This is a genomic window from Nocardia sp. BMG111209 (assembly GCF_000381925.1).
Taxonomy (GTDB): Bacteria; Actinomycetota; Actinomycetes; order Mycobacteriales; family Mycobacteriaceae; genus Nocardia.
The window spans coordinates 2,411,014-2,468,171 of sequence record NZ_KB907307.1 but is presented as its reverse complement, the minus strand read 5'-3'; the positions used below and the strand labels follow the sequence as shown (position 1 = coordinate 2,468,171).

The 57,158-nt window shown below is 68.4% G+C and carries 53 protein-coding genes (2 of these 53 only partly in view); 35 read left to right on the top strand and 18 right to left on the bottom strand.

Translation table 11 applies throughout. The annotated features are described in order from the left end of the window. Positions 1–400: the 5' end (the start) of an alpha/beta hydrolase gene (locus tag G361_RS0111340; protein ID WP_019927201.1), read on the bottom strand. Its footprint begins 548 nt before the window's first position; 400 of the gene's 948 nt are visible here — the first part of the coding sequence; its start codon is at positions 398–400; the stop codon falls past the left edge of the window. Positions 401–466: 66 nt separating this feature from the next. Continuing rightward, a complete protein-coding gene (locus G361_RS0111335; protein WP_019927200.1) occupies positions 467–1,834 on the bottom strand; it encodes an NAD(P)/FAD-dependent oxidoreductase in 1,368 nt (455 codons plus the stop codon). A gap of 104 nt (positions 1,835–1,938) precedes the next feature. On the opposite strand from G361_RS0111335, the gene G361_RS0111330 reads away from it, so the two are divergent. Beyond that, positions 1,939–2,700 carry an SDR family NAD(P)-dependent oxidoreductase gene (locus tag G361_RS0111330; RefSeq protein ID WP_019927199.1) on the top strand — a complete coding sequence of 254 codons (762 nt, stop codon included), beginning with the start codon at positions 1,939–1,941 and terminating at the stop codon, positions 2,698–2,700. After that, positions 2,697–3,539, top strand: a complete 843-nt coding sequence (locus G361_RS0111325; protein WP_019927198.1) for an SDR family oxidoreductase — start codon at positions 2,697–2,699, stop codon at positions 3,537–3,539. The genes G361_RS0111330 and G361_RS0111325 overlap by 4 nt, the downstream gene beginning before the upstream one ends. 63 nt (positions 3,540–3,602) lie before the next feature. Here the strand turns inward: G361_RS0111325 and G361_RS0111320 are convergent, their stop codons facing one another. Beyond that, entirely contained in the window at positions 3,603–4,502 is a 900-nt protein-coding gene (locus G361_RS0111320) for an NADP-dependent oxidoreductase (protein ID WP_019927197.1), read from the bottom strand. A 55-nt stretch (positions 4,503–4,557) separates the two neighbouring features. Next, positions 4,558–4,926 (bottom strand): TetR-like C-terminal domain-containing protein, encoded by a 369-nt coding sequence (locus G361_RS43230; RefSeq protein ID WP_019927196.1) that lies wholly within the window; start codon positions 4,924–4,926, stop codon positions 4,558–4,560. Between the two features lie 440 nt (positions 4,927–5,366). Between G361_RS43230 and G361_RS0111310 the strand changes: the two genes are divergently transcribed. From G361_RS0111310 to G361_RS43225, 5 genes are all read left to right on the top strand, one after another. Next, positions 5,367–6,326 carry a ParB N-terminal domain-containing protein gene (locus G361_RS0111310; RefSeq protein ID WP_019927195.1) on the top strand — a complete coding sequence of 320 codons (960 nt, stop codon included), beginning with the start codon at positions 5,367–5,369 and terminating at the stop codon, positions 6,324–6,326. A 220-nt stretch (positions 6,327–6,546) separates the two neighbouring features. Continuing rightward, positions 6,547–7,746, top strand: a complete 1,200-nt coding sequence (locus tag G361_RS0111305) for an acyl-CoA dehydrogenase family protein (protein WP_019927194.1) — start codon at positions 6,547–6,549, stop codon at positions 7,744–7,746. A gap of 113 nt (positions 7,747–7,859) precedes the next feature. After that, positions 7,860–8,915, top strand: coding sequence for a zinc-binding dehydrogenase (locus G361_RS0111300; RefSeq protein WP_196814461.1), 1,056 nt, complete (start codon positions 7,860–7,862; stop codon positions 8,913–8,915). A 33-nt stretch (positions 8,916–8,948) separates the two neighbouring features. After that, positions 8,949–9,425 carry a flavin reductase family protein gene (locus G361_RS0111295; protein ID WP_019927192.1) on the top strand — a complete coding sequence of 159 codons (477 nt, stop codon included), beginning with the start codon at positions 8,949–8,951 and terminating at the stop codon, positions 9,423–9,425. Beyond that, on the top strand, positions 9,422–10,294 hold the full coding sequence (locus G361_RS43225) for a Gfo/Idh/MocA family protein (RefSeq protein ID WP_081635358.1): 873 nt from the start codon (positions 9,422–9,424) through the stop codon (positions 10,292–10,294). The genes G361_RS0111295 and G361_RS43225 overlap by 4 nt, the downstream gene beginning before the upstream one ends. On the opposite strand, the gene G361_RS43220 is transcribed toward G361_RS43225, so the two are convergent. Beyond that, the gene (locus G361_RS43220; protein ID WP_036494947.1) at positions 10,276–10,611 is read right to left on the bottom strand and encodes a helix-turn-helix transcriptional regulator; all 336 of its coding nucleotides are present in this window, start codon (positions 10,609–10,611) and stop codon (positions 10,276–10,278) included. The two genes, G361_RS43225 and G361_RS43220, sit on opposite strands and share 19 nt — an antisense overlap. A gap of 151 nt (positions 10,612–10,762) precedes the next feature. Then, positions 10,763–11,044, bottom strand: a complete 282-nt coding sequence (locus G361_RS0111280; RefSeq protein ID WP_019927189.1) for a transposase — start codon at positions 11,042–11,044, stop codon at positions 10,763–10,765. 161 nt (positions 11,045–11,205) lie between these two features. Here G361_RS0111280 and G361_RS0111275 point away from each other — a divergent pair, with 161 nt between their 5' ends. Continuing rightward, a complete protein-coding gene (locus G361_RS0111275; RefSeq protein ID WP_019927188.1) occupies positions 11,206–12,681 on the top strand; it encodes an MFS transporter in 1,476 nt (491 codons plus the stop codon). A gap of 29 nt (positions 12,682–12,710) precedes the next feature. On the opposite strand, the gene G361_RS0111270 is transcribed toward G361_RS0111275, so the two are convergent. Continuing rightward, on the bottom strand, positions 12,711–14,042 hold the full coding sequence (locus G361_RS0111270) for a cytochrome P450 (protein WP_026342926.1): 1,332 nt from the start codon (positions 14,040–14,042) through the stop codon (positions 12,711–12,713). A 261-nt stretch (positions 14,043–14,303) separates the two neighbouring features. Between G361_RS0111270 and G361_RS0111265 the strand changes: the two genes are divergently transcribed. From G361_RS0111265 to G361_RS43200, 10 genes are all read left to right on the top strand, one after another. Continuing rightward, positions 14,304–15,971: an AMP-binding protein gene (locus G361_RS0111265; protein WP_019927186.1), complete on the top strand. Its 1,668-nt coding sequence runs from the start codon at positions 14,304–14,306 to the stop codon at positions 15,969–15,971. Then, a complete protein-coding gene (locus tag G361_RS43215; RefSeq protein WP_019927185.1) occupies positions 15,968–17,428 on the top strand; it encodes an MFS transporter in 1,461 nt (486 codons plus the stop codon). The genes G361_RS0111265 and G361_RS43215 overlap by 4 nt, the downstream gene beginning before the upstream one ends. Positions 17,429–17,441: 13 nt before the next feature. After that, entirely contained in the window at positions 17,442–19,190 is a 1,749-nt protein-coding gene (locus G361_RS43210; protein WP_019927184.1) for an AMP-binding protein, read from the top strand. After that, complete coding sequence (locus tag G361_RS0111250; protein ID WP_019927183.1) at positions 19,187–20,173, top strand: hypothetical protein; 987 nt, start codon at positions 19,187–19,189, stop codon at positions 20,171–20,173. The genes G361_RS43210 and G361_RS0111250 overlap by 4 nt, the downstream gene beginning before the upstream one ends. A gap of 31 nt (positions 20,174–20,204) precedes the next feature. Then, the gene (locus G361_RS43205) at positions 20,205–20,465 is read left to right on the top strand and encodes an acyl carrier protein (protein ID WP_019927182.1); all 261 of its coding nucleotides are present in this window, start codon (positions 20,205–20,207) and stop codon (positions 20,463–20,465) included. 469 nt (positions 20,466–20,934) lie between these two features. Continuing rightward, positions 20,935–22,173, top strand: a complete 1,239-nt coding sequence (locus tag G361_RS0111240; RefSeq protein ID WP_063711806.1) for an SDR family oxidoreductase — start codon at positions 20,935–20,937, stop codon at positions 22,171–22,173. Further along, positions 22,170–22,370: a hypothetical protein gene (locus tag G361_RS0111235; RefSeq protein ID WP_019927180.1), complete on the top strand. Its 201-nt coding sequence runs from the start codon at positions 22,170–22,172 to the stop codon at positions 22,368–22,370. The genes G361_RS0111240 and G361_RS0111235 overlap by 4 nt, the downstream gene beginning before the upstream one ends. Further along, entirely contained in the window at positions 22,367–23,116 is a 750-nt protein-coding gene (locus G361_RS0111230) for a phosphatidylserine decarboxylase (protein ID WP_019927179.1), read from the top strand. The genes G361_RS0111235 and G361_RS0111230 overlap by 4 nt, the downstream gene beginning before the upstream one ends. Continuing rightward, positions 23,113–24,279 (top strand): hypothetical protein, encoded by a 1,167-nt coding sequence (locus G361_RS0111225; RefSeq protein ID WP_019927178.1) that lies wholly within the window; start codon positions 23,113–23,115, stop codon positions 24,277–24,279. The genes G361_RS0111230 and G361_RS0111225 overlap by 4 nt, the downstream gene beginning before the upstream one ends. Further along, the gene (locus tag G361_RS43200; RefSeq protein WP_052172649.1) at positions 24,279–26,558 is read left to right on the top strand and encodes an MMPL family transporter; all 2,280 of its coding nucleotides are present in this window, start codon (positions 24,279–24,281) and stop codon (positions 26,556–26,558) included. The genes G361_RS0111225 and G361_RS43200 overlap by 1 nt, the downstream gene beginning before the upstream one ends. A 4-nt stretch (positions 26,559–26,562) precedes the next feature. On the opposite strand, the gene G361_RS0111215 is transcribed toward G361_RS43200, so the two are convergent. Beyond that, on the bottom strand, positions 26,563–26,922 hold the full coding sequence (locus G361_RS0111215) for a nuclear transport factor 2 family protein (protein WP_036494937.1): 360 nt from the start codon (positions 26,920–26,922) through the stop codon (positions 26,563–26,565). Positions 26,923–27,060: 138 nt separating this feature from the next. Between G361_RS0111215 and G361_RS0111210 the strand changes: the two genes are divergently transcribed. Continuing rightward, positions 27,061–27,885: a MerR family transcriptional regulator gene (locus tag G361_RS0111210; protein ID WP_019927175.1), complete on the top strand. Its 825-nt coding sequence runs from the start codon at positions 27,061–27,063 to the stop codon at positions 27,883–27,885. Between the two features lie 109 nt (positions 27,886–27,994). Here the strand turns inward: G361_RS0111210 and G361_RS43195 are convergent, their stop codons facing one another. The 5 genes from G361_RS43195 to G361_RS43190 form a co-directional block, all read right to left on the bottom strand. Then, on the bottom strand, positions 27,995–31,804 hold the full coding sequence (locus tag G361_RS43195) for a tetratricopeptide repeat protein (RefSeq protein ID WP_019927174.1): 3,810 nt from the start codon (positions 31,802–31,804) through the stop codon (positions 27,995–27,997). A 28-nt stretch (positions 31,805–31,832) separates the two neighbouring features. Next, entirely contained in the window at positions 31,833–32,159 is a 327-nt protein-coding gene (locus tag G361_RS0111200) for a trypco2 family protein (protein ID WP_019927173.1), read from the bottom strand. Positions 32,160–32,398: 239 nt separating this feature from the next. Beyond that, on the bottom strand, positions 32,399–33,130 hold the full coding sequence (locus tag G361_RS0111195; RefSeq protein WP_019927172.1) for an SDR family oxidoreductase: 732 nt from the start codon (positions 33,128–33,130) through the stop codon (positions 32,399–32,401). Between the two features lie 94 nt (positions 33,131–33,224). Then, entirely contained in the window at positions 33,225–34,103 is an 879-nt protein-coding gene (locus G361_RS0111190) for a helix-turn-helix domain-containing protein (RefSeq protein WP_036494935.1), read from the bottom strand. Positions 34,104–34,165: 62 nt separating this feature from the next. Next, on the bottom strand, positions 34,166–34,990 hold the full coding sequence (locus tag G361_RS43190; protein WP_155981406.1) for a phosphatase PAP2 family protein: 825 nt from the start codon (positions 34,988–34,990) through the stop codon (positions 34,166–34,168). 226 nt (positions 34,991–35,216) lie between these two features. Between G361_RS43190 and G361_RS0111180 the strand changes: the two genes are divergently transcribed. The 5 genes from G361_RS0111180 to G361_RS0111160 all read left to right on the top strand — a co-directional run bounded on the left by G361_RS0111180 (position 35,217) and on the right by G361_RS0111160 (position 40,247). Continuing rightward, the gene (locus G361_RS0111180) at positions 35,217–35,891 is read left to right on the top strand and encodes a response regulator transcription factor (RefSeq protein ID WP_019927169.1); all 675 of its coding nucleotides are present in this window, start codon (positions 35,217–35,219) and stop codon (positions 35,889–35,891) included. Positions 35,892–36,035: 144 nt separating this feature from the next. Next, positions 36,036–37,232, top strand: a complete 1,197-nt coding sequence (locus G361_RS0111175) for a hypothetical protein (protein WP_019927168.1) — start codon at positions 36,036–36,038, stop codon at positions 37,230–37,232. A gap of 387 nt (positions 37,233–37,619) precedes the next feature. Then, a complete protein-coding gene (locus tag G361_RS0111170) occupies positions 37,620–38,444 on the top strand; it encodes a dienelactone hydrolase family protein (RefSeq protein WP_036494104.1) in 825 nt (274 codons plus the stop codon). A gap of 224 nt (positions 38,445–38,668) precedes the next feature. Continuing rightward, positions 38,669–39,325, top strand: a complete 657-nt coding sequence (locus G361_RS0111165) for a GyrI-like domain-containing protein (RefSeq protein WP_019927166.1) — start codon at positions 38,669–38,671, stop codon at positions 39,323–39,325. A gap of 79 nt (positions 39,326–39,404) precedes the next feature. Next, positions 39,405–40,247, top strand: coding sequence for a class III extradiol ring-cleavage dioxygenase (locus G361_RS0111160; RefSeq protein WP_019927165.1), 843 nt, complete (start codon positions 39,405–39,407; stop codon positions 40,245–40,247). 7 nt (positions 40,248–40,254) lie between these two features. Here G361_RS0111160 and G361_RS0111155 read toward each other — a convergent pair whose 3' ends face one another. Next, positions 40,255–40,869 carry a TetR/AcrR family transcriptional regulator gene (locus tag G361_RS0111155; protein ID WP_026342924.1) on the bottom strand — a complete coding sequence of 205 codons (615 nt, stop codon included), beginning with the start codon at positions 40,867–40,869 and terminating at the stop codon, positions 40,255–40,257. A 105-nt stretch (positions 40,870–40,974) separates the two neighbouring features. Here G361_RS0111155 and G361_RS0111150 point away from each other — a divergent pair, with 105 nt between their 5' ends. The 4 genes from G361_RS0111150 to G361_RS0111135 all read left to right on the top strand — a co-directional run bounded on the left by G361_RS0111150 (position 40,975) and on the right by G361_RS0111135 (position 45,870). Further along, positions 40,975–42,147, top strand: coding sequence for a spirocyclase AveC family protein (locus G361_RS0111150; protein ID WP_019927163.1), 1,173 nt, complete (start codon positions 40,975–40,977; stop codon positions 42,145–42,147). Positions 42,148–42,172: 25 nt separating this feature from the next. Beyond that, complete coding sequence (locus G361_RS0111145) at positions 42,173–42,979, top strand: CbbQ/NirQ/NorQ/GpvN family protein (protein WP_036494103.1); 807 nt, start codon at positions 42,173–42,175, stop codon at positions 42,977–42,979. Further along, positions 42,976–44,661, top strand: coding sequence for a nitric oxide reductase activation protein NorD (locus tag G361_RS0111140; protein ID WP_019927161.1), 1,686 nt, complete (start codon positions 42,976–42,978; stop codon positions 44,659–44,661). Before G361_RS0111145 ends, G361_RS0111140 begins: the two co-directional genes overlap by 4 nt. Positions 44,662–44,754: 93 nt before the next feature. Continuing rightward, the gene (locus tag G361_RS0111135) at positions 44,755–45,870 is read left to right on the top strand and encodes an NAD(P)-dependent oxidoreductase (RefSeq protein WP_019927160.1); all 1,116 of its coding nucleotides are present in this window, start codon (positions 44,755–44,757) and stop codon (positions 45,868–45,870) included. 160 nt (positions 45,871–46,030) lie between these two features. Here G361_RS0111135 and G361_RS50275 read toward each other — a convergent pair whose 3' ends face one another. Next, entirely contained in the window at positions 46,031–46,417 is a 387-nt protein-coding gene (locus tag G361_RS50275; protein ID WP_019927159.1) for a nuclear transport factor 2 family protein, read from the bottom strand. Between the two features lie 296 nt (positions 46,418–46,713). Here G361_RS50275 and G361_RS0111125 point away from each other — a divergent pair, with 296 nt between their 5' ends. From G361_RS0111125 to G361_RS49325, 4 genes are all read left to right on the top strand, one after another. Continuing rightward, a complete protein-coding gene (locus G361_RS0111125; RefSeq protein WP_155981405.1) occupies positions 46,714–47,529 on the top strand; it encodes an alpha/beta fold hydrolase in 816 nt (271 codons plus the stop codon). A gap of 64 nt (positions 47,530–47,593) precedes the next feature. Then, positions 47,594–48,394: an alpha/beta hydrolase gene (locus G361_RS0111120; RefSeq protein ID WP_019927157.1), complete on the top strand. Its 801-nt coding sequence runs from the start codon at positions 47,594–47,596 to the stop codon at positions 48,392–48,394. A gap of 5 nt (positions 48,395–48,399) precedes the next feature. Beyond that, positions 48,400–49,179 (top strand): SDR family oxidoreductase, encoded by a 780-nt coding sequence (locus G361_RS0111115; protein WP_019927156.1) that lies wholly within the window; start codon positions 48,400–48,402, stop codon positions 49,177–49,179. Positions 49,180–49,278: 99 nt separating this feature from the next. Beyond that, positions 49,279–50,274 (top strand): hypothetical protein, encoded by a 996-nt coding sequence (locus tag G361_RS49325; RefSeq protein ID WP_019927155.1) that lies wholly within the window; start codon positions 49,279–49,281, stop codon positions 50,272–50,274. Here the strand turns inward: G361_RS49325 and G361_RS48230 are convergent. From G361_RS48230 to G361_RS0111100, 3 genes are all read right to left on the bottom strand, one after another. Next, positions 50,189–50,935, bottom strand: coding sequence for a cytochrome b/b6 domain-containing protein (locus G361_RS48230; RefSeq protein ID WP_081635356.1), 747 nt, complete (start codon positions 50,933–50,935; stop codon positions 50,189–50,191). The genes G361_RS49325 and G361_RS48230 overlap by 86 nt on opposite strands. Further along, the gene (locus G361_RS0111105; RefSeq protein WP_019927154.1) at positions 50,922–51,629 is read right to left on the bottom strand and encodes a molybdopterin-dependent oxidoreductase; all 708 of its coding nucleotides are present in this window, start codon (positions 51,627–51,629) and stop codon (positions 50,922–50,924) included. The genes G361_RS48230 and G361_RS0111105 overlap by 14 nt, the downstream gene beginning before the upstream one ends. 138 nt (positions 51,630–51,767) lie before the next feature. Beyond that, the gene (locus tag G361_RS0111100) at positions 51,768–52,820 is read right to left on the bottom strand and encodes an alpha/beta fold hydrolase (protein ID WP_019927153.1); all 1,053 of its coding nucleotides are present in this window, start codon (positions 52,818–52,820) and stop codon (positions 51,768–51,770) included. An 88-nt stretch (positions 52,821–52,908) separates the two neighbouring features. Here G361_RS0111100 and G361_RS49320 point away from each other — a divergent pair, with 88 nt between their 5' ends. The 3 genes in view from G361_RS49320 to G361_RS0111085 are tightly spaced (at most 1 nt apart) and all read left to right on the top strand, a layout consistent with a single transcriptional unit that may run on beyond the window. Then, positions 52,909–53,055 carry a hypothetical protein gene (locus G361_RS49320; RefSeq protein ID WP_155981404.1) on the top strand — a complete coding sequence of 49 codons (147 nt, stop codon included), beginning with the start codon at positions 52,909–52,911 and terminating at the stop codon, positions 53,053–53,055. Next, a complete protein-coding gene (locus tag G361_RS43185) occupies positions 53,052–55,586 on the top strand; it encodes an AAA family ATPase (protein ID WP_019927151.1) in 2,535 nt (844 codons plus the stop codon). Before G361_RS49320 ends, G361_RS43185 begins: the two co-directional genes overlap by 4 nt. 1 nt (position 55,587) lies before the next feature. Beyond that, positions 55,588–57,158: the 5' portion of a LuxR family transcriptional regulator gene (locus tag G361_RS0111085; protein WP_019927150.1), read on the top strand. 1,207 nt of this gene lie beyond the right edge of the window; only the first 1,571 of its 2,778 coding nucleotides appear in the window; it begins with the start codon at positions 55,588–55,590; its stop codon lies beyond the right edge, outside the window.

Sequence of the window (57,158 nt, the reverse complement as noted above, 5' to 3'; positions counted from 1 at the left end):
TGGTCGCGACGAGGTCGGTGCGGCCGGCCGCGACGGCCAGTACCGTACCGCCGGCCATCGAAACACCCCAGAGCACCAATCGTTCCCGGTCGATCCCGGGCAATTGTGCGGCGGCCCGCAGTGCGGCGCGGTAGTCGTCGATCTGGCCGGCCGGTGAGACGATCTGGCGTTCACCACCGCTGCTCCCGAATCCCCGGTAGTCGAAGGCGATTACGTCCAGCCCGCCGTCGGCCAGCGGTCGCGCGAACGATTCGAGCCCGCAGTCCTTGGTGGCGGCGAACCCGTGCGCCATGACGACCGCCGGCCGCCCGGCCGCGGTCGCGAACCGATCATCGGCGGCCGGGAAATGCCAGGCATGGCAATCGATTCCGTCCGAGGGGAAGGTGAATGAGCGTGGCACGTGCCACCTCCGTATCTCGAATTACCCACCGGCGGAGAAGAATCCGCGAGCTTCGGGTGTGAAAAGTCAGCGCGTTTCGGATTCTCGGGCCGGTAGTGCCGGGCCGTGGGTCCGCGCGCGGCGGCGTCCCTGCGGCAGCTCTTCCCGGCGCATCTGCCATTCGTAGGCGTAGTAGTCGACCTGCTGGGTGTGCCGGGGCCGGTCCAGGACATGCCCGAGGTATATCTGTTCGTCGGCGGTGATCGTCGCCTCCATCTCGACGACCGGCGGCGGCCGGTACTCGCCCGCCGCATAGGCGGCGATCGTGCGGGCCTGGCATTCCACGAACGGGAACAGCGTCGGCACCGACTGGGCCAGGCCCGCGAACGCCAGATCCTCGAGACCTGGCCGGAAGATCCGCTTGTACAACCGGATCCGATTACCCGGAGCGGACAGGAACTCCGGCGCGAAGAACGGGAAACTGATGTTGTACCCCGTGGCGTAGACGATCACATCGATCTCGGCGGCACTGCCGTCGACGAAATGCACGGTGCCGCCGTCGAATCGCTCGACATCGGGTTTCGGGATCACATCGCCGGAACCCAGGCGCAACGGAAGCTCGACCGACTGCGTCCCGTGCGCGTCCAGGAACCGATGCCCCGGCTTGGGCAGACCCCACTGCTCCGGATTGCCCGCGACGAACTCGGCGACGGTGTTCACCAGCCACCGGAACACCCTGCGCGGCACATACGGCAGGGCTCCCCCGTACTTGTCGACCGGACGACCGGCCAGATACTTCGGCACGATCCAGGAACCCGATCGCGTGGACAGGTAGACGGTGTTCCGCATCGCACGCGACGACACCTCCACCGTGATGTCGGCGGCACTGTTCCCGATCCCGACCACCAGAATCCGCTTGCCCCGCATGACAATCGGATCGTCCGGATCGATGTACCGGTGCGAGTGGAGCACATCCCCGGTGAACACCCCTGGAAATTCGGGATACCGGGGATCCCAGTGATGACCGTTCGCGACGACCAGGAAGTCGAACTCGCGCGCCACACCGGCCTGCGTGTGCAACGTCCAGCCGCCGCCCTCGTGACGCTCGGCCCGGACCACGCGGTTGCCGAACTCGATCGCATCCAGCAACCCGAAACTGTCCGCGTACTCGTCGAGATACGACTTGATCTGGGAATGATGCGGAAAATCCGGATAGCCCACCGGCATCGGGAAATCCCGGAACGACAACTGGTACTTGGACGTATCGATGTGCAGCGAACGATACGCACTCGAATGCCCGTTCGGATTCCCGAAAGCCCAGTTGCCACCGATCCGATCCGACGCCTCGAAACACGTGTACGGCACCCCGTAATCCGCGAGCATCTTCCCCGCCGTCAGCCCCGCGATACCAGCACCGATGATCGCTGTCGACGGAAGCCCGGACCGCACGCTCATGACTCTCGCCCTTCAGTTCATGTGTTGCCTTGTGCGATACTAGATCCCACATTTGACACACGTCAATAATAGTTGTCGTGCGTGAATCGATTGAGGTGACCTGGATGAACGAACGTGTAGCTGTCGTCGTCGGCGGCGGATCCGGACTGGGGAAGGCCATCGCACAGGCCTTCCGTACGGAGGGCTACCGAGTGACCGTCGCGGACCGGGACGGAGCCGCCGCGAAGACCGTCGCAGCCGACATCGGCGGTGCCGCAACGACTGTCGACGTCACCGACGAGGCCGCCGTGGCGGCGCTGTTCACCGAGGTACGCGACCGCGAGGGCGCGGTGCACGCCGTGGTCAACACGGCCGGGCAGAGCAGCTGGTCACCGGTCGTGGACCACGACGTACCGCAGTGGCGGCAGATCGTCGACGTCAACCTGGTCGGGGCATTCATCGTGCTGAAACACGCCGGCCGGGTCGTGGCAGACGGCGGAGCGCTGATCTCGCTCACCTCACTGAACGCACGGCAGCCGGGAGTGGGCCTGTCGGCATACTGCGCATCGAAGGCCGGCCTGTCGATGCTGACCCAGGTCGCCGCCCTCGAACTGGCACCCCGCCGGGTGCGGGTGAACGCCATCGCCCCCGGCCTGGTGATCACACCCCTGACCGAGGGCATCCAGACGATCCCGGGCATCACCGAGGACTATCTGGAGAACACCCCGCTGGGCCGCGCCGGCACTCCGGACGAAATCGCCGGCGCCGCACTGTATCTGTGCAGCGACCACGCCGCATGGATCACCGGTGAGGTGCTCGACATCAACGGTGGCGCACACCTGATGCGCTACCCGGCACTGCACAAGCATCTCGCGGGACTGCTGTGAGTACCGCCCACGGTGACCGGTTCAGCGGCCGCAGCGCGATTGTGACCGGAGGCGGATCCGGGATCGGGGCAGCCCTCACCAGCGCGCTCACCGCGGTCGGCTGCGATGTGTGGTGCGCCGATATCGATCTCGAGGCCGCGAAGCGTGTCGTCGCCGGCCTGCCGGGGCCCGGCAGGGGAATCGCCGCCCGGCTCGACGTCACCGATTCCGCTGCCGTACAGCAACTGGTGACGGACGTGGTGTCCGATGCCGGGACCCTGGACTTCATGTTCAACAATGCCGGCATAGTGATCGGCGGCGAAACGCAACTGCTGAGCCTGCAACAGTGGAACCGAATCATCGACATCAACCTTCGCGGCGTCGTTCACGGAGTGCACGCGGCGTATCCACACATGATCGCCGCCGGTAGTGGTCACATCGTGAACACCGCCTCCGCGGCCGGGCTGATGGCTTCCGGGTTGCTCACCAGCTACTCGACAACCAAGTTCGCGGTGGCCGGCCTCTCGAACGCGTTACGTGCGGAGGCGGCACGCTACGGAGTGCGCGTCACCGTGGTGTGCCCGTCCGCTGTGGAGACCCCGATCTTGGACAGCGAGGGAGTAGGCGACTTTCCCGGTAGGCGGTTCTATCTCGACGCGGAAAAGACAAGGCGCGCATACTCACCCGACCGCTTGGCCACGGACATCCTGGCCGCGGTTGCCCGCGACGCTCCCTGGATAGTGGTGCCCAGGCGCACACACATCGGCTGGCTGATCGGCCGCATCGCCCCGGGCTTTCTCCATCGCCGGATGACGAAGTACATCCAGCAGCAACTCGGCCGGCCGAGAACCGCCTCCTAGCCCTCGGCCACCACATTATTCAGCACTGGCCGCTCGAGTTTGCACGGGTGGATGGGGGAGGGGTCAGGTGAGATCTCGGGGGTGCAGCACGATGCGGCCGTGGGTCCTGCGGTCGGCCAGGGCCCGATAGGCGTTGCGCACGGCGGAGAGCGGGTAGGTTGCGGCGATGGGGATGTGCAGGTCACCGGCTGCGGCGAGGGTGGCCAGTTCGGTCAGTGCCGGGGGGCCGCCGGCATCAATTGTTCCGAGGGATTTGACGCCCTTCTCTTTCGCTGCGCGGTAGTCGACGACGGTGTCGATGCGATCTCTCGGGATGCCGAGGTCGATTGCGAGGTCGATGTAGCCGCCGCCGACGGTGTCGATGAAGGCATCGGCTCGGTCGGTGGCGGCGAGGATCCGTTCCTGTTCGCCGTCGCCGTATCGGACGGGCCGGATGCCGTGTTGCCGGAGCAGGTCGACATGTGCGTCGCTGGTCAGGCCGATCACCGTCGCTCCGGCACGGAGTGCGAGCTGGGCGGCAGTGAACCCGACGCCGCCCGAGGCGCCCGAGATCACGATGGTCTCGCCGGGCCGGGGTTCCACCGCCCGGATGGCACCGAGTCCTGCCATCGGGGTGGTGTAGAGCGAGCCCGCCACGTCCCACGAGAGGGCTGGAGGCTTGCTCACCAGCTGGACTGCGGGGATGGCGACGAACTGGGCATGGGCGTCCCAGCTCTGGATCCAGCCCAGCACCGCGTCACCGACGGTGACGCCGGGCACGTCGGCGCCGACCGCGACGACTTCGCCGGCGAGGTCGCGATTCGGTGTGTACGAACTGCCGTGCAGCGCCGGTAACGACCCCGGGTTGAGCGCGCCGGCCTCGACCCGGACCACCACCTCGCCCCGGCCGGCCACGGGCTCGGGGACGTCCGCGAGGTAGATGCCGTCGATGCCCGAAAAACGTTCGTAGCGTACTGCTTTCATCAGGTCTCCAAGTTGTGTGAGTGATCAGGGGCAGTCGGATCGCGTGCGAGGACGCTCAGCTACGGCGCAGCAGGGGCAGGAGGATGTCGTCGACGAGATGCGCGACGAAGGCGGCATCGCACGGCTCGCCCACGACGACGATGCGATGCACGATCACCGCGGCGGCGACCTCGGCGAACAGCGGTGCCGCCCCGGGGGCCAGTCGCTCGGCCGCTCGGTGAACGAGTCCGTCGGTCATCGAGGTCTCGTCCCGCCGCAGGATCCGCCGCATCGCCTCGGCGAGTTGTGCGTCGTTGCGCATGCCGACGAACAGGGCTCCGAGCAGGCCCACGTCCTGTTCGGAGATGCTGCGCGCGAGCTCGAGCGGCCCGAGGTGTGGACCCTGTCCGTCGACGAGTACGGCAATCGAGGCTGGACGCAGCACCGGATCGCCCCGGGGGCCGGCGCATTCCGTGGCGGTCTCCGCCCTCGGTCCCGCTTGCCGTGCTCGTGGCATTCGTCGGTATCGGGTGCCGACGGATGCTCGGTAGGAGTTGGTGGAGTTGCCGTTACCGAAATCCGAAGGGCGATCCTGTTGAGCGACTGAAGAAACCGGATACCGGATCCCGAATAGTCGGGCAGATTCAGGATTTACGAGTTGTTGATATTTGGCGGCGACCGTCGAGTCGACCCCACGACCAGGGTGCCGTAACCGGCGAGTGATCATGCTCACATGCGCAATAGTCGCGAGTCTCGACGCTTTGCCGTTGTCCTCTCGAATCAGTAACGTTGTTCACCAGACCGCACGGGGGCGGTATGCCGGTCAGGCGTACTGGGCGGCGAGGCGGCCGAGGTTGACGACCCGGTTGTGACCTACGGGGGTGTTTGATCATCGAGTCCGAATCCCGTGTCCTCGCCGATCCGGAGACCGGCCACCACGACGCTGCCGCATTGCCCGCGACGATCAGGTCGGTATCGATAGGTTCACTGCTGCCGGCCGACTCGCCGCGTTCCACCGAGGTCGACGAACTCCACGTCCGCAAGTTGATGGCCGCCGGGGAACTGCCGCCGATCATCGTGCGCCGCGACACGATGCGGGTCATCGATGGTGTGCATCGCGTGCGCGCGGCCGTCTTGTCCGGCCGGACGCACATCGACGTGCGCTTCTTCGACGGCACCGCGGCCGATGCGTTCGTGCTGGCCGTGCGGTCGAATACCGGCCACGGCCTGCAGTTGTCGCATCAGGACCGGGTAGCCGCCGCGCGACGGATCATGAGAACGTTCCCGGTGTGGTCGAATCGCAGTGTCGCACTGGTGACCGCGCTGTCCGCCAAGACCGTCGCGAACATCAGGCGTACAAGCGCGGATATTCCACAGTCGAACAGCAGGATCGGGCTCGACGGCCGCACGCGTCCGGTGGATTCCACCGGCGGTCGCCGGCGGGCGGCCGTGTATCTGGAGTCGAATCCGCGGGCATCTCTTCGTGAGATCGCCTCGGCGGCAGGAATTTCGATCGGGACAGCGCGAGATGTCCGAAATCGTTCCGGTGTCACAGGAGCGACGATTCCGCTTCCCTCCGAGCAGCCGATCGCGCCCGGCTCGGTGCATCCGCTGGTCGCCCTGTACAAGGATCCGGCGTTGCGGCACAGCGAGTCCGGGCGCCTGCTGTTGCGATTGCTCGACAATCGGATGATGCTGGCCGCGCAGCGGGACCAGATCATCGCGCAATTGCCCGCTTATTCCCTTCCTGCGGTGACTGCCGCGGTGCGGCAGTGTATCGAGACGTGGGAAGCGTTCATCGGCGAATTGGACGCCTCGGCCGGTCGTACCCTCCGCGCCTCCTGACCGAGTGTCGTCGCTCGGCGTGTGATCCGCGCCGTGCGGACTCGGCTTCCGGCTGCCCGGCATCGCTACCCGCCTCCGTGCCGGAACGTGATCGCCGCCGGCGCTGTGCGTCTCGGATCGTTCGAAGACCACTTCTCGCTGTCCGAATGTCTAATAGTACGTAATCTGTTGAACAGTAGTACTGATCTCTAGGCTCGGGTGCGAGTCGAGGAGGTCGGCGATGAACAATGATTCGCCCGCACTGTTGGATCGAATGGAAGTCTCGGACGAGACCAGGAGTTGGCTGGCCAAGATCGAGCGGATGTTGCCGCTGATCCTGGAATACCGGCAACAGAACGAGAGTCAGCGGTTCATGAGCCCGGAGGTGTTCCGGGCACTGCGCGCCGCCGGAGTGCACCGCATGCTGGTCTCCCGGGAATTCGGTGGTGCGCAGATCGAATTGGCCACCGGTTCGGCTGTCGTGCAGGAACTGGCCCGGCACGATCCGGCGCTGGGCTGGCAGATGGGGGTGCAGGCGGCCATCGGCCGACTGTCGGACTACCTGCCGGAACCGACCGCCAGGAAGATGTTCCGGGACCACTCCGGAACGGTGGTCGGCTCCGTCAATCCCACCGGTCGTGCCGAGCCCGTCGACGGGGGCTATCGGCTGAGCGGTACCTGGGCCTTCGCGAGTGGCTCGGCGCACGCGGACTGGCTGGTGTGCGCGGCGATCGTCACCGAGCACGGCACGCCGCGCACGACCGCCGCCGGCGGGCCCGAGATCCGGATGTTGTTCGTGCCCAAGGACGAATGCCGCATGCTCGATACCTGGCACACGCTCGGCCTGCGCAGTACGGGTAGCGAGCACTACGAGATCTCCGAGACGTTCGTCGCCGAGGATTTCGTGGTCGATCAGGCCGACATGTTCCTGCCGCCGGCGGACCGGCCGTCGCGCGGATACGCCATCAGTTACTACGACTTCGGCTTGTTCGGGTCGGCATCCACCGCACTGGGTATCGCGCGCGGTGCGCTGGACGCGTTCAAGACCGTGGCGATTCGGAAGACACCGACGGCCGCGACCCGCACCCTGGCCGCGGGCCATGTCGTGCAGGAACGAGTGGGCCGCGCCGAAATGCTGGTTCGCAGCGCGCGGTTGATCCTGGCCGACGCCGCCTGGCACGCCGCGCGGCACGGCGACGACGGTGGTGACGCGCTCAGCGCGCTGGTCCGCCTGGCGGCCGCGACCGTGGCCGAGAACACCGTCGCCGCAGTGGATATCGCGTTCGATCTGGCGGGTACCGGTTCGATCTACGAGAACAGCATGCTGGAGCGCTATTTCCGCGACATCCATACCGCGGTCAAGCACATCACGCTGTCGCACACCAACATCGAGATGGTGGGCCATTATCTGCTCGGCGGCGAATTGAAGATGCGCCGCTGAGCGTCGAAAGTCTCGATCCACAGCGTGGTGCGATCAGTCGATTGTCCCGATTGTCCAAAGGGGTTCGGCCGGCCGGGCCCGCACGAACACAGAAGGCTCATGCTGTGGAAACCATGAAGGCTGTTCAGCTCGTCGCACCTCGTAAGACACTGCTGGTGGATGTCCCCCTGCCCGAGACGCCGGTCGACGGGCTGCTGATGAAGACCCGGTGCGTCTCCATCTGCTCGACCGACATCTCTTTCTTCGAGGGACATCTGTTCCCGTCGGAATACCCGATCATCCTCGGGCACGAATATCTGGGGGAGGTCATCGACATCGGCCCGCGATTCGACAATCCCGATATCGTGCTGGGAGATCGGATCGTGTATTGGGGGCAGACCGACTTCGGCGGGTTCGCGGAGTACCGGACGCTGCGGCCCATCTTCTCCGGCGAGGTCAAGGAGGACACTTTCTGGGCCGATCGCGACTTCTCCGACGACCGCCGGGCGGCGGCGGTCAAGGTGCCCGCCGAACTCGGTGATCTGCAGGCGTCGTTCATCGAGCCCACGACCGGAGCACTGCGGTCGATCCTGCACAATCCGCCGCGGGTCGGTGATCGGGTTCTCATCCTGGGCACCGGCCCGATCGGAATCATCGCCGGCAGTGTGATCCGGCGGGTGCTCGCGCCGAACTCGGTCGTGTCGGTGGATGTGAACCCGCAGCGCAACAGCCATGCCGAGGAGCATTTCTCGCAGCGCGCATTCCTGCCCGACGAATTGATCGACGAGGTCCCGGACAGCACCTTCGACTACGTCTTCGACGCGCTGCCGACGGTGCGGGTCGAAGACGAGCAGAAGGATCCGCGCCGGGTGGCGATGCGCAAACTGCGCGCGGGCGGAAAGTACGTGTTGTACGGGGCGTCCCAGGAGATGCAGAAATTCGATACCTGGCTGATGCTGGCCAAGGGGATCACGGTCACCTCGGCCTCCTTCGACGTCAATGCCTTCCCGATGCACAAGACCGCCAACGTCATCCAGTCGGCGATGCAGATGCTGCTCAGCAAGGTGGTCGACGGTGAGCGCCTGCTGTCGACGGTCTGCCACTTCGACGACTACGACCGCCTGACGAATATCTTCGAGACCTACCGGCACACCACCGATCTGAAAACGGTCGTCGACTTCCGTGGGTAGCCCGTCCGGATCGTACGCACGAAAGGAGCAGCCATGACGGTCGCAGCAGCCGATTTCCGCCGGGCCATGTCCCGGGTGCCGGCACCGGTCACCGTCGCCACCACGGTCGATCGCGACGGTCGGCCGTGGGGGTTCACGTCGAGTTCGTTCGGATCGCTGTCGTTGAGCCCGCCGCTGGTGCTCGTCTGCCTGGACCACGGTGCGAGCACGCACCGCGCGTTCACGACTACCGGGCATTTCCTCGTGAACGTGCTCGCCGACGGGCAGTCGGAGATCGCCCGTCGGTTCGCGACCTCCGGGATCGACCGGTTCGGCGCGGGCGATACCGAAGCAGCCGAATTCGGTCTGCCGGGAATCCCCGAAGCCGTTGTCCGAGTGGCCTGCTCGATGTATCGGATCGTCGACGCCGGTGATCACAGCATTCTGATCGGCCGGGCCGAGGCGACACATGTCGCGGATCGGTCGCCGCTGGTGTACGTCGACCGGGGCTTCGTCCTGCCCGGCAGATGAGGCCCTTGCGCGTCGCGGTGCTGGGCGACGAGCACGTGCACACCGCCGATCACCTCGCGGCCATCGCCGCCTGTGCGGACGCCGAACTCTGTCACGCGATCGACGAGGCGGACGCGGCGGTGATCTGCTCGCCGACCGGCCGCCACCGCGAATGGCTGCGGATCGCCGCGGCGTCGTGCCTGCCCGTTCTCGTGGAGAAACCGCTGGCGGCCACTGTGGCGGAAACCGCGCTGCTGGCCGCGTCGGTCCGCTCCGGGGCGGCCGTGACGGCGATGTTCCTGCGCTGCGCACCGGCACTACAGCGGGTCAGGTCGTTGCTGGCCGAAGGCGTGCTGGGCGAGATCGTCAGCGCGGAACTGCGATTCGGGCATCCCGGGCTACCGGAGCGGATGTTCGAGGGACCGGCCTCCTGGATGCTCGACCCGGTCCAGGGGGCCACCGGCGCGCTCGGCGATCTGGGCATCCACCTGATCGATCTGTTGCTGTGGTTGCGGCCCGCCGAGCCGATCTCCGTGCACGGGGCCCACCTGCGCCGGCATCCCGGTGTCGCGGTCGAGGTGGGCGGTGCGGCGCTGTGCGGCTGGGGTGCGGCGTCGGTCACGATCGAGGGCTCCTGGACATCGCGTCCCGGTGGGCTGCGGCTGCGCATCGACGGCACCCTGGACACCCTCGCGGTGCACGACGGCCGGTTGACCGTCGGCGGTGCCGTCGAACGGCACGACCCGCAGTCGGCGGGCGCCGTGACGCTGGCGTTCCTGGCCGGCCTGCGCGGTCGAACCACCTGGCAGGCACCCACCGCCGCGGACGTGCTCACCTGTGCGGCAGTGCTGGACCGGATATCGGCCGCCGCTCAGCGTGCGGCGATGTGACTGTCGCCCGGCTCGTTTCGCGCGGCGGCAGCGAGAAGTATGTCCAGCATTCCGGGAAATCTGGCGTCCAGATCCTCGCGGCGCAAGGACAGCAGATTTTCCCGCCCGGCCGGGCGCTGCCAGATGACGCCGCTGTCGCGCAGCACCCGCCAGTGGTGGGTCAGGGTGGATTTCGACAATCCGTCGAGGATGCTGCCGCACGAGCGTTCACCCGACTCGGCGAGTACTCGGACTATCTGCAGTCGCAAGGGATTTCCCAGGGCGGACAGCACGTTCTCGAGCAGGATCTGGTCGCGTTCCGGGTGCTGAGCGATCATCCGACGGCGCGGGCCCACAGCGCTTGCGCGTGCTGCCGCCCTCTCCTTCCGGTCTGTACGAGCCGGGTGAGGCGACCCGGCCGGGTAGGTTGTCCACCACTATATGCCGATCATCGGTGTATATACGTACTGTCGAACTTCCGATGCGGCGTCACCGTCTGGCCTTGACCGCGCAGCGCAGCGCATCCTTCTCCAGCACGGCCTCGATCAGCAGGCGTTTGAGCCGGGCGTTCTGCTCGCGCAGTCGTTCGAGTTCGCGATTCGCTTCGCGCTCGGCGCCGGCGTACTGACGTCGCCAGTTGGACAGCGTGGCCACCGATACCTCCAGTTCCGCCGCGATCCGGTCGCGAGTGGCGCCTGCCGCCGCCAACTCCTCCGCGCGCCGCAGCTTGCTCACGATCTCTTCGGGTGAATGCCGTTTCCTACCGGCCATGTCCGATCGCCTCCGCTCACTTTCCCGGCACCAGTTGACATCTCAGGGAACTCCCCGGCTTCGGGAGCTTGCCTTTCGGGCTATTGTACGGAAACATACGAACTATCAAACAGTTGAGCAGTCGACGATGCCTGCCCGGATCGGAAGGTTCGCGAGATCGTATGTCCACTGCACGTGTTCCCCACGCCCGGACGGCCTCCACCCGCGTACCGCGGCTGGGCCTGTCACTGACGCTGCTGGCGCTGGCGCAGCTGATCTTCTCCCTCGACATCAATATCGTGTACGTTGCGCTACCGGATATCGGTCGCGCCCTTGGCTTTTCGCAGCAGACCCAGCAGTGGGTGGTGAGCGCCTACGTGGTGTTCGCCGGGGGGTTCCTGCTGCTGGGCGGGCGGGCCGCCGACCTGCTGGGCCGGCGCCGGATGTTCGTGCTCGCGCTGGCGTTGTACGCGGTGTCGTCGCTGGCCGGTGGGCTGGCCGGCGCGCCGGCGGTCATCATCGTCGCCCGTGCGGTGCAGGGACTCGGTGGCGCGCTGCTGTTGCCGTCGACGCTGTCGCTGATCAATACGCTGTTCGAGGAGGGGCCCGCTCGCAACCGGGCGCTGGCGGCCTGGGGCGGCGCGGGTGCCAGCGGGCTGACCGTGGGCGCGTTGCTCGGCGGTGTGCTCACGCAGGCGTTCGGGTGGTCGGCGGTGTTCTTCGTCAACGTTCCGCTGGCGGGGCTGGTGGCCCTCGCGGCGCTGGTGGTCATCCCGCGCGATCCGCGCGGCCACGAGGCCCGGCGGTTCGACGTCCCGGGTGCGATGACCGCGACCGGTGGCGCCACGCTGCTGGTGTTCGCGCTGGTGCAGGGGCCGGAGGTCGGCTGGTCGGCACCGGTGATCGTCGGGGCGTTCGTGCTCGCGGCGGTACTGGTGGTGTCGTTCGTGGTGCTGGAGACCCGCGCCGCCGATCCGCTGTTGCCGTTGCGGTTGTTCCGCAATCGCAGTCTCGTCGCCGGCGTGCTCACCACGGCGATCTACATGGCGACCTTCGGTGCGCTGCCGTACTTCCTGACCGTGCTGTTGCAGAGCGTGCATGGGTTCTCGGCGTTGCAGACCGGGCTGGTGTTCCTGATTCCGTCGGTCGCCATCGCCACCGGTACCCAGCTGGGGGAGCGGCTGACCACGCGCCTGGGCACGAGCACCACCCTGTTCGCGGGCTTCGCGATCGGTGTGGTCGGTACGGCCGTTCTGGCGGTGGGCTTCTCGACCGGCGCCACGGTGGCGGCCACGGTGCCGGGCCTGATCGTGTCCGGGGTGGGGCAGGGCATCACCTGGACGGCGATGTGGATCGCTGTGGCAGTGGGTGTTTCGCCCGCCGAGCAGGGTGTCGCCAACGGGATGGCCTCCACCGCACTCAATCTCGGCAATGCGATCGGGCTGGCGGTGCTCATCGCCATCGCCGACTCGGGGCTGGCCGGGAGCAGCGGCGAACCGTTGCGGGCCGGGCTCGCGGACGGCAGCCGGGTCGCCGTGCTCCTGACCGCCGCCGGGATGGCGCTGGGGCTGCTCGTATCGCTGACACTGCTCCGGCGCAACACGTCCGTGATCGCGCGACCTCGGCAATCGGACGCGGTGCCCACCCCGGCGTCGTAGTTCGTCGTCCGGCAGCCCGCTCGCCGGCCCTATCCGCGGCGGGCGGAAAGGTCCAGGGTGAGATCGACGGGACCGAAGGTGATTCCCTCGGCCACCTCGAGACGGTAGTCGGCGGGCAGCGCGAGGTCGTAGCGCCGGAGCACGCTCGCGATGACCAGAGCCGTTTGATGCAGGGCGAATTGGCGTCCGATGCAGGCCCGCAGCCCGGTCCCGAACGGCTTGAACGAGTGTGGCGGCCGAGCCCGGACACGTTCGGGCAGAAAGCGATCCGGGTCGAAGGCGTCGGTGTCCTCGCCCCACACCGGTTCCCGGTGCAGTGCGGGCAGCAGTACGAATACCGGCTCGCCGGCCTTCATCGGGTAGCGTCCGCCGAGAACCGTGTCCTGCTTGGCTTTTCTGGAGTAGCCGGGCGCCGTCGGCCAGAGCCGCAGTGACTCGTCGATGACCCGGCGCAGATACCGGAGCTTGGCGATGTCGGCGAACTCCAGCTCGCCGACTGCCAGGACCGAATCGGCCTCCGCGCGAACCCGTTCGGCGATCTCCGGATGGGCCGCGAGGTAGTACAGGGTGAAAGACATTGCCGCGGAAGTTGTCTCGTGCCCGGCTGCGAGAAAGGTCAGCACCTGGTAGCGGATGTTGACCGGGTCCAGCACATCGGAGTCGAGCATGAGCCCCAGCAGATCGGCGCCGTGATCCCCGCGGGTTCGGCGCGCGATCACCTCGTCCACGACATCCCGCAGGTAGGCGACGTTCTCGTCGTTGCGCTCGGCCATGTGCTTGCCCAGGAAGCGGCCGGCGATCGCGGGTATGGTGACCGATCGCTGGCCGTGGTTGAGCACCTCGTCGAGCGCGACGACGAAGGGATGCGGGGTGTCGCGTTCGAACGATCCGAACGAGTAGCCGAAGCCGGCGCGGCCGATGACCTCGAGTGTGACCTTCGCCATCGACGCCGTCACATCCACCCTGCCGAGGTCCCGGGCGGACCGGTCCCAGGACTCGGTCAACCGGCCGCAGACCTCGACCATCAGCGTGTGATAGTGGCGCATCGCCGCCTGTGAGAAGGCCGGTATCAGCAGTTCGTGCGCGGTGCGCCAGTTGGGCTCGTGATTGTGCGCGGAGAGGAGCCCGTCGCCGATCAGGGGTCGCACGACCTGTAGGGCCGGTACCACGTGCTTCTCGAATCGGTTGTCGTCGGCGAGTTCGGCGACGAGTTCGGCGCCGGTGACGAAGGTGAATTCCAGGTTGAACAACCGGCGCGTGAATACCGGTCCGTGTTCTCGCGCCATGCGGGTGGACTCCTGCATGAACGAGCTCTGCAGCATCGACGTCATCGGAGGCTCTCTGTCGAACGGGTGCGGCACGGATGTTCTCGGTCGCGCAAGACCGGTCGGTACCCGATCGGGAAACCGAATATGTCCATTCGATGACACATTCGGTGCGGCACGCGAATCACGAAAAGCCCGGCAACCATTGGTTGTCTGTTCATCTCCACGACGGCATTCGATGCCGGAACCCGGATAGTTTCTGCGGCAGGAGGGTTGTCGCAGCCGGGGCGAAATCCCAAGTGACCACGTGGTTTCCGCGTGGACGTATGCCGAATCGCTGTTGTCACGGAAGAGCTCATGCGAACGTTGGAAGAATTGCTGCGGGTGCGGGTCGCCGCGGCGGCGGACGAGGTGCCGCTGGTATTCCCGAAAGCGAGCGGCGCCGTCGCCGCACCGAGTTATGCCGAGCTGTACCGGCGGGTGGAATCCATTGCGGCGCTGCTGTTACGGCGCGTGAACCGGGGCGAGCGGGTGCTGCTGGCATATCCGACCGGACCCGAGTTCGTCGCGGCCTTCTTCGGCTGCCTGGCCGCCGGGGTCGTCGCGGTTCCGGTGCCGCCACCGTTACCCGGGCCGATGAACGACCGGTTCGGCCACATCGTGGCGGACTGCGCCCCGGCGTTGATTCTGACGGTCGGCGGGTGGAGCGCGCTGTTCGACTCGGGCACGACCCCCTGGGTCGCCTCGGATATCGAGGCCACCGGTGACCCGGCGGGCCCGGCCCGGCCGCCGGCGCGGCCGGACGATCTCGCCTACCTTCAATATTCTTCGGGCACAACGGGTTCGCCGCGCGGCGTGCTGGTGACCCACGCCAATGCGCTGGCCAACTGTGCCATGCTCGCGTCGATGTTCGCACCGGAGCCGGACGAGACCACGGTCGGCTGGATGCCGCACTTCCACGACTTCGGCCTGGTCGTCCAGCTGTTGGCGCCGATCTTCGACGGCCGTCGCAATGTCGTCGTCGACCCGCTGGATTTCGTCCGCTTCCCGAAGCAATGGCTGCATCGGATCACCGAGCACCGAGCACAATTCGCGCCGCTGCCCGCCTTCGCCTGCCGGATGCTGTTGCAGCGCGTTCCGGTGGCACAGCGCGCGGATTTCGATCTGTCGAGTCTGCGGGCGGTCGGTGTCGGCGCCGACACCGTGTCCCCGGACGATCTGCGGGCGTTCGCCGACGGACTGGCCGGCGCGGGCCTGAATCCGACTGCGCTGCTGCCTTGTTACGGCATGGCCGAGGCGGTCGCGCTGGTGGCCTCCTGTCCGCCGGGCACCCCGTGGACCACGATCCGGGTGAGCCGGGACATCCTGTCGACCGGCCTACTCGTGCCCGGCTCCGGTGATCTCGCACTGATCGGCAGCGGCGTACCGGCGCCGGGCATCCGGGTCCGGATCGTCGACCCGGTCACCCGCGCCGACCGGCCGGAAGGCCACACCGGTGAAATCCTCCTGGCGGGCGACAACATCACCGCCGGTTACTGGGGACGGCCGGACCCGGCGGTGGTGCTCGACGACGTGCGCTATCTGCCCACCGGTGACCTCGGCGCGATGATCGCGGGCGAGTTGTTCGTGCTGGACCGGCTGGCGGACCTGATCACGATCGATGGCCGCGAGCACTATCCCTTCGATCTGGAACGCACGGCCGTCGCAGCGGCGGGTGTGCCGGTCCGGCGAGCGGTCGCGTTCGGTGTGGGTGACGCAGTGGAGTCCGGCGTCTCCGGCGCGGTGGGGTTCGGTGCCGCCGACGCGGTGACGCTCGTCCTCGAGGTCGACAGCGCGCAGGTGCCGCAGCCGGTGGTGACGGCGGCGGCCGTCGCCGCGGCGGTGACGGCCGGGCACGGCGTCCCTGTTCGTGACGTGACCTTCGCGGCGCTGGGCACCGTCCCGGTGACGACGAGCGGGAAGGTCCGGCGCGGCGCGTGCCGGGAGCGCCACCTGTCCGACCGGACGACGGCGGTGGCGCGATGAGTGATACCGCCGTTTCGACGGATCCGGCTGCGGGACAAGGCAAGAGGTATTCGCGGTACGCGGTGCCGTTGATCTGCCTGGCCCAGTTCATCGTCGTGCTCGACGCCACCATCGTGAACGTGGCGCTGCCCTCGATCGGCCGCGCGCTGCACGTCGGCGGATCCGGTCTGGCCTGGATCGCGGACGGCTACGTGCTGACCTTCGGCGGATTGCTGCTGCTGGGTGGCGGTCTCGGGGATGTGCTGGGTAAGCGGCGGGTATTCCTTTCGGGCATCGTCGTATTCACCGCCGCGTCGCTCGCCTGCGGGCTGGCCGGGAGCGCCGCGGTGCTCGTCGCGGCCCGGCTGTTCCAGGGCGTCGGCGGCGCGATGATCAGCCCGGCCGCGATTTCCCTGATCGCCACGATGGTTCCGGCGGGCCGGCCACGCACCGCGGCGCTGGCCCTGTACGGCGCCATGGGCGGGCTCGGCGCCATGATGGGCGAACTGCTGGGCGGCGTACTCACCGCGGAAGCGTCGTGGCGCTGGGTGTTCGGCGTCAACGTCCCGGTGGGGCTGGTGTTGCTGATCGCCGCTCCGCTGGTGCTCACCACGCCGCCGACGATCCCGCGCCGGCTCAATGTGCTCGGCGCGCTGCTCGGCACCGCCACGCTGATCACGTTCGTGTATGCGCTGATTCGAGCGGGCGACACGGGCTGGACCGACCACGGAACCCTCACGGCCCTGGCCGCGACCGTCGTGCTGGCCGCCGGATTCGTTGTCGCCGAGCGGATGTCGCAACAACCGATCGTGCCCGTGCACCTGCTCGCCAACGGCAACACCCTGCGTGCGTGCCTGACGTACCTGCTGGTGTTCGCCTTCGGCTACCCCGCCAAATTCCTGCTGACCCGGCTGTGCCAGGACGTGCTCGGCTACAGCGCATTACGCACCGGACTGCTGTTCCTGCCGGCCGGCGCTGCCATCGTGCTCGCCACTCTCGTTGCCAGGCGGGTACTTCCGCGAGTCGGTGCGTCCGCCGTCGCCTTCGCGGGCGCGGCCGTGAGTGTCGTGAGCGGACTGTGGTTGATCGAGGCCGGCCGGGACTCGTCCTACCTGGTGAACCTGCTCGTGCCGCTGATCGCGCTGGGTGCGGGCTTCGGGTGGTCGGCGGTGTCGAACACCGTGCTGGCCATGGACGGTCTGGCGCCGGCCGAGGCGGGTGCGGGGGCCGGCCTGTTCACCACGTCCGGCCAGATCGGCGGCGCGCTCGGGATCGCCGCGGCGACGTCGATCGCATCGACGATCACCACACACCGGCTGCTGTCCGGGGCAACGGTCGACGATGCACTGGTGGCCGGGTTCCGGCCTGCCTTCGCGGTCATCGCGGTACTGGCTGCCGCGGCCGCCGTGATCAGCGTCCCGTGGCGCCGGGCACGTCCGGCCGCTGCCTCAGGTTCGCCGAATTCGGTTCTCTCCTAGAAGGATTCGCACCATGCTGCTCAACGACTGGCTGTCGTGCCCCAGCGCCGACCGCGGTGTCCACATCGCCGACGGCTCGGGCGGCTGGACCTATCGGCCGTACACCGAACTCGCCGCCGCCGCGACCGCGACGGCCGCGCAGCTGCGGGACGCTCGGATCCCGCCGAACGCGAACGTGATGCTGTTGTTCGCCCGCCAAGCCGATTTCGTCGCCGCGTTCTTCGGTACGCTCAGCGCGGGCTGCACGCCGGTTCCGGTGGCCCCGCCCGCCGCCTTCGGAAACGGTGCGCGATACACCGCGCATCTGAGCACCCTCATGCATCGGTCCGGATGTTCGGCGGTGCTGGTGGACGACAGCACCGCCGCCGTCGCCACCACGACCGCCGCGACCTGTGTGCCCGCTCCCACGGTGATCCAGGTCGGCGCCGATCCGGCCGGCGCGCGGATGGAACCGGTCGGCCACCCGATCCCGGATGTGGCGCTGCTGCAGTTCACTTCGGGCTCGAGCGGTACCCCGAAAGGGGTACGGGTCACGCGGGACAACCTGTGCGCCAACATATCCGCCCTGCACCGGTGGATGCGGATGTCCGACGGCGACAGCTCGGCGCTGTGGCTGCCGCACTACCACGACATGGGTCTGATGAGCCTGCTGCTCGGGGTGACGTCGCAGATCACCCTGTGGCTCATGACACCACAGCAGTTCATCCGCGACCCGTTGCGGTGGTTGCGGTGCCTCGGGGAGTCCGGCGCGACGCTGACCGGCGGCCCGCCGTTCGGCTACCTCTACGCGGCCCGCCGCGTGCAACCGGAACAGCTTGCCGGAATGGACTTCTCACCGTGCCGGGTGGCCGTGCTCGGAGCCGAGCGGATCGACCCCGCCGCGATCGCCGAGTTCGCCCGCGCGGTCGAGCCGTTCGGATTCCGCACCGCCGCTCTGATGCCCGCGTACGGCATGGCCGAAACCACGCTGATCGCCACCGGCGTCACCGTCGGCGCCGAATCCCTCATCCGCGAACTCGCCACACCCACGGTCCGGATCGGCGAACCGGTGAAATTCGGGGCTACCGGAATCCTCGGTGCGGACGCACCGGGCACCGGAACCTGGTTGACCGAATGCGGCACTCCCGCAGCCGGTATGCGGGTGGAGATCATCGACGAGACCGGAAACCCGCTGCCCGAGGGATATCTCGGCGAGATCCGGGTGCACGGGACGTCGGTGACCGCCGGCTACCACCACATCGACGCCGAGCCCGGCGGCCCGGACGACCGCTTCGCGGACGGCGCTTTCCGCACCGGCGATTCGGGTGTTCTGGTCGAGGGCAGCCTCTTCGTGATCGGCCGCATCGGCGACAGCCTCAAGGTCCGGGGCGCGGCGGTGCACGCCGAGGACGTGGAATTGGAGATCGCCCGCGAACTCGGCCTCGTCACGAGCCAGGTCGCTGTCCTGCTCGGCACCCTGGACCTGGTCGACACCGCCGTGATCGTCGTGCAGGCGGACCTGGACGACGAACTCGTGTCCCGCATCACCACGCTGATGTCGGCCCGCACCTCGGACGCCGTGGCCCTGGTGATCGTGCGGGCGACCTCCGGGGCGATCCAGCGCACGTCGAGCGGCAAGCCGCGCCGCCGGGTCATGTGGCAGGTGGTCGCCGACGGCCGGCTGCCCGGCACGCTCGTCCATACCAGCTGGCGGGATGTCGCGCACACCGCGCCACCCTGGGAAACCGACACCACGACCCACTCGGACGGAGACGCCGCATGAGCGCAACCGATCTCATCGACGACCTGGACAACGCTCTCACCGTCGAGTCGGCCCCCGGCCGCACCGGCGATACCTCCGGCGCGCGTGCGCTCTACGACCGCTGGGAGAATCAGCACTGGGCCGTGGCCGCGCTGGATTTCGACCGCGACCGGGCGGTGTGGGAGCAACTCGGCCCGCATCATCGCGCGGAATTGCTGGGTGCCCTGGCCGAAATAGAGGTCGGCGAGATATCGGTCACCGCCACGCTGAGTTCCCTGGTGGAGCATGCGGGCGCCGAAGCCGATCAGCTGTATCTCGCCACCCAGCTGGCCGACGAGGCCCGGCATGTCCTGTTCTTCCAGACCTACCTCGACCGCGTCACCGGGGTGAATTCCGCGTCCGAACTCGCCGCCATGCGAACCCGGACGGACTACGGCCACTACTTCGACCCCGAGTTGCGCCGCGTCACTCGTGCGGTGCACACCAGCGGTGGCGACCCGATCAGCTGGTGCACGGCCTCGGTCTACTACCACCTCGTCACCGAAGGCGTGCTGGCCGTGACCGGCCTGCGCACCAACCGCCGGCGAGCGAAAGCGCTCGAACTGCACACCCTCGACGAGGGCCTGACCAATGTCACCCGCGACGAGTCGCGGCACATCTCGTTCGGCGTCATGGCGGCGCGGCGGGCCGTCGCGGCCGGGCTGGCCGAACCGCTCGTCGCGGCGTATCTGGACGCGGTCCGGCTCGCCGCGATCGTGCTGGTCGCGCCGCACACCAGGCTGCACGTCCCGATGATCCGGGCGGCGTCGAACTTTCGCGCGATGCAGTTGCGCGACGCGTGGTCGACGGCACGGGATCGGGCCGTGCGGCAATTGAGCAGCATCGGCCTGGAACAGCACGGGCCCGACGCCGCGGCCGCCTTCGACGCCGGCGTCGAGTCGGGACTCGACACCTATGCCGAGACGTGGGGCCGACCGCATCTGGTCCGGCTGACCGACGTCTGAGAATCCGAAGTCACGACATCAGGAGGACACCATGAACGACAGCATCTCGACGCGGGTGCGCGCCATCGTCGGCCGACTGGCCAAGGTCGACCGGGAGATCGGCAGCGACGATCGTCTCATCGAGGATCTCGGACTGAGTTCCATGGCGCTGGTGGAACTGTCGGTCGCGCTGGAATCCGAATTCGACCTGCAGCCGGTCGACGGCGACGTGGCGCCGGTGGATCTGGTCACCGTCGCCGATCTCGAAAAGCTCATCGCGGCAGCACAATCCAGCACCGCACCGACGATGTGACCCGGACCGTGGTCAGCGCCCCGCGACCGGTTTCCACGGCGAATCGGTCAGCGGGGCGCTCCGCGAAATGCCTCGTTGTCCGGCTCCCGAGACGGAGCCCCGCGGTCCGGGCGCGTATCGCCGGGCGAGTTCGGTTGCTCGCCGGACCCCGCATTTCACAAGAGATGATCATGAAATACCGTGATCGCAAAGCTGGAAATATTGTCCCGGGGCGGATCGGTATCGGGTTCTTGTGACGGCGATTGGTCGAGATGCCCGCCTCGCTGTGAGATATACAGGTGGTACCGCCGCCCATCTGTGAACGATTGACATCCAACCGAGTCTTTGTAAAAATCTTTCTCAGTAATCAGTAACCAGGTTACACCAGTTCGGAACCGCAGCAGGCGCGAGTTTCGGTCAACGGTTTCGCGGCCAGGCATGCGCGGCGAAGAAAGATTTCCAACCGAATTCAGATTATCGGACAAGGCGAATGAACGACGTATCGACATTCAGCGAAGAATTGTCACGTCCAAGGTGGCCGTACTCGGATACGGTGATCACACCGGAGAGTCGGGGTTTGCGGTTCGGCGGCAAGTACGCCGACGTCGCGGCCCTGAGTGCAGGCGACCCCACCATACTTCGTCCACATATCGACGAGGAAACTCGTCGTCGCGTGGCGGCGATGCCGGCAGCGCGACACGGGAACGCGCTGGTGTTCGGTGCGAACGGGTTCGTGGGCGCCCATCTGATCGGCCGTTTGAGTCGTGACGCGTCGATCGAGGAGGTGCAGGCCGTCGTACGGTCGAACGCCGAGCAGACCGCGGGTCAGCGGTTGCGGACCACGCTGGACCGCTACGCGATCGACGTCGATATGACCAAGGTGCGGATCGTCGAGGGCACCCCGACTCGGCGCCGATTCGGGTTGAGCGATTCGGATTATATCGACCTGGCGCACAAGGTCGGCTCGGTGTTCAACTGCGCCAGCTCGACCGACTACACCGAGAGCTATCTGGACCTTCGCAACGACTGGGTCATCAGTCTGCTGCGGATGCTGGAATTCTCGGTTACCTCGTCGCGTAAACATGTCACCTATCTCGGAAGTATCGGTGCCCATCTGTACCAGAAGCCCGACGATTTCCGCCGTCCTGATTCGTGGTGGTACTCCGGGTATGCCCAGATGAAATGGGTGAATGCCACGCTGCTCGGGTGGCTGGCGAACTCGGAAACGTATTCGGTCACCTTGTGCGAGGCACCCTATGTGCTCGGTGGTACGGATTATGGCCTCGACCCCGGGCGGGTGTACACCTTCTGGCGGATCGTCGAGTTGGCCATCGCGGTCGGTGCGATCTGGGACGGGCCGGGTATGAATTACGTTCCCGTCGATGTGCTGTGTGAAGTGATGGCCGCGAACGCCTCCGCGGCTCGTCCACAGGCCCGTCTGGTGCCCAGCAATCCCGAGAGCTACGGCCACGACCTCTATGCCGAACTCCTCGGCCTGGAACTGGTCAGCTGGGACGAATTCGTCGAGCGGGTGACCTTGCGTATCTCGCCGAAATTCGCCAGGACGATGCTGTCGGACAACATCGACAAATTGATGCGGCTGGTGCACAAGCCCGAAGCGATTTTTCCGCCCGGCTACGACACGTCGTGGTGCGACAACCGCCGGCTCTTCGAGCTCTATTTCCGGAAGGCCGAGCTGCGCACCTCGATCCCTGTTCCGGCGAGATGACCGAGTACGAGAACGAGCCGTCGTCGGTTCCGTCGCGCGATGCGCTGCGCGCCGGTGAACTGCTCAATTTTGTTCTGTCGCTGGGCTTCTACGTGGTATGCGGTGCGATAGCGCTGTTGCCGAGGAGCATGCGGGCCCGGCCGCTGGAATCGTTCGTCGGCTGGTCGGAGCGAGTGGACGAGAGCCGATACCGATGATCGCACAACAACGCCGCGTGATCGCGTGGGCCGTCGCCGCTTCGGTATTCGGATCGGGATCGCTCTACGTGTTCTGGCGAACCCGGTTCTTTTTCCGGGATCCACCGCGACGGCCGCCGGCCGATCCCACGGCGATCGTCGCGCCGGCCGACGGAGTGGTCACCTATGTCAAGCGGATCGACGGCGGTGAGATACCCGAGGCGGTGAAGAACGGACGGACCATCCCACTGACGGAATTCACCGGTGTCGGGACCGTATCGGACGGCTACCTCATCGGTATCTACATGACCGAATACTCGGTGCATCGTAATCGCGCGCCGATCGCCGGCACCATCTGTTTGCGTCGGCACCGCGCCGCCGCACCGTTCAATCGGTCGATGGCGCGGATCGGTGCGAATGTGATCGCCGGCCGTACCCCTTACGACGAGGGGTGCGATTATCTGCTGACCAACGAACGTCTGACCATCGGTATCCGGCACACCAGCGGTGCGGTCGTGCTGGTGACCCAGATCGCGGACCTGTGGGTCAACCGGATCGTCGCCCGGGTGCGCGAGGGGGACGACGTCACTCGTGCACAGCAATACGGCATGATCCGTTTCGGTTCCCAATGCGATGCCTTCCTGCCGGATGAACTGGTCACCGAGATCGCCGTCCACCCGGGTCAATATGTCTTCGCGGGCAAAACCGCGCTGGCCACCTCCACGGTGTCGGTCGCCGGGGACAGATCGGAAGATGAAGCGTCGTGATCACCGTACACAGTGTCGATTCGGCACGGGACTGGGCCGAATTCCGCGGCGTCGGCGAGCGGATCTATCAGGGCGATCCGTTTCCGACCCCGGACGAGACGATCGATATCGATCATGTATTGATCGATCCGCCGGCCGCGATGGCGGCCGGCCGGTGCGTCCGGGCATTCATCGCCAGGGACGGGAATATCGCCGTCGGTCGTATCGCCGCGATTCACGATCTGAGCTTCACCGAGTACACCGGGGAAAGTATCGGTTTCTTCGGATTCTACGAGGCGGTCGACCAGCAGGAGGTTGCCGATGCATTGCTGAATGCGGCGAGGTCCTGGCTGGCCGAGCGGGGTCTGGCGGCGGTCTACGGGCCGCTGAGCCCGTCGATGTTCTACAGCGCCGGTATCGTTGTCGACGACGAGCCGAAACCGCCTCTGGTGGGCATGCCCCACAACCCGCTGTACTACGGCAGCCAATTCGAGAAATGGGGATTGGTCGGGGTCAAGGACTTCTACAGCTATCGGTTCGACCCCTCTCTCCTGTTCACCCATCCGGCGTTCGCACGCCACCGGCAGCTGCACGAGAAGGTCCGCGCCCGCTCCGGTGTGACGTTTCGATCGATGAAGTACCGGACGCTGCGGCGTGATACGAGGATCGTCGCCGACCTGTACAACAAGACATTCGTCGACTTCTGGGGTTACTCGCCGTTGTCCGCGGCCGAGTTGTTCGACCTGCTGAAACTCATGCTCCCGGTTCTGGATCGCAAACTCGTTCTCCTCGCGGAGTTGGAGGGCAGGCCCGTCGGATTCCTGATGGGTATTCCCGACGTCAATCAGGCCGCGGCGCGTTCGGCGCGGTTCTCGTCGCGATGGCTGCGCGACCTCGGCACCCTGTGGCAGCTGAAGCGGCCCGGTCGGCACAAGGTCGTCGATACGGTCCGGGTCGACATGCTGTTCGTCGATCCCGAATGCCCGGATCGGGCGGTGGCGCCACTGCTGATCATGGAATTGAGCCGGCGAATCAAGGACAAGTTGTACGAGAATGTCGAGGCGGCGCCGGTCCTCGACGACAGCACGTGGATGAAAGGCTCGGTCCTGACCCGCATCCAGAATTCGCCGCACCGGGTGTACAGGATATACGGGTGTGATACCGACCCGCAGCGTGCCCGCTGATGAGCGCTACGCCGCCGGCACCGGGTCGCGCACACGATTCCCGGCGCTTCGGTTATCGCTGGGGGCGGCTGGTCGCTCGCTATCGATGGCTCGTTGTCGCCGCGTGGGCGATGATCGCGATCGGGTCCGCGCTGGCGTACCCGGCGTTGGAGAACAGCCTGGTGGGAGTCGACTTCTCGGTCCCCGCCGCGGAATCGAGTCGGGCCGATCGGCTGGTCGGCGAGCATTTTCGCTCGTTCGGTTCCGAGCAACTGGCTCTGACGTTCACCTCCACGACCGACACCGTCGACCACGCGTCCTATCGCGCCACGGTCGACGCGGTGGTCGCGGCAGTGCGGGCCACCACCGGCGTGGTGGGGGTGATCGATCCGTATCAATCGTCGAATTCGCCGCTGATATCTGCCGACCGGAGTTCCGCAGTGGCATTGGTGGGTATCGGCGGCGGCCCCCGCGAGCGCATCGACATTTCGCATCGGCTGCACGGACTGCTCGACGAACACACCCAGGGTGACGTGTCGGTGGCGCTGACCGGCTATTCACCGATGACGGTGGACCTGACCACAGTGGAATCCGCGGACGCGACGCTGGCCGAGAGCATCGGCATTACCATCGCGCTCGCCGTGCTCATCCTTGCCCTCCGCGGACTGGTCGCCGGCGTCGTGCCCTTGGCGGTGACCGGCCTGGGTCTGCTCGCGGCATTCGGGTCGTTCGCCGCGATGTCGAATTTCCTGAGCTTCGACACCTTGGTCACCACGGTCTCGTCCATGATCGGGCTGGGGCTGGGCATCGACTATTCCCTGTTCGTGGTCAGTCGATTCCGCGAGGAATTGGGCACCGGCGGTGCGGCACCGCCGCGGGAACGTGAGCGGATCGACCACGCGGTCGCGACGGCCACCGCGACAGCCGGTCATACGGTCGCGATATCCGGTCTCGTGGTCATGATCGCGCTCGGCGCCCTGACCATCGTCGATGTCACCGCGGTCCGCAGCATCTCCCTGGTCGTGGCCGTAACCGTGGTGTGCGTGTTGCTGGTCGCCTGGACGCTGTTACCCGCGGTGCTGGCGATCCTCGGCGCCCGCGTGAACGCGCTCGGCCTGCCCGGACGGTCGCGGCCCTCGGATTCCGGCGCCGGTCCGGAGCCGGGCCGGCTCTGGTGGTCTCGATGGGCCGAGCACGTGATCGGGCGAGCGTGGCGATACACGGCGCTGGCGGCGTTGGCGCTCATCGTGTGCATGATTCCCCTCGGATGGATTCGCTACGGCGTCGATATCGGAGCGGATGCGCTCGCCGAGCAGTCCAGCGGACGAGCCGACACGATCCTGACCGAGAAGTTCGCGCCGGGCACCGTCTCGCCGATCACCGTCGTGCTGAGCGGCCACCACGACTCGCCCCTGACCCGAGCGCAACTACAACAGGCCCTGACCTTCGAGAATCAGGTGCGGCGCGATCCTCGTGTCGCCTACCTCCAGATCGAGCAGAACGACGGCCGCATCCTGGTTGTCGTCATCGCCTCGGTTCCCATCGATTCGAACGCGGCCACCGAACTGATCGTCTCGCTCCGGCAGGACGCGGCGCAGCTGACCGCGAACGGCGGACCCGATATCGCGGTGGGTGGGACCACGGCATTGGTCGTCGACGCAACTGCGGAGATCTCGGCGAAAATGCCCTGGGTCATCGTGTCGATTCTCGCCTTCTCCTTCGTCTATCTCGCGCTCGTCCTGCGTAGCGTCATCATTCCCGCCAAAGCCGTGCTGATGAATCTGCTGGTCACAGGTGCGGCGGTGGGGCTGACGGTCGCGGTGTTCCAATGGGGATGGGCCTCGGACCTACTGGGTTTCCACAGCGTCGGCTTCATTCAGGTCTATCTGCCGGTCACGGTCTTCGCGGTCGTCTTCGGGCTGTCGATGGACTACGAAGTGTTCCTCATCGGCAGAATGCGTGAAGAATTCCACCGCACCCGCGACAACGACGCCGCGATCGTCGAGGGAATCGAACATACCGCCCGTCCCATCACCGCCGCCGCATCGATCATGGTCGCCGTATTCGCCAGTTTCCTCACCGCCGATGTCCTCGAACTCGAGCAATTCGGCTTCGCCCTGGCCGTGGCCGTCCTCTTCGACGCGGTCGTGGTCCGGATGATGCTCGTGCCCGCCATGATGAAACTCTTCGGCAAACGCAACTGGTGGCCCGGCACAGCCATCGACAACGCGCGCGCAGCCCGGACCGAGGACGCTCGATCCGACGCCGGCGACGGGAATATCGGATCGATGATCCGGTGACTGCTCAGTAGGCGGGTTCGTTGCGGACGATGATCAGCGAGGTGATCGTGTCGTCGCAGACGGTGAAGTAGCTGGTCATGATCAGGTCGCCGGGCAGGGTGGTCTTGTCGTATTCGCCGTCGTAGCGGGCGCGCACGATCTGGTCGCCGTAGTGGTCCACGACCTCGAGCACCTCCAGGGTGACCTTGTCGCCGACGATCTCCTTGGCCAGCCAGCGGCGGATGGCCGCACGGCCGCGGAATTCGCGGCGCACATCGTTGACGAACGCGTCCTCGGCGAAGGTGGCCGCGATGGCGTCCTCGTCGAAGGTGTTCACGGCGCGGATGTGCTCGGCCAGGATCGGCAGCAGTGCGGTCTCGGACATGAGGTCGGCCTCCTTGATGCGGGGTGGCGGGTCGCCGTGCGGCGGCCCGGTCACCACGGTGGCCGCTGCGGTAACCGGAGGGTCAACACCGGATCCGCGGGTTGACCCTCCGGTAGCGGGAGGGTCGATACTGGCGCTGTGAAGCAGGCATTGACGGTCGGGGACTTCTCCCGCGTGACCCATCTGAGCGTCAAGACGCTGCGGCACTACCACCAGGTCGGCCTGCTGGACCCGGACCGGGTCGATCCCGTCACCGGCTACCGCCTCTACACCCCCGAGCAGATCCCCACCGCGCAGGTCATCCGCCGGCTACGGGACCTGGACATGCCCATCCCCGACGTCAAAGCCGTCCTGGCCACCACGGACGCGACCGCGCGCGGCGAGGTGATCGCCGGCCACCTGGACCGGCTGGAAACCGAACTGGACCGGACCCGTTCCGCGGTCGAGTCCCTGCGCAACCTGCTGCGGCGACCGGCCGCGGCCGCGGCCATCGAACACCGCACGGTGCCACCCGCGGCGGCCGCCGCGATCACCGCCGCGGTGGACCGCGCCGATCTGCTGGCCTGGTGGCACGGCGCGCTCGGCGAACTCCACGCCACCGTCCAGGCCCAGAACCTCGACCCGACCGGTCCCACCGGCGGCCTGTACGCGAGCGAGATCTTCCAGGACGACCACGGCGAAGCCACCGTCTTCGTGCCGGTCCAGGGACTTGTACGTGCCGTGGGCCGCGTCGAATCCTTCCTCGTCCCGGCCGCCGAACTCGCGGTCATCACCCACCACGGTCCACTGGCCGACGTCGACCTCACCTACGGCGAACTCGGCGCGTACACCACCCGCCACGAGATCAGCGTCGCCGGCCCACTACGCGAGTACTACCTGCTCGATGCCCGCCACACCCGCGACACCACCCGATGGACCACCGAGATCGGCTGGCCCATCTTCCGGGCCGAACACGATCGATGACCGCGTCGGGGTTGGGCACCCCGTCGGGTTCGCGACTGTGTCGCTGGTGACCGACGTCGATTCGCAGATGAAGACCTTTCCGGTCCGCCGTTCGTTCCCGGCGCTTTTTCTATTCCTGCAGAATCGCCAGCACTCGTTCCGCGCGCGCCAGATCAGCGCTGTACGCCAGCGGATACCGTGCCGCCAGTTGCCGGTAGGTTTCGACGGCTTCGGCGGCGGCGGCCGAGCCCTCTTGCCGTCGGCCCACATCACCGAGCCGGATCGCAAGGTTGTTCACGCTGGCCGCGAGGTTGGGCAGGTGGGCGGCGGCGTTGGCTGCGGCCAACCGGCGATAGATGTCGACGGCTTCGGTGGCGGCGGTCAGGCCTTCTTCCGGTCGGCCCACATCGCCGAGCCGGTTTCCGAGGTTGTGCACGCCGGCCGCCAGGTTGGGGGAGTAGGCGTCGGGGTTGGCTGCGGCCAACCGGCGATAGATGTCGACGGCTTCGGTGGCGGCGGTCAGGCCTTCTTCTCGTCGGCCCACATCGCCGAGCCGGTTTCCGAGGTTGTGCACGCCGGCCGCCAGGTTGGGGGAGTAGGCGTCGGGGTTGGCTGCGGTCAACCGGCGATAGATGTCGACGGCTTCGGTGGCGGCGGTCAGGCCTTCTTCTGGTCGGCCCACATCGCCGAGCCGGATCGCGAGGTCGTTCACGCCGGCCGCGAGGTTGGGCAGGTAGGCGTCGGGGTTGATTGCGGCCAACCGGCGATAGATGTCGACGGCTTCGGTAGCGGCGGCCAAACCCTCGTCCCGCCGCCCCACATCACCGAGCCGGATCGCGAGGTTGTGCACGCCGGCCGCGAGGTCGAGGAGGTAGGCGTCCGGGTTGACCGCGGCCAACCGGCGCCGGATTTCGACCGCTTCGGTGGCGGCGGTCAGCCCTTCTTCTCGGCGGCCCATATCACCGAGCCGGATCGCGAGGTTGTGCACGCTGGTCGCGAGGTCGGGGAGGTAGGCGTCGGGGTTGGCGGTGGCCAACCGGCGGTAGGTTTCGCCGGCTTCGACGGCGGCTGCCAGGGCACCTTCCCGGTCACCCAGGTCACCGAGCCGGTTCGCGAGGTTGTGCACGCTCATCGCGAGGTCGGGGAGGTAGGCGGCGGGGTTGGCCGCGGCCAACCGGCGATAGATGTCGACGGCTTCGGTGGCGGCGGTCAGGCCTTCTTCTCGGCGGCCCATATCGCCGAGCCGGACCGCGAGGTTGTTCACGCTGGTCGTGAGGTCGGGGAGGTACGCGTCGGGGTCGGCGGCGGCCAGTCTGCGCCGAATGTCGACGGCTTCGGTGGCGGCGGTCAGGGCCTCTTCCCGGCGACCCAGGTAACTGAGCCGGTTCGCGAGGTTGTGCACGCTCATCGCGAGGTCCGGGAGGTAGGTGTCGGGGTCGGTGGCCGCCAACCGGCGCCGGATTTCGACGGCTTCGGCGGCGGTGGCCAGGGCCTCTTCGCGCCGGCCCAGGCCACCCAGATAGACCGCGAGGTTGTTCACGCCGGCCGCGAGGTCGGGCAGGTAGGCGTCGGGGTCGGCCGCGGCGAGTCGGCGCCAGATTTCGACGGCTTCGACGGCGATCAGGGCCTCTTCCCGGCGACCCAGGTAATTGAGCCGGACCGCGAGGTTGTGGACGCTCATCGCGAGGTCGGGGAGGTAGGTGTCGGGGTCGGTGGCCGCCAACCGGCGTCGGATTTCGACGGCTTCGACGGCAGCGGCCAAGGCGTCCTCCCGCCGACCCAGGTCACCCAACCGGACCGCGAGGTTGTTCATTCCGGTGGCGAGGCGGCTCTGGTCCTCGGGGGTGGGGTTGCTGATGCGGCGATGGTGCGCTGTCAGCGCACGGGTCACCGACACTGCGGCGGGAAGCAGTATCCGAGTTTTGCGGGGGAGGCTGTTGTGGATCCGGTTGAGGGTGTCGATGCCGAGGTGCGGGTCGGTGGTGAGCTGGTCGACGGCGGCCAGGAGCGGGTCGGGGGCCTCGACGCGGGTGGCGATGCGGATCGCGGCGGGCATGAGGGTGTCGGGGTGGCGGGTGCACCAGGCGGTGATCCGTTCGCTCACACCGGGTGTGAGGGCAGGGTGCGTGGCGGCGCGGACGCAGACGGTGAGCAGGTGGTCGGTCTCGGTCTCGGTGAGAGTGCCGCCGGTGGCGAGGATTTCGATGAGGCAGGGGCGGGCCGGGTCGAGGACGAGTCGTCCGACCAGCCGCTCGGCCACCCGGTCCGGCGCCAGCCCCGCGAACACTCCCGGCGCCTGCCCGGGATACAGGCTCATCAACCAGCCCCGGACTCGCCCGCGCAGCACGGTGGATTGGTCGGCAAGGTCGGGGATCCGGGCCAGCACAGTATCCAGGTCCTGGTAGGTCTGGGGGTTGAGGACGGCGGTGGCGGCGATCAGATCTTTCACCACGGCCGGGCCGAGGACGGCCACACCGTGGAAGATGGCGGTCGTATCCCAGTAGCGGCGCTCGTGCGCGAGGAGCTGGTCCTCCAACTCCCCGCGCCGCGCCGCCTGGGCGGGCTGCCCTGCGGTGGTCGCGTCGAGGAGTGTGACCAGCGCGGCCATCTGCACACCCAGTACAGTCGCCGCCGGCCCGAACTCCGGTATCGGGCCCGCGGTGACCGTCTCGGCGGCGACTGTCCAGCCATCGTGACCTGGGCCGGTGGTGTCCAGACGAGGCAGTGCGGCGGCGAAGGCGCGGACTGCGGCCCGGTAGGTGTCCTGCTGGGCTGTGGCGGTGGTGTCCAGTGGTTCCAGGGCGGTGGTGTGTGCCTGGTGGAGGAGTTCGGCGGCGGGGTCGCTACCGGCGGCTTGTTCCTGCCATTCCCCGGTGACCCGCGCCAGCAGCACCACCTTCACCGGCACCCCGCTCGTGGTGCCGGCGAGGGTGTCGAGCAGGTCGGCCAGTTGGTCGGTGCGGGTTTCGGCGTAGTCGACGACCACCAGCAGCGGTGCTTCGGCGACTCGGGCGAGCGGGCGCAGCCGGTCATGGCCGGCGCGGGGGTCCAGCCACAGCACCGCCCACCCTTGTTCGGCGAGTTCCTCACCGAAGTAGTGGGCCAGCCGGGTCTTGCCCTGCCCGCCGGGCCCGTGCAACAGCCAGACCCTCGGCCCGGGTTCGGCCGCCCATGAACGCAACTCGGCGAGTAGTTGTTCGCGGCCGTGGAAGGGGACCACCGCGCGGCGCGCGGTGAGCAGACCCGCCGGAGTCCGTGCGGGGGTGGCGCGCAGCGGGGACTGCAGGTCCATCAACTCCTGCAACTCCACCGGCTCCCACCGCACCCCGACCCCGTGCCCGGCGGCGATGTCCAGGAATCCCGGCTCGCGCAGCAGCAGGGACACCGGTACCGCGGCAAGCGCGGCGTGCCCGCGATGGGCCGGGCCGGTGGCGACTACGGCGGTCAGCAGGTCCCCGCAGAACACCGCCGCCCCGGAGATCCCCCGCCACGGCGACCCGGTCCCGTCGTCCGGGGGGTGACCGTCGAGTTTCACGATGTACCGGTCACCGATGTAGCCGTCGCCGGGGTTGATCGTGCCGGTGGGCTGCTCCACCTCCGCCGCCGCCCCGGCCCGCTGCACGAACTCCGGCAAACCCCATGTCACACAACGGATCCCGGGCTCATGCGTGACGGTACGACCCCACACGACCGGTCCGGGTTGCGAGTCAGGCCAGTCCGGGGCGGTCACCACCACCAGGGCCGCGTCGGTCCGGGCACCGGCGGTACCGCACCACGCCACAGTCGCGGTGAATCGTCCGGCCCGGCCGGGCCGGAACACCGTCACCTGGTCCGTGCCGGGACCGGTGACGTGAGCGGAGGTCAGCACCAGCCGCGGCGCGATCAGATACCCCGACCCCGCTGCCGCACCGGATACCGCGACCACCCGATCCCACCGCATAAACCCTGTCCTCCCCTGAGGGTGGTGGTCAGCGGCCGGTGTGCCCGAACACGTCGCCGGGTCCGCGGTCGTGGTCGTCGCTGCCGACGAGCACGTCACCGCCGCCACGGTTCTTCGGGGTCAGCGTGATCGTGACCTTCTGCTTCCGGGCCCGCGAGCCGCCGGCTTCGACGTCGCCGGTGACCACCCACGCCTTGAACCCCGCCTTCGCCTTCGCATCCGCACGCAGCTCGACCTCGAACGACAACTCGACCGGGCCCACCACGAACCGCAGGTTCTCGTCCGCGCCGCGTGCAACCGCCGCCAGCAGTTCGTCCCGGATCGCGGCGACCGCGTCCCCCAACTCGATATCCATACCGCACCCATCGACGCTCCGAACCGCCACGCTACACAACACCCGCCACGGCCGAAAATGTTGCCGGAACACATGTTTCGCCATATGACACCGACCGTCAGGTATGTCGGTGTGCGGCGCGTTCCAGTCGTGCGGCGAGGTCGGCGGCGTCCGGGTCCATCGGTCGTGTCGTGCGTCGATGTCGCCGAGGCGGCGGTCGGTACGGACTCCTGTGCCGGACGGTGGATGCTCCCGCGGGGTCAGCCGAGTTGGGTGGCGGGGCGGAGGAGGATCTCGTTGATCACCAGGTGCCGGGGGCGGGAGAGCGCGAAGGCGATGACTTCGGCGATTTCTTCGGGTTTGACGGTGGCGGCGTCGTAGCCCTGTTGTACGGCCTGGCGGGTGGCTTCGTGGGTGATGTGGGTGGGCAGTTCGGTGTCGACGATGCCCGGTTCGATCAGGGTGACGCGGATGTCGGGCAGCAGTTCCTGGCGCAGCGATTCGGACCAGCCGTTGAGGCCCCATTTGGTGGCGGCGTAGACGCCGTTGCCGGCCCGCGCGGTGCGGCCGGCGACGGACGAGATGTTGACGAGGTCGCCGCCGCCGGACTCGAGCTGGCTCAGGAATACCTCGGTGGCGGTGATGGCGCCGAGCAGGTTGACCTCGATCATGCGGTGGTAGTCGTCGCGCTGTTCGGAGGAGAAGGGGCCGAGCAGCATGGTGCCGGCGTTGTTCACCAGTACGTCGGCGCCGCCGAACTCGTCCTGTACTCGGCCTGCCGCGGTGACCAGTTCGCCGCGGTCGGTGACGTCGGCTCCGATCGCGAGTGCGCCGTCGCCGAGTTCGGCGGCGAGAGCGTCGATGCGGTCGAGTCGGCGGGCCAGCAGTGCGACCCGGTATCCGTCGGCGTGGAGGGCTCGGGCGGTCGCGGCGCCGATTCCGCAGGATGCGCCGGTGATGACCGCTACGCGGCCGGGGGTGGGCTCGGGCATGACGGATTCTCCTTCTTCGTGGGGTGTGCCGGTCTGATGGTTCGCCGCGGGTGATTCCGGACCCGGTCGAGGTGCGAGGTGTTGCCCGGACCGGTCAGTCGGGGGCGGCGTTCTCGCTGTGGCGGGTGGCGGCGAGGCTGCCGAGCAGGTGGATGCGTTCCTCGGTGGGGGATCCGGGTTCGGTGGTGGCGGCGAACAGGGTCCAGCCGGGGGTGTCGGCCAGTTCCATTGCCTGGTAGGCGAATTCGAGGTCACCGACGTCGGGGTGGTGGATGCGTTTGATCCCGGTGCGATGGAAGCGGACGTTGTGCGCGGACCAGCGGTAGCGGAAATCGTCACTGCGAGTGACGAGTTCGCCGATCAGGTCGGTGAGTGCCTTGTCGAGTGGGTTGCGGCCGGCGGTGGCACGCAGGGTGGCGACGATGTCGTCGGCGCCGCGAGCCCACTCGGGGTAGTAGGTGCGCGCGGCGGGATTGAGGAACATGAAGCGCGCGTTGTTGTTTCGGTTGGACGGATCCTCGAGCAGTGGCGAGAGCAGCGCGCGGCCCAGCGGGTTGGCGGCGATGAAGTCCATGCGCTGATTGCGGACCCAGACGGGAGTGCCGGTGATCGCGTCGAGGAAGCGTTGCAGCGCCGGGGGCACCTTGTCGGTGGAGCCGGGACCGCTGCGGCGGGTGGGCTGCGGCCGCAGGCGGCCGGCGCGGGTGAGATCGTGCAGGTGCCGGGTTTCGGCGACGTCGAGCTGTAGTGCCCGGGACACGGCGTCGAGGACGTCGTCGGAGACTCCGGTCAGGTTGCCGCGTTCCATACGGGCGTAATAGTCCACGCTGATTCCGGCCAGCAGCGCGACCTCTTCGCGACGCAGGCCGGGTACGCGCCGGTGCCCGGCGCCGGTCTCCAGACCCGCGGCGCGGGGGGTGACTCGCGCCCGGCGGGTCCGCAGGAACTGTCCCACCTCGCTCCGGCTGTCCATGATCACCACCCTAGGACGCGGTCCGGCCGGAAGGGAGGACCTGGCAGTACACCGCACACGGTTCATGCCGACGGTGGCGAGGCGACCGGCAGCACGGTGATCGGGCTGTCACCGGGGAGGGCCGGCTGTATCGATCGTTGCCGGATCGTCGATCCGGTCAGCACGATCAGCGATCCCAGCAGGACGCCGCCGACCACGTCGGTCAGCCAGTGCTCGCCGAGGTACAGCTGGGCCGCTCCGACCAGGCCGACGGCCGACGCGCCGACGGCGGTGATCGCCGTGCGCAACCGGCCTCGTGACCCGCCTGCGCCGAAGGCGACCAGTACCGCTCCGACCAGAGCTGTGGTGGTGGTGACGTGCTCGGAGGGGAAGGAGTAGCTCGATTCGGGAATCACGGGCGGCGCGGCCCGGCCCACGACGAGTGCGCCGAGCGGACCGGCGACCGCTGCGGCGGCCACACATCCGAGCAGCATCGCCGCCGCACCCGGCGAGTGGCGGCGCCACAGGATCAGCCCTGCCGACAGCCCGAGCAACGCGGTCACCGGCAGGCCGCTCACCTCGGTGACGATCCGTGCGGTCCGCGTCCAGCCCGAGGACCGGTGGTCGGCCGGCCAGTGCAGCATCGGTGCGTCCGCCGCGGTCAACCATCCCGACAGGGACACCTGCACACTCAGTACGGCGAATGCCATCGCCGCCGCGACCATTCGTGCCAGCCGCCACCCGAACTGCTCCGATGTCCCGGCGTGCGGCCGCCATCGTTGCGCGACAACCGATCCCGCGATCACCGATCCGCAGATCGCGGCCGACCCGATCGCGATCTCGGCAGTGAACGACTCTGTTCGGACCTCGGTGATCAGGTCGTGGAGCAGATCGATGGTTGCGGACATGCCGGCAGTGTCGTCGTCGCGCACTGTGAGGACCCTGAGCGCGGCCGTTGACCGGCGGTGCCGAACCGGTGACCACGTCCGGTTCTCAGCGTGCTCTCAGCCGCGTCTTGTCAGGCTGGCCGCGACCGCGACACGATCTCTCCGGACAGGACGTCATGGCTCTCACGTATCACTTCGGCTGGCACGGCTGAATCGTCATGCCGCTGTGCGTAACAGGAGTCGGACCGTGCGGGTGCTGATCGTCGACGACGACGGGCGGTGCACGGAGGTGCTGCGCAACCGTCTCGCGGCCGAGCAGGTGGTCGTGGATGTCGTACACGATGCGGTCGAAGGGTTCCGGCTGGCCGCCGCCGGGCGATACGACGTGCTGATCATCGATGTCGTGCTGCCGGGCACGCGGGAGCACGAATTGGCGAATGATCTGCGGCGGCACGGAATTCACACCCCGGTGATGATCGTGTCCGGCGTCGGCGACGAGCGGGTGCAGGCCGAGGCTCTCGATCTCGGCGCCGATGATTATCTGACGAAACCGTTCTCGTTCCTCGTGCTGGTGGCCCGGTTGCGTGCCCTGGCGCGTCGTCATCAGGTGAATCCGATGCCGGACATCGTGGTGGCGGCGGGGTTGACGTTGAATGTGCCTCAGCGCCAGGTGTTCCGGGGCCGGACCGCGATCGCGCTGACGCGACGCGAGTCCGGTCTGCTGGAATTGCTGATGCGTCATGTCGACGAGATCGTCACCAAGGATCAGATCCGGGTCGCGGTCTGGAACGCACTGTCCACCAACGAGAATGTGGTCGAGGTCTATATCAGTTACCTGCGGCGCAAGATCGATGTCCCGTTCCATCGGCGGACCATCGAAACGGTTCGTGGCGTCGGCTATCGGTTGCGCTCACGGCCGTGAGCGGGTCGGCACATTCCCGGCGCCCGGTGTGTGCCGTCGAGCCCGGGGTGGCCGGGATCGTCCTCAGCGTCGTCACAGCGGCCGGTCGCTACCGTCCGGGCTGTGATGGACGAGACGAATTCCGGAGGCGGCGGGACACGCCGCATGTTGAGCAAGGTGCCCGAGGTCACGCTGTGGTTCTGGGTCATCAAGATCCTGTGCACCACGGTGGGGGAGAGTTTCGCCGATTGGATCAACACCTCCCTCGGGGTCGGGCTGTCCCTGACCGCGGTGTTGTTCACGGTCGTGCTCGCCGTGGTGCTGGGCTGGCAGCTGTGGCTGGATCGCTATGTGCCGCTGGCATATTGGCTGACCGTCGTGGTGGTGAGCGTGACCGGCACGCTGTACACCGATATCCTCACCGACAACCTCTCGGTGTCGCTGGCCCTGAGCACCGGTGTCTTCGCCGCCGTGCTCGCGGTGGTCTTCGGGGTCTGGTACGTCCGGGAACGGACATTGTCGATCCACAGCATCGTGACCACGCCGCGCGAGTTGTTCTACTGGCTGGCGGTCCTGGTGACCTTCGCGCTCGGCACCGCCGCCGGTGACTGGACCCTGGACCTGACCGGGTGGGGCCCGGGAGTGTCGGTGCTGCTGCCGGCCGGTCTGATCGCCGCGATCGTGCTCGGCCGGCGCTTCGGCGCGAATGCCGTGCTGTCGTTCTGGCTGGCGTACGTGCTGACTCGCCCGCTCGGCGCGAACCTCGGCGACTGGCTGGCCTCGCCCCGCAGTGCCCACGGCCTCGGATTCGGGACCGCGGTGACCAGTGTGGTGTTCCTCGCGGCGATCCTGGCTGTCGTCGTCTATCTCACTCGCACTCGCCGGGATGTGATCGGCGACGGGGAACAGGCGCCGGCCGCACGGGAATCCGTGCCCGCGCGGGAACGGGCCGGACTCGCCTACTACGCGGTGGTCGCGATTGCGGCCGGGGCGCTGCTGATCTGGGCCTCCGGGCAGCCGCACTCCGCCGGCGGAAGCGACGAGGAGTCCGGTCCCACCGTGGCCTCGGCCGGAGCGGTGACCGGCCATTTCCCGGCCGCTGAGACGGCCCGTTTCCGTACCGTCACCGCGGATACGCTCGCCGATGTCCGCGCCGGTCAGCAGAGCGCCGCCAAGAGCCGCATCAAGGATCTCGAGACGGCGTGGGACCAGGACCAGGACACCCTGCAACCGATGGACAAGGCCGCGTGGAAGGTGCTCGACGGTCGCATCGACGACGCCTTGAAGGCCGTCCGGGCCCACACACCGGACCCGGCCGCCGAGACCCAGGCGTTGACCGCGCTGCTCACCGCTCTCGGTTGAGGATCGACGGACCGCGGTGATGGCGCGGTGGCCGGCGCGTGCTGTGAGCGCAACGGCCGAGTCCCGGCCATCATCGCACCGGCCACCGCGACTCCGATTTTTCCCCAATCCGGAAATAATTTCTACAACGAATGTAGAAGTTCGTCGCGGCCGGCCCTCGGGAGGTTTCCGGCGAGGTGGCATCTGTCCCGCCCGGTGGGCTACGGTGTGAGGCGATGACTACCGGGACGGCGTTGCGCCACACACGGATTGGTTACCCGGTGCTGTTCTGAGCGCCGCGCGGGCAGCTGCCGGCCCGCTTCTCGATCGAAAATCCTGCGGTGGTGCGCGAGCTCCGCCTTCGTCGTGTTGATCACCGGACATCAACCACGACAGGAGGATTCGACAATGACAACAGTGCACGGTATATCGGTCGACGTGCGGACACCCGACGGTGCCGCCGACGCGTATCTCGCCTACCCCGACGACGGCGCCGTCCATCCGGGGGTGCTGGTGATCCAGGACGGCTTCGGACTGCGGCCGAGTCTGCGGTCGCTGGCCGATCGTATTGCCGCACACGGCTATACGGTCCTGCTTCCGAACGCCTACTACCGGCACGGGCAGGCGCCGGTGATCGAGCTGCCGGACTTCATCGACCCCGCACAGCGGCCGGAGATCCTCCGGCAGGTCTTCCCGATGATCCGCGAGCTGACCCCGGAGCTCCTGCGTTCCGATGTCGGCGCCTACCTCGAGTGGCTCGCGGCGTCGCCGCGGGTCGCCGCGGGGAAGGTCGGCCTGACCGGCTATTGCATGGGTGCGCGGCTGGTGGTGTGGGCCGCCGCCATGTTCCCCGATCGGGTCGCGGCGGTGGCCGGATTCCACGGCGGCCCGCTCGTCACCGACGCTCCGGACAGTCCGCACCTGATCGTCGGAAATATCACCGCGGAGCTGTATTTCGCCCACGCCGGCGAGGACCACCACATGACTGTGGAACACATCTCCCGATTCGACGAGGCGCTCGCCGCGGCCGGCGTCCGGCACCGCACCGAGGTGTACGAGGGAGTCCAGCACGGCTACACCCAGTCCGACACCGCCGCCTACGACCCCGGAGCCGCCGAACGGCACTACCGCGAACTATTCGCCCTGTTCGACCGCACTCTGCGCGGCCGGCAAGGCGCGTCGGTGCACCGGGCTGCTGAACACCAGATTCGTCGTGACATGCCCGAAAGGTGACCGGTCTGCTCGCCGGCGACCCCGCAGATCCTCGAAGCGCATCATCTCACGCGCACGGCTTCGCGCGCGCCACGTTGTGGGGCGCGATCTGCGTCGTGGCGTCCGCCGTGGCCAGCTGGATCCCTTTCGGCCCCAACGCTTCTCGGTACCGCCGCCGGACGCTTCGGGAGCGGGCCGGCCGCACCGTCGGCGAGGAGCGTATTCGATAAGGTGGCTGCGGGAGGATGGCGATGACGAAGACGGATTTCAAGAAGACCCTCGACTCCTACCGGGCGAAGGGCGGCGAGTTCCGCATTCTCGAGGTGCCGCCGATGCGGTACCTCATGATCGACGGGCACGGCGATCCGAACTCCGCTCCGGAGTTCACCGCCGCGGTCGAGGCGCTGTATCCGGTGGCGTACAAACTGAAGTTCGCCAGTAAACAGGACCTCGACCGGGACTATGTCGTCATGCCGCTGGAGGGGTTGTGGTGGTCGGCGGATATGGCGACGTTCACCACCGCCAGGGACAAGTCGCACTGGGACTGGACGATGATGTCGATGGTGCCCGAGTGGATCACTCGCGAGATGTTCCGGGCGGCTGTTGCGAAGGTCGCCGCGAAGAATCCGCCGAGCGGACTCGATCGGGTGCGGCTGGAGACGCTCGCGGAGTCGCACTGTGTGCAGACCCTGCACATCGGGTCGTTCGACGACGAGGCCGAAACGCTGCGCCGGATGCACGACGAGTTCATCCCGGGAGCGGGCCTCCGGATGGTGGGGAAACACCACGAGATCTATCTCAGTGACCTGCGCAGGACCGAGCCCGGCGCATTGCGGACCATTCTGCGGCAACCCGTCGTGGCGACCGCACGGCCGGTACCCGCACTCGGTCTGCCGGGCTGAGACCGGAGACGCCGCCATGCTGCGGCATCCGAAAGTACCTGGTGGGGAGACCGATTCGCGGCGGGGTGATAATCGGATCATGAGTTCGCCCGGCATCGTGTTGCCCACCTATTTCGTCTCCCACGGCGGCGGCCCCTGGCCGTGGCTCGAGGATCAGCTGCCGGGTGACTGGAGCAATCTGCGGGAATCGCTGCGCGCGATCCCCGCCGAGCTCGGCCTGAAACCCCGTGCGGTACTGGTGGTTTCCGCGCACTGGGAGGAGTCCGCGTTCACCGTGCAGACCCACCCGAATCCGCCGATGTACTACGACTACGGCGGGTTCCCCGAATTCACCTATCACCTGCGGTATCCCGCGCCGGGTGCACCCGATGTCGCCGCGCGGGTCGGGGAACTGTTGCGCGAGGCCGACATCGAGGTTCGCTTCGATGCGGACCGGGGCTTCGATCACGGGACGTTCGCGCCGCTGTTCGTGATGTATCCGGAGGCCGATGTCCCGATCCTGCAGCTGTCGCTGCGATCCGGCTACGATCCGGCCGCGCATCTGGCCGCCGGCAGGGCGCTCGCGCCGCTGCGTGGTGAGGGGGTATTGATCGTCGGCAGTGGGTTCAGCTATCACAATCTCCGCAAATTCGGGCCCGAGGCGGCCGTGGCCTCCGGCGAGTTCGAGCACTGGCTGACCGAATCCGTCGTGCATTCCGCACCCGGGCAGCGCACGCAGCGGCTGCTGGACTGGGCACAGGCGCCGAGTGCGCGGGAGAGTCACCCGGCCGAGGACCATCTGATCCCGCTCATGGTGGCGGTCGGGGCTGCCGAGCAGGACACGGCCGCTCGCATCTATCACGAGAATTTCATGGACCAGGTGACCTCGGCCAGTTACCGGCTCGGTGCGCTCCCGGCGGGCGCCGGTCGGGTTACCGCCTGATCCGGAGTCATTGTGGCCGTGGCAGTTTGATGGCCGACATGTACATCTCGAGGACGGGCCGGTAGAGGTCGATGTCGTCGAGCCGGCTGCCCAGTTCGACGGAGTCGGTGGTGGCGATGAGCACGTGTGCGAAGGTCAGCGCGGGAATGAGCAGGGTGGCGCCGATCCGGTCGGTGCCTTCGACGATGTACTGTGCCAGCGCCTGGACGACCTCCGTCCGCTTGTCCGCCACGCGGTCGCGGGCCTCGGGATTGCGCAGTAGGTACAGCGTGAATTCGTGTCCCAGCGCGGCGTGTTCGCCACCGCCGCGCTCCTCGCTGAGCCGGCGCCACAGCCGGGCCACCTCGTCGAGTTCGTATGCCCCGACCTCGGTGGCCGCGGACAGCACCTCGGTGAACGTGTCGAAGTAGCGCCGCCAGTACCGATCACTGACCTCGAGGAAGAGAACTTCCTTCGCGCCGAAGTGCTTGTAGATCGCGCCCTTCGTGTAGCCGGCCGTGTAGGCGATGTCGTCGAGAGTCGCCGACATGAAGCCCTTTTCGGCGAAGACCTGCTCCGCGGCGTCCAGCAGCAGCGCGCGGGTGTGCTCCACACGTCGCTCCCGGGTCCAGCGTTCGATCATGATCGCCATTATGCCAGCAGAATCTCCGAGACCTATTGCCCCCTTAGATACTACTGAGTATCTTGGTGAAACGTCGGATATCGCAGTCCGGAAGGAGGCAGTGTCGTGACCGACCTGTCGGAGAAGATCGAAGCACCCGCCCTCACCGAATCACTCAGTGCCGCAACCTCTCTGGGCGCCCCGGCGCGGCCCGGAGTCACACCGGTCCGGCTCTGGGCCGCCCTCGGCGGTCTGATCCTGGCTTTCCAGCTCTACGTATGGATCCGGTGGCTCACCGGGCCCAATTTCGTTCGCGTGCCCAAGGGGCCGAGTGATCCGCCGACGCTGATGAAGGCGATCCTGCTGACCTGGACGATCGTGATCCTGGTCGGCCTGCCGGTCGGCATCTACTGGTTCATCGTCCGGCCGTGGCGGCGGGAGCGGCGCATCACCACCGACGGCATGCTGCTGGTGGCCTGTGGCCTGCTGTTCTTCCAGGATCCGCTGCTGAACTACGTCAATACCTGGAGCACCTACAACACCTGGATGTGGAACCGGGGTTCCTGGGTTCTCGACATCCCGGGCTGGCGGTCGTTCGGCGCACCCGGCCATATGATGGCCGAGCCGTTGCTGATGAATGCGCCGGGTTATTCCTACGGGGTGCTGCTGTGCACGATCCTCGGTTGCTGGATCATGCGCCGCACCAAGAAGCAGTGGCCGAATATCGGTAACGCCGGGCTGATCGGCGTATTGATCGTGTGGTCGATCTTCTTCGATCTGGTGATCGAGGGTTTGTTCCTGATGCCGATGGGACTGTTCACCTATCCCGGTGCGATCAAGTCGTTGTCAATCAATGCCGGTCATTACTACCAGTGGCCGGTGTACGAGGGGCTGATGTGGGGGGCCGTGCAGGCGGGGCTGTGCGCGCTGCGGTATTTCACCGACGACCGGGGGCGGACCTTCGTCGAACGTGGTCTCGAACGGGTCGAGGGCCGGTCGGTGACCAGGCAGTTCACCCGATTCCTGGCGATCTTCGCCGCCTGCTCGACCTTCTTCTTCGTCTTCTACAACCTGCCCGCACAGTGGTTCGGGATGCACGCCGAATCGTGGCCCGCCGATATCCAGAAGCGCTCGTATTTCATGATGGGCATCTGCGGTGACGGGACCGGCCGGTTGTGCCCCGATCCCGCATTGCCGATCCCGGCGCGGAATTCCGCCACCATCGGGCCCGACGGCAAGGTCGTGCTTCCGCCCGGTGTCACCTTGCCGACCATCGTTCCCTTCGAGCACGGGCACTGAGAATTTCGACGTGAGGAGTGTGGATATGGCTACTGCCGTGCTGTCCGAGCCGAGGGCGCCGTTCTACCGGTCGGTGGGTGACGAGGCGGAGGTCTTCCGCGCCGCGGCCGGCCGGGGTCTGCCGGTGCTGCTGAAAGGACCCACCGGATGCGGGAAGACCCGTTTCGTGCAGGCGATGGCCCACGAGCTCGGCCGTGAGCTGATCACCGTCGCCGGGCACGAGGACATGACCTCGGCGGACCTGGTGGGCCGGTTCCTGCTCAAGGGTGGCGAAACGGTCTGGGTGGACGGGCCTTTGACGCGCGCGGTGCGGGCGGGGGCGATCTTCTATCTGGACGAGGTGGTGGAGGCCCGCCAGGACACGACCGTGGTCATCCACCCGCTGGCCGATCACCGCCGGGAGTTGCCGGTCGATCGGCTCGGCGTCATCGTGCCCGCGGCGCCGGGTTTCCAGCTGGTGATCTCCTACAACCCCGGCTATCAGAGTGTGCTGAAGAACCTCAAGGAATCGACCCGCCAGCGTTTCGTCGCCATCGCCCTCGACTTCCCGCCGCCGGAGATCGAGACGGAGATCGTCGCGCGCGAGGCCGGAATCGACACCGGCACAGCGCAATCCCTGGTCACTCTCGCGCAGGCCATCCGGACGCTGGACGGTTCCCCACTGCGTGAGGTGTCCTCGACCCGGATGCTGATCCTCGCCGGCGGACTCGTCGCGGAGGGACTGAGCCTGCGCAGCGCCGCGCAGGCCGCCGTCGTGCAGACCCTCTCCGACGACGCGGAGATCGTGCGCGCGCTCGGCGAACTCGTCGACGCCGTCCTGCCGCGGCCGTGACCGGCTCCGAACCCATCGGGCCCGAACGGTTCCGGTTGCTGGCCGGATTCCTCGCCGGTCGGGCCGTGCAGGTCGCCGAGGCGGCGGCGGGTGTGGCGGCGCACACCGACGGCCGGGTCGTATTCGTCTCGGCCGGTCGGCCGCCGGCCGAACAGCGGCGCGAGATGCTCGTGCAGAGCGCCCTGCTGGGGGCCGGGAGCCTGGAGCCGCGAATGGTCAAGGCGCTGTGGGGACGTCCCGGGGTGGCCCGCCGCTATCTGGCGCTGGAGGGCCGGCGGGTGCTCGCCGATCTGGCCGGGCGGCTGCCACTCGCCGCGGACCTCGCCGGCCACGAGGCGCCGCGCACGGCGACCGCGGACGAATCGCTCGCGCTGGCCGGAAGCCGTGCGGCGGTGGCGGATCCGCCGCCGTGGTTCGGTGTGATCAAGCCGTCCCGGCGGCCGGCCGCCGGTGGCCCCGGCACCCGGGCCACCGACGCCGAACTGCGCCTGGACTTCCGTCCCACCGACACTCCCGACGCCGACGAGGACGGCGACGACGAGCAGTCCGAGCCGAGCAGGATCCTGAAACTGTTCGACAATCCGCTCGGCTCACGGACTCTGGCGGACTACATCCGCAGACTGCTCGGCAGTACCCGCTCGGCCGGTGACGGCGCGGCCGGTGCGGAGACACCGGTCCGTGCGCTGCGGCGGGCCGCCGTCGGTGCGCACGGCCGGCCGCTGCCCACGCGAATCCGGTTCACCGACAACGGAAAACCCGCTGCCGCGATCGGTGTCGGCGGTGCGCTGCATCCGGAGTGGGACGTCCATCGCCACCGGTATCGGCCCGAGTGGTGCCGGGTCGTCGACTTCCCGCTGGCCGCGGCCACCGACAGCACCGGCGTCGGTGTGCCGCGTGACGAGGTGCTGCGCGCACGTCTGGCCCGGGTCGGTCTCGGGCCGAAGGTGCTGCGCGGCCGTCCCGACGGTGACGATCTCGACCTGGAAGCGCTCGTCGATCTGTTCGTCGACGTGCGCAGCGGCTACTCGCCACCGGAACATGTCCACCTCGAACGTCGCAAACTCGCCCGCGATCTCGGCGTGCTCGTCCTCCTCGACGCCTCGGGATCGGCCACCGACGCCGATCTCGCCGGCCGATCCGTGCACGACCACCAGCGCCGGGCCGCCGCGGTACTGACCGCGACGCTGGCGGAGCTCGGCGATCGAGTTGCCCTGTACGCCTTCCGATCCCAGGGCCGGCATGCCGTGCACCTGCCCGCGATCAAGACCTTCGGTCAGCGGTTCGACGCGGCGGCCCGAGCCCGGCTCGACCGGTTGCAGCCCTCCGGGTACACCCGGCTCGGGGCCGCCATCCGCGGTGCGGGTGACCTGCTCGCCACCGAGGCGGGTACCCCGAGCCGGCTGCTGGTCGTGCTGTCCGACGGCCTGCCCTACGACGACGGCTACGAGGGCCGCTACGCCGAGGCCGATGCCGCGAAGGCCCTCGAGGAACTGCGGATCGACGGGATCGCCTGCCTGTGCCTGTCGATCGGCGCCACCACCACCGCCGACAGCCTCGAACGGGTCTTCGGCTCGACCGGTCACGCCGCCGCTCCGGTGCTGGCCGAGCTGAGTCCGCGGATGGACGAGCTGTTCCTGTCCGCGCTGCGGCAACTGGCCGCACCGGTACAGCGGCGGGCCTGATACCGGGACGCGGCAGATCCGTTGCCGCACAACCACATCCATCCCGATGCCCACGGTGTGCCGGGACGTGACCGAACAGGAGCCGAAAAGCCCATGCCCACTCCGGATTCCACAGACCCGCGCGCCGCGCGCCTCGGCCCGATCCTGGTGACCGGCGCATTCGGCCTGGTGGGCACGGCGACCCTGCGCCGGCTCCTCGACCGGGGATACGCGGTCGTCGCCACCGACCTGGATCTGCCCGCCAACCGCCGTGCCGCCCAACGGTTCTCCGGCCCGGACCTCCGGGTCCGGTGGGCGGATCTGACCGATCCGGGGCAGGTGGACACCGTGATCGGTACCGTCGCTCCGACCCATATCGTGCATCTGGCCGCGATCATTCCGCCCCAGTGCTACCGCAATCCGCGCCTGGCGCGAGCGGTCAACGTCGATGCGACCGCGTCGATCCTGCGCGCGGCCGCCGCGCTGCCCACCCCACCCCGATTCGTGCAGGCCTCGAGTATCGCGGTCCACGGCACCCGTAATCCGCACCGCGTCGACGGGCCGTTGCGGCCCGACAGCCCGATCCGGCCGGTGGATGTCTACGGCGCTCACAAGGCCGAGGCCGAGCGGCTGATCCGATCGTCGCCGCTGGACTGGGTGATCCTGCGCCTCGCGGCGGTGCTGAGCGTGGACCTCGATATCGCCATCAACGCCGATATGCTGCACTTCCAAGCCGCGCTTCCCGGCGACGGCCGGATCCAGACCGTCGACGTCCGCGATATCGCCGTCGCCATCGACGCCGCGCTCACCACATCGGCCACCGGCGAAGCCTTCCTCATCGGCGGCGATGCCACCCACCGGCAGCGCCACCAGGACGTCACCGTCGCGATGGCCGACGCGATCGGGCTGAAGAACGCCTTCCCCGGGGCCAAGCCCGGTAATCCGGACAAGGACGACGACTGGTTCGCCACCGACTGGGTCGACACCGAACGTTCCCAGCAGGTCCTCGGGTTCCAGCAGCACTCCTGGCCCGTCATGCTCGACGAGATCCGGGCCAAAGCGGGCCTGTTGCGATACCTGGCCCGGCCCGCGGCGCCCCTGGTACGGCTGTGGTTGCAGCGACTGTCGCCGTACCGCGGCAACCGGCAGCCGTTCGCCGACCCCTGGAACGCCATCCGGCCCCGGCTCGGCAATCCGTATCCCGACGACTCGATGGAACGGTCCCGATGACGACCCGGCGGGTCGAATCACCGCACCGGGCTCGCGCCCGGTGACGTCCGCGCGCTCGGTGCCGGCGGCGCTGCGCGCCTTCGACGCCCGGGCCGCCCGGATCCGCCGGCCATGACCTGCTTCGTGCCGGCTCGGGCATCGGCGGGGCTAGCCGCCGGGTCTACGTGGTGAGTGCGGCGAGCAGGGCCGTGTCGTCCAGATAGACGGACAGTTCGACGATTCTGCCGTGGCGGATTCGCCAGATGTGGATTTCGGGGACGTCGAAGGGTGTTCCGGTCGAGCGGGTGGTGCCGAGGTGGTAGCCGGCCTGGAGGACGAGGTCTCCGGTGGTGAACAGTTCGCCGGGGTCGATGGTACTGTCCAGGATGGCGTGCGAGTTGGTCAGGTACTCGTGCAGGCCGGTGATGCCGGCGTAGTCGCCGCCGTAGGGCAGTTCCGCACTCTGATGAATTCGGATGTCCGGGTGGGTCAATGCGGTCAGAGTGGCCGTGTCGCCGAGGGCGATGGCGGTGTAGGCCCTGCGGACGATGTCGATCGGTCTGTGCATGCTGTCACCTTCGGGGTAAGTGGCGCATCGTGTTTCGGTACGCGCGGAATGGTGTCGGGTTGCACCGGACGAATCATGTTGGCGGGGTTCGGTCCGGGCGTCTTCGGTCGTCCGACTGCGCGGCGCATCGGTGGTGACTGCGGTCGATCCGGCACGGTGTGAGCAGGAAGCGGACCTGTGCCGGGAGGTCGGCACAGGTATCGACTTCGGTCGATTGACCGAAGCGTGGACGCCGTGGTGGTCCGTATTGTCGATCCGCATACCGCGACAGCGGTGGCGCAGAGGGAGAGACCATCATGAAGACCAGATTCACTTGGAGCCGAATTGTTTTCGCGGCGGTGATCGCGCTGACCCCGGTGGCCGCGACGGTGTCGGTGGTGGTGCCCGCGCAGGCCGCAGGATTGCCCACGATCGTGTTCGTGCACGGCGCGTTCGCCGACTCCAGCGGCTGGGACACCACGATCGCCGAGCTGCGTGATCACGGCTACCGGGCTGTCGCGGTGGACAATCCGCTGCGCGGGGTCGCCTCCGACGCGGATGCCGTGCGCGCGGCGCTGGAGGCGATTCCGGGGCCGATCGTGCTGGTCGGGCACTCCTACGGGGGTGCGGTGATCACCAACGCCGCTCGTGGCGTACCGAATGTGCAAGCCTTGGTGTATGTCGGGGCGTTCCTGCCCGACCAGGGTGAAAGTATCACCACCGCCGTCGATCCCGTCCGTTTCCCCGGCGGGCTACTGGGCCCGGCGACCATCGACATCCGGCCCCGCGCCGGCACCGTCGACCCCGATGTGTACATCAAGACCGAGGACTTCGCGCAGGTGTTCGCCGCCGACGTGGCCCCGGCCCAGCAGCAGCGGATGGCCGCGACCCAGCATCCGCTGGCGCTGACCGCGCAACTGGATCCCTCCGGACCGCCGGCATGGCGGACGGTCCCGTCCTGGGACCTGATCACCCTCGACGACAACGCGATTCCGCCGGCCGGGCAGGAATACATGGCAGAGCGCGCGCACGCTCGTGTCGAACGGGTGCATTCCTCGCATGCGGTGATGGTCGCCCATCCCGAGGCCGTCACCGCGATCGTCCTCGACGCCGCGGCGACCGTCACCGGATAACCGTCCCGCACCGACTGAACCGTCTCCGGACAACCACTCCGCACCGACAGAACAGGAACACATCATGAGCACGACGAAGCCCCCGGTGGTATTCATCCACGGACTGTGGCTGCATCCCGACTCCTGGCAGCCGTGGATCGAGCGGTTCGCCGCCGCCGGCTACACCGCGATCGCCCCCGGCTGGCCCGGGGTCGCCGCGACCGTCGCCGACAGCCGCGAGAATCCCGACGCCATCGCCGATCGAGGCATCGATGCCGTGGACGCGCACTACACCGACATCATCAGCGGGCTGCCGGCCGCGCCGATCGTCATCGGTCACTCGTTCGGCGGCATGATCGCCCAGAAGCTGCTCGGCGAGGGTACCGCCGCCGCCGCGATCGGTATCGACGCCGCGCAGATCAAAGGTGTTCTGCCGCTGCCGTTGTCGTCGCTGCACGCGACGCTGCCGGTGTTCCGCAACCCGGCCAACATCCACCGCGCGGTCGAACTGACCGAGGACCAGTTCCGGTACGCCTTCGGCAACGCCGTGCCCGAATTGGAATCCAAGGAGCTGTTCGCCCGCTACACGATCCCGGCACCCGGACGGCCGTTGTTCGAGGCCGCCGTGGCGAATTTCTCCCTGCACTCGCCCGCGAAGGTGCAGACCGACCGCGACACCGGCGCGCCGTTGCTGCTGATCGCCGGGGGACAGGACCACACTGTGCCCGAGGTGATCACCAAAGCGACGCTGAAGCAGTACCGGCACACCGACGCCCCCACCGACCTCATCGAATTCCCCGACCGCGGGCATTCGCTGACCATCGACCACGGCTGGGCCGAAGTTGCCGACGCCTGCCTGACCTGGTTGGCCGAAAGGGGCTTCTGATCCATATGGAACTCGAACTCGATGGCCGCGTGGCGGTGGTCACCGGCGCCAGCCGCGGCATCGGGCTCGCGACCGTGCGCGCGCTGGCGGCGGCCGGCGCGCGCGTGGTAGCGGGCGCGCGCCGCTTCGGCGACGAACTGGACGACCTCACCGAAACCGGTGCGGTACAACGGATCACGGTCGACCTCGGTACCGCCGACGGCCCGGCGCGGCTGATCGCCGCGGCGGGGGATCGCATCGACATCCTCGTCAACAACGTCGGCGGCGCACCCCCGCGCACCGACGGGTTCCTCAGCGTCACCGACGCCGAATGGCAGCACACGCTGGAGCTGAATCTGCTCACCGCGGTGCGTGCCGTCCGCGCGGCACTGCCGGTGATGGTCGCCGCCGGTAGCGGCAACATCGTGTCCATCGGCTCGGTCAACGCCACGCTGCCGGAACCGCTCGTGATCGACTACAGCGCCGCCAAGGCCGCGCTGATCGCCTTCTCGAAGGGATTGTCGAAAGAGTTCGGGCCGCGCGGGATCCGGGTCAACACCATCAGTCCGGGACCGGTCGCCACCGATCTGTGGCTGGCGGCGGACGGCGTCGCCGCCACCGTCGGCAAGGCCTCCGGCACCGATCCCGGTGATGTCGCCGCCGGTGCCGCGGCCGCCACCGTGACCGGGCGATTCTCCAATCCGGACGAGGTCGCCGCCCTGGTCGTCGTGCTCGCCGGCGATCGCGCCGCGAACATCACCGGTGCCGACTTCCGTATCGACGGCGGCTACATCCCCACCTGGTAACCCGTTGTCTCCACTGGGGACAGCACCTGTGCGGGCCGGATGCCGGCGGGTAGCATCCGGACTCGCAACTGTTGCCGGGGTCGATGGGGGCGAGGGCACGTGGAGGGGGAGTTCGCCGAGTCCAAGAAGCTCATGTCCGCGGTGGGGGACGCCGTGGCCGGGCGATCTCGGAAAGCCGTGCGGGCCATCGCGGATCGGTACGGCCGGGCCGGTGGGGATCTGGCCCATACCGCGGTATCCGCGGACGGTGGTGATGTCGCGGGCATTCGGGCCGTCGGTGGCATTCCGCGGGAGGACCTCCGGGTCGCCGAGGGAATTCCGGTGCCGGACAATCCGGTTCCGGTCGCCGATCTGCGTACGCAGGTGAAGATGCCGGTGGCCCGGCCGGAACCGGACGGCGGCTTCTCGGGGATCGACGAGGGTGGAAATGTCGTCCGGTTCGAGCCGGAACATGTTGCCGGCCAGGAGTTGAAGGATGCGAAGGGCAACGTCATCGGGGTGACGTACGCGTCCGGTGACGACGCCGAACTCGCGCGCCGGTGGGCGAGCCGGGGATATCGGCGCGGGGATCGGCTGGTGGATCTGCGATATCGGGAGCGGGGCGGTCGTCACTGGCTCCACGCGGACACCTGGGATACGTTGTGGCGCAAGCCGGGAGCGAAGCCTCCGCTCTACGTGCACGTCGCGAGCGACTCCCGGGACTTCCACATCACCCTCGGCAAGGGGGTCGGGCCGTGGCGCAGGTCCACGGCCCTGCGGGTCGACGGGGCGACGCTCGGTCGGATTCTGGTGCAGGACAAGCGGTTCGGGCATGCCCTGGCGGCCACCGACCGTGATTCGATCGTCTTGCTGTCCGGCAGTGCGGCCTACGAGGAGGGCGAGGCGGCGCGGTCGGTGGCCGGGTATCTGCATGGGGAGGCCGGGGTGACCGCCGATGTCTACGCGCCGACCGCGCGGATCTGGCTCGTCGCTCCCGACGGGTGGCCTGAATCGGAACTGCGGGCGGAGATCATGACCGATCCCGAGGACGAATACGGCGAGACCTGGCTGGGCGAGCCGTTCCGCCGATACCGCGCGCCCGCTCGGCCGGGGTAGGGACGGCCGGGGTGAGCGGTGCGCGCCGGGCCGGTGGCCGATCCTCGGTCAGCCATCGGGGGTGCTCCCGGGCCGCCCAGCGCCGGTCGACGTATCCGGTGCGCATGCCGCGCCGCGCCTGCGGATCCCGCAGCGCCAGCCGGATGTGACCGGCCAGCACGACCACGATCGCCCAGGCGAGGACGTCGTGCACGAAGATCGCGCTGGTCCGGGAGATGGCCGGTAGCAGGTGCACGAACCACATCAGCAGGCCGGTGCCCAGCATCACCAGCACGGCGCCCGCGATCCAGCCCGCGTAGATCTTCTGTCCCGCATTGAATTTGCCGGCGGGGCGGTCCGCCGGACCGGTCCGGCCGCGGCGGACCGCGCGCAGCCAGCGCCGGTCGTAGGGCGCGAAGCGGTTCAGCCTGCGCAGGTCGGCGCGGAAGGCGGGCGCGAACAGGCCCAGCAGGACCGGTATCGGCAGGAGTATGCCGGACCATTCGTGGACGGTGACCATGAGGCCACGCCGGCCCACCACTTGCGCCAGCGGTCCGATGTACAGGAAGGCGGCGGTGGTGGCGCACAGCAGCATCAGTGTTCCGGTGGCGCGGTGGACCATTCGCTCGGCCGTGGTGAACCGGCGCACGCGGTGCTGTTCCCGCGGTTCAGTGGGCGTCATCGAGCCAGCCGTCGACGTCGTATCCGCGCTGTTCCCAGTAGCCGGGGACGACCCGGCCGGTGACCGAGACACCGGAGAGCCATTTGGCGGACTTGTAGAAGTACATCGGCGCCACATAGAGCCGGACCGGGCCGCCGTGCTCGTGCGTGATCGGTGCGTCCTGCATCCGCAGGGCCACCAGCACATCGTCGCGCCGGGCCTGCTCCAGCGTGAGACTTTCGGTGTACGCACCGTCGAAACAGCCGAAGCTCAAGGCTTCTCCGCCCGGTCCGACCCCGGCGTCGTCCAGCAGATCGGACAGCTTCACCCCGTCGAACGGCACCTTCGCCACGCGCCAGCCGTCGGTGCACCGCACGTCGTGGACGACCCGGGTCTGCGGAAAGGCGCGCAGGTCCGCGAGCGTGTACGTCCGCGGCCGGTGCACCAGGCCGTCGATGGTCAGCGCGTAGTCGGTCTCGCCCTTGCGCGGGACCGAGCCGACGACACTGTAGTAGCGGAACCCGCCCGGGTTCGGGAGCAGACCGGTGAGACCGGTCGGATCCAGCTGAGATGCCTTGCCCAGCAAGCCTTCCCAGCCTGCCTGCAGATACGGCGCCGCGGCCAGTCCCGCCGCGCCGGCGCCGAGCATGCCCAACAGCGTCCGGCGGCCCACGGGTGCCCCGCGCGGTGTGTTCTCGGGTTCGGTCTCCGGCATCGTCGAGTTCCTTCCTTGAAATGTCTGCGTGGCCCGGTGATCGAGGCGCCGTCCTGCGAGCCGCACAGCACCGATCGACCGCGCTCGGCGGTGGCTCGGGGCCATCGGAGCGGCGGGATCGGTTGTGTGGCTGAGATTTCAGAGGTGGTCGGCGTCGATGATGGCTTGCGCGAATGGTTTCGGTGCTTCTTGTGGGACGTTGTGGCCGATGCCGTCGAGGACCCGGTGTTCGTACTTCCCGGTGAATTTGGCGCGGTAGGCCGCACCGTCTCTGGCCGCGCCGTCGAAGTCGCTGCTGAGTGTGATGGTGGGGACGGTGATGGCGGGCCCGGTGGCGAGTTGTTGTTCGTACGAGTCGTATTGCGGTTCACCCGGGGCGAGGCTCAGTCGCCATCGGTAGTTGGAGATGACGATGTCGACATGGTCCGGATTGTCGAACGCGGTGGCGCTGCGGTCGTAGGTGGCGTCGTCGAATTTCCAGGCGGGGGAGGCGTTGCGCCAGATGAGTTTGTTGAAGTCGTGGCGGTTGCGGGTGTAGCCGAGGCGGCCGCGTTCGGTGGCGAAGTAGTACTGGTACCACCAGCCGAGCTCGGCTTCCGGTGGTAACGGCTGCTGTTGCGCGGCCTGCTGGGTGATGAGGTAGCCGCTGACGGCCACCAGAGCCTTCACTCGTTGCGGCCACAGAGCGGCGATGATGTCGACGGTGCGGGCGCCCCAGTCGTATCCGCCGAGGACGGCGTGGTCGAGGTGCAGGGCGTCCATGAAGTCGACGATGTCGCGGGCGATCGCGGATTGCTGCCCGTTGCGGACGGTCTGCGGGTCGCGGAAGGTGGTCGTGCCGTAGCCGCGCAGGTAGGGGACCAGGACCCGGTAGCCGGCGCCGGCCAGGATCGGCCCGACGTCGGCGTAGCTGTAGGGGTCGTAGGGCCAGCCGTGGAGCAGGACGACCGGTTGCCCGGTGGCAGGCCCGTATTCGGCGTAGCCGATGTTGAGGACCCCGGCGTCGATCTGCTTGACCGGCCCGAGGGTGGTGTTGGCGCCGGATCCGGTGCGCAGCGCGGCACCGGCGGTGGTGGTGGCCGGTGCGGGCGTGGTGCCGGTATCCGACGCGCATGCCGACAGTGCGGTCGCGGTGAGGGCTGCGGCGCCGGTGGCGACGGCGCCGCCGAAGAATCGTCTGCTGATGTCCATGCCCCGACGCTATGAGCGCAGGCGGGTGTCGGCGAGCGTCGAATGACGTAACGCGTGTCGGTGCGTGGCGGGCCGGTCGGGGAGCGGTGTGCTTCCGAGCGAGCAGCAGCGCCGCGCGATCACCGCGCGCACCGAGCCCGAGCTCCGGGAATGCGAGGCGCAGGCCCGCCCGCCGGAACCACAGTCGTTCGACGCATTGGCCCAGCGGGCGCCGACCGCTACGTTGTCGGGATGACCAGCCAATTGTTCGGCCGGGACCGGGAAGTTCGGGTCCTGACCGAGGCGCTGCGCCAGGTGTCCGACGGAGGCACGGGTCAGTGCCGCGTGCTGCTCGGGGACCCCGGTATCGGTAAGACGGCGCTGCTCCAGGCCACTCGGGAGCTCGCCCGCGGCCAGGGGTTCCGGGTGCTGGCGGCCGGCGGCGTGCAGTCCGAGGCGCAGCTGCCGTACGCGGGGTTGCACCAGATCCTGCGGCCACTGCTGCGGTCGGCGACCGGTGTGCCGGATCAGCGCAGGCTGTCGCTGCTGACCGCGTTCGGTCTGGCCGAGGGGGAGCGGCCCGACATCTACGGCGTCGCCCTGGCGGCGGTGGACCTGCTCGCGGCGGCCGCCACCGAGCGGCCGGTGGCCATCCTCGTCGACGATGTGCAGTGGCTGGACGCGCAGAGCCAGGAAGTGCTCACGTTCCTCGCTCATCGCAGCGCGTCGTTCCGGATCGCCGTCGTCGGGGCCGTCCGGAACGGGTATCCGGGGCCGTTCGTCGCGGCCGGGCTCCCCGAACTGGCGGTCGCCAGCGTCGACGAGGACGCCGCCGACGAGATCCTGCGCAGCGTGGCCGGTCTGTCCGGGGTGTCGGACCGGCGTCGCGTCAAGGATCAGGCGCAGGGCAATCCGCTGGCCCTGCTCGAACTGCCGGAGACGTTCGCCGGGGTGGCCTATCCGGAGACGCAGGAATGGCAGCCGCTCACCGCCCGGCTGGAGCGGGCATTCGGGAGCCGGGTGGCCGAACTGGACCCGGCGGCCCGGGACGCGCTGCTGATCGCGGCCGTCGACCCGGTCGACGATCTGACCGAGATCCTGTCCGCCATGGCCGTGCTGCGAGGAGCGCCGGTCCCGGCCGACATCCTGGATCCGGCCGTGGCGGTCGGACTGGTCCGGGTCGAGCACGGCCGGCTGGTGCTGCGCCATCCGCTGGTCCGCTCCGGCGTGCTCCAGGCCGAGACGCGGGAGCGCCGGCATGCCGCCAACGCCGCCGTCGCGGCGGTACTGGACGCCGATCCGTACCGGCGGGCCTGGCATCGCGGACAGTCGATCGTCGGACCCGACGACGAGATCGCCGACGAACTGGAAGCGACTGCCGCGCTGGCCCTCGGCCGGGGCGCGGCGATGTCCGCGATCGGCCTGCTCCAGCGGTCCGCGCAGCTCACCACCGACTCGGCCCATCGCGGGCATCGGCTGCTGGTGGCCGCGGAGCACGCGTTCAGCGTCGGCCGCCAGGACCAGGTGGGTCTGCTGGTGACGGCCGCCGAACGCTGCGACCTGTCCGAACTCGACTGGGCGCGGGCGCAGTGGTTGCGCGAGATCTTCCACGACGGCGTACCCGGTGACGCCGACCGGGTCCACCAGCTCTGCGAGGTGGCGCGGCAGGCCGGCGCCGCGGGCGATCACGACCTGGCGTTGAATCTGCTGTTCGGGGCGTCGCTGCGGTGCTGGTGGGCCGATACCGGGCCGCAGGCGCGCGCCGATGTGCTCGCCACCGTGAGATCCCTGGACGGCGGGGTGGATCTGGCCCGGCACCACCGGTATGTGGCCACGCTCGCGCTCGCCGGGCCGGTGGTCGAGTGCGGGACCGTCGTGGATCTGCTGTCCGGCATCGATCCGGTCGAGATCGCCGACGGCGACGCGCTGCGGGTCTTCGGCATCGCCGCCACCGCGATCGGCGACCCCGTCCGCAGCCTGGCCTTCCTCGGCCGGGCGGAGACGGTGCTGCGCAGCCAGGGCCGGCTGGCGCTGCTGTCCCAGGTGCTGTCGCTGTGCGTGGTCAACCGGCTGCACACCGGCGACTGGGAGGGCGCGCAGGCCGCCGCGGGCGAGGGGGAGCGGCTGGCGAAGGAGACCGGCCAGCCGATCTGGCGCACCGGCGCGCTCGCCTGCGACGCGTTGAGCAGCGCGTTCCGGGGCGACACCGATCAGGCGCTCAGCCATGTGGCCGAGGTGGAGGCGACCGCGAGCCGGCAGCGGTTGAACCAGTTGCTGTCGATTTCGCAACTCGCGAAGGGGGCCGCGCTGTGGGCCGCCGGACGGTACGAGGAGGCGTATCGGGAACTGGCCCGGATGTTCCGCACCGGCGAACCGAGTTTCCATCAGCGGGAGCGGTTCGGCGGTGTGATGTTCCTCGCCGAGGCGGCGGTCCGGGCGGGCCGGAAAGCCGACGCGACCGCCTTGATAGCAGAGTTGTCGCAGGTCGCCGCCCTGGCACCGTCGCCGCTGCTGCTGGTCCATCTCCGTTATGCTCGCGCTGTGCTCGCAGCTGACGTCTCCGCCGATCCGCTCTACGCGGACCTGACCGACCAGGATTTCACCGGTTGGCCGTGGCCCGCGGCCTGTGCGGACCTGGCGCTCGGCGGCCGGCTGCGGCGACTCGGCCGACATACGGAAGCGGTGACGGCATTGCGGCAGGCCGTCACCGAGCTCGATCGCATCGGCGCCGGACCGTGGTCCGATCGCGCCCGGGCCGAGCTCGAGGCGGCTGTGAGCGGTTCCTAGCATGTCGGAGGAATCTGATCTGGTAGGCCGGGACAGCGAACTACGGGTGCTCACCGACCTCATCGACCGGGTCGAGGAGGAGGGCGGCGCGATCGTCGTCGTCGGCGACCCCGGCATCGGGAAGACCTCGCTGCTGCGCGCCGCCGCCGCCCACGGGAAGGCCGCCGCGGCCACCGTCCTGTCGGTGGCCGGTATCGAGGCGGAGGCCCATCTCCCGTTCGCGGGCCTGCACCAGCTCCTGCGCCCGATTCTGGCGGAGACCGCCGCGCTGCCGGCGCCGCAGCGGGACGCCCTGCACTCGGCGTTCGGCATGCGCCCGGTCGTGGCGTCCGGCGGTCCGCCGGAGCTGTTCATGATCGCGCTGGCGACCCTGAACGTCCTGACGGACGTGTCGGCCCGGCAGCCGCTGCTCATCGTCGTCGACGACGTGCAATGGCTCGACCGGCCCACCCAGGACGTGCTCGGCTTCGTCGCGCGCCGGCTCGGCAACGATCCCTGCGTCCTGATCGGCGTGGTCCGGGCCGGGTACGACATCGCCTTCGCCGCCACCGATCTGCCGCAGCTGAACCTCGGCCGGCTCGCCGAACCGGACGCCCTCGAACTGCTGGACCGGCACGCGACCGATCTCGGATACGCCGACCGGCAGCGCATCCTGCTGGAGGCGGCCGGTAATCCGCTGGCCCTCACCGAACTGCCGCTGGCGCTGCGCTCGGCGAGCCGGCTGGCGGCCGAACACGGTGAGCAGCCGCCGCATTCGCTGCCGCTGACGGCGCGGCTGGAGCGGGCCTTCGCCGCGCGGCTGGGCGACCTGCCGCCGCGCTGCCGCGACGCCCTGCTGGTCGCGGCGGTCGACGAGGCCGAAGACCTCCGCGAGATCATCGCGGGCGCAACGATTCTCGCCGGACGGGACGTGCAGATCGCGGAGCTGGAACCGGCCGTGACGGCCGGGCTGATCCGGTTCGACGACTTCCGGGTGCACTTCCGGCACCCACTGGTCCGCGCGGCCATCGCCGACAAGGAGTCGGTCACCCGCAAGCGCGCGGCCCACGCGGCGCTGGCCGAGGTGCTCACCGGCGAGCCGTACCGCCGGACCTGGCACCGGGCGCAGTCCATCAGCGGGCAGGACGACGAGGTCGCCGACGAGATGGAACGCGCGCACACCATCCCGCTGCGCCGCGGCTCGGCGGCCGAGGTCATCTGGGCCCTGGAGCGGTCCGCCGAACTCAGCACCGATTCGGCCATCCGCGGGCGGCGGCTGATGCTCGCCGCCGAGCACGCCTTCGGCCTCGGCCGCGCCGACCTGGTCGACCAGCTGCTGGAACGGGCCGGCCGGACCACGCTGTCCCGGCTCGACCAGGTGCGGATGCAGTGGCTGCGGGAGATCTTCCACGACGGCGTGCCCGGCGACGCCGAACACGTCTTCCGGCTGTGCGCGGCCGCGCAGGAGGCGATCGATGCGGAGGATTCGGCGCTCGCGCTGAACCTGTTGCAGGCGGCCGGGCTGCGCTGCTGGTGGTCCGACACCGGTCCGGAGGCCCGGGTCCGGGTCTGCGAGGTGGCCCGCCGGATCGA

Excerpts from the sequence above, each read along its gene's own strand:
- G361_RS0111335 (WP_019927200.1), bottom strand. The coding sequence starts at position 1,834 with ATGAGCGTGCGGTCCGGGCTTCCGTCGACAGCGATCATCGGTGCTGGT.
- G361_RS0111330 (WP_019927199.1), top strand. The coding sequence starts at position 1,939 with ATGAACGAACGTGTAGCTGTCGTCGTCGGCGGCGGATCCGGACTGGGG.
- G361_RS0111320 (WP_019927197.1), bottom strand. The coding sequence starts at position 4,502 with ATGAAAGCAGTACGCTACGAACGTTTTTCGGGCATCGACGGCATCTAC.
- G361_RS0111305 (WP_019927194.1), top strand. The coding sequence starts at position 6,547 with ATGAACAATGATTCGCCCGCACTGTTGGATCGAATGGAAGTCTCGGAC.
- G361_RS0111300 (WP_196814461.1), top strand. The coding sequence starts at position 7,860 with ATGAAGGCTGTTCAGCTCGTCGCACCTCGTAAGACACTGCTGGTGGAT.
- G361_RS0111295 (WP_019927192.1), top strand. The coding sequence starts at position 8,949 with ATGACGGTCGCAGCAGCCGATTTCCGCCGGGCCATGTCCCGGGTGCCG.
- G361_RS43225 (WP_081635358.1), top strand. The coding sequence starts at position 9,422 with ATGAGGCCCTTGCGCGTCGCGGTGCTGGGCGACGAGCACGTGCACACC.
- G361_RS43220 (WP_036494947.1), bottom strand. The coding sequence starts at position 10,611 with ATGATCGCTCAGCACCCGGAACGCGACCAGATCCTGCTCGAGAACGTG.
- G361_RS0111280 (WP_019927189.1), bottom strand. The coding sequence starts at position 11,044 with ATGGCCGGTAGGAAACGGCATTCACCCGAAGAGATCGTGAGCAAGCTG.
- G361_RS0111275 (WP_019927188.1), top strand. The coding sequence starts at position 11,206 with ATGTCCACTGCACGTGTTCCCCACGCCCGGACGGCCTCCACCCGCGTA.
- G361_RS0111265 (WP_019927186.1), top strand. The coding sequence starts at position 14,304 with ATGCGAACGTTGGAAGAATTGCTGCGGGTGCGGGTCGCCGCGGCGGCG.
- G361_RS43215 (WP_019927185.1), top strand. The coding sequence starts at position 15,968 with ATGAGTGATACCGCCGTTTCGACGGATCCGGCTGCGGGACAAGGCAAG.
- G361_RS43210 (WP_019927184.1), top strand. The coding sequence starts at position 17,442 with ATGCTGCTCAACGACTGGCTGTCGTGCCCCAGCGCCGACCGCGGTGTC.
- G361_RS0111250 (WP_019927183.1), top strand. The coding sequence starts at position 19,187 with ATGAGCGCAACCGATCTCATCGACGACCTGGACAACGCTCTCACCGTC.
- G361_RS43205 (WP_019927182.1), top strand. The coding sequence starts at position 20,205 with ATGAACGACAGCATCTCGACGCGGGTGCGCGCCATCGTCGGCCGACTG.
- G361_RS0111240 (WP_063711806.1), top strand. The coding sequence starts at position 20,935 with ATGAACGACGTATCGACATTCAGCGAAGAATTGTCACGTCCAAGGTGG.
- G361_RS0111235 (WP_019927180.1), top strand. The coding sequence starts at position 22,170 with ATGACCGAGTACGAGAACGAGCCGTCGTCGGTTCCGTCGCGCGATGCG.
- G361_RS0111230 (WP_019927179.1), top strand. The coding sequence starts at position 22,367 with ATGATCGCACAACAACGCCGCGTGATCGCGTGGGCCGTCGCCGCTTCG.
- G361_RS43200 (WP_052172649.1), top strand. The coding sequence starts at position 24,279 with ATGAGCGCTACGCCGCCGGCACCGGGTCGCGCACACGATTCCCGGCGC.
- G361_RS0111215 (WP_036494937.1), bottom strand. The coding sequence starts at position 26,922 with ATGTCCGAGACCGCACTGCTGCCGATCCTGGCCGAGCACATCCGCGCC.
- G361_RS43195 (WP_019927174.1), bottom strand. The coding sequence starts at position 31,804 with ATGCGGTGGGATCGGGTGGTCGCGGTATCCGGTGCGGCAGCGGGGTCG.
- G361_RS0111200 (WP_019927173.1), bottom strand. The coding sequence starts at position 32,159 with ATGGATATCGAGTTGGGGGACGCGGTCGCCGCGATCCGGGACGAACTG.
- G361_RS0111195 (WP_019927172.1), bottom strand. The coding sequence starts at position 33,130 with ATGCCCGAGCCCACCCCCGGCCGCGTAGCGGTCATCACCGGCGCATCC.
- G361_RS0111190 (WP_036494935.1), bottom strand. The coding sequence starts at position 34,103 with ATGGACAGCCGGAGCGAGGTGGGACAGTTCCTGCGGACCCGCCGGGCG.
- G361_RS43190 (WP_155981406.1), bottom strand. The coding sequence starts at position 34,990 with ATGTCCGCAACCATCGATCTGCTCCACGACCTGATCACCGAGGTCCGA.
- G361_RS0111175 (WP_019927168.1), top strand. The coding sequence starts at position 36,036 with ATGTTGAGCAAGGTGCCCGAGGTCACGCTGTGGTTCTGGGTCATCAAG.
- G361_RS0111170 (WP_036494104.1), top strand. The coding sequence starts at position 37,620 with ATGACAACAGTGCACGGTATATCGGTCGACGTGCGGACACCCGACGGT.
- G361_RS0111165 (WP_019927166.1), top strand. The coding sequence starts at position 38,669 with ATGGCGATGACGAAGACGGATTTCAAGAAGACCCTCGACTCCTACCGG.
- G361_RS0111160 (WP_019927165.1), top strand. The coding sequence starts at position 39,405 with ATGAGTTCGCCCGGCATCGTGTTGCCCACCTATTTCGTCTCCCACGGC.
- G361_RS0111155 (WP_026342924.1), bottom strand. The coding sequence starts at position 40,869 with ATGATCGAACGCTGGACCCGGGAGCGACGTGTGGAGCACACCCGCGCG.
- G361_RS0111145 (WP_036494103.1), top strand. The coding sequence starts at position 42,173 with ATGGCTACTGCCGTGCTGTCCGAGCCGAGGGCGCCGTTCTACCGGTCG.
- G361_RS0111135 (WP_019927160.1), top strand. The coding sequence starts at position 44,755 with ATGCCCACTCCGGATTCCACAGACCCGCGCGCCGCGCGCCTCGGCCCG.
- G361_RS50275 (WP_019927159.1), bottom strand. The coding sequence starts at position 46,417 with ATGCACAGACCGATCGACATCGTCCGCAGGGCCTACACCGCCATCGCC.
- G361_RS0111125 (WP_155981405.1), top strand. The coding sequence starts at position 46,714 with ATGAAGACCAGATTCACTTGGAGCCGAATTGTTTTCGCGGCGGTGATC.
- G361_RS0111120 (WP_019927157.1), top strand. The coding sequence starts at position 47,594 with ATGAGCACGACGAAGCCCCCGGTGGTATTCATCCACGGACTGTGGCTG.
- G361_RS0111115 (WP_019927156.1), top strand. The coding sequence starts at position 48,400 with ATGGAACTCGAACTCGATGGCCGCGTGGCGGTGGTCACCGGCGCCAGC.
- G361_RS48230 (WP_081635356.1), bottom strand. The coding sequence starts at position 50,935 with ATGACGCCCACTGAACCGCGGGAACAGCACCGCGTGCGCCGGTTCACC.
- G361_RS0111105 (WP_019927154.1), bottom strand. The coding sequence starts at position 51,629 with ATGCCGGAGACCGAACCCGAGAACACACCGCGCGGGGCACCCGTGGGC.
- G361_RS0111100 (WP_019927153.1), bottom strand. The coding sequence starts at position 52,820 with ATGGACATCAGCAGACGATTCTTCGGCGGCGCCGTCGCCACCGGCGCC.
- G361_RS43185 (WP_019927151.1), top strand. The coding sequence starts at position 53,052 with ATGACCAGCCAATTGTTCGGCCGGGACCGGGAAGTTCGGGTCCTGACC.